At 46.5% G+C, this 57,671-nt stretch carries 44 protein-coding genes, 1 tRNA gene, 1 pseudogene and 1 riboswitch (1 of these 47 running past the window's edge); of the genes and pseudogenes, 32 read left to right on the top strand and 14 right to left on the bottom strand.

Features of this window, described 5'->3' with window-relative positions:
- A protein-coding gene (locus QZ942_RS07130; RefSeq protein WP_366836235.1) for a formylglycine-generating enzyme family protein crosses the window boundary here: on the top strand, positions 1–126 show its final stretch. Its footprint begins 627 nt before the window's first position; the window shows 126 of its 753 coding nt (coding positions 628–753); its start codon lies off the left edge, out of view; its stop codon occupies positions 124–126.
- A 363-nt stretch (positions 127–489) separates the two neighbouring features.
- On the opposite strand, the gene QZ942_RS07125 is transcribed toward QZ942_RS07130, so the two are convergent.
- Positions 490–1,023: a DUF3617 domain-containing protein gene (locus QZ942_RS07125; RefSeq protein WP_292994083.1), complete on the bottom strand. Its 534-nt coding sequence runs from the start codon at positions 1,021–1,023 to the stop codon at positions 490–492.
- A 262-nt stretch (positions 1,024–1,285) separates the two neighbouring features.
- On the opposite strand from QZ942_RS07125, the gene QZ942_RS07120 reads away from it, so the two are divergent.
- The 4 genes from QZ942_RS07120 (at position 1,286) to QZ942_RS07105 (ending at position 6,298) form a co-directional block, all read left to right on the top strand.
- Positions 1,286–3,061 (top strand): SLC13 family permease, encoded by a 1,776-nt coding sequence (locus QZ942_RS07120; protein ID WP_292994081.1) that lies wholly within the window; start codon positions 1,286–1,288, stop codon positions 3,059–3,061.
- A gap of 436 nt (positions 3,062–3,497) precedes the next feature.
- A complete protein-coding gene (locus tag QZ942_RS07115; protein ID WP_292994079.1) occupies positions 3,498–4,673 on the top strand; it encodes a PEP-CTERM sorting domain-containing protein in 1,176 nt (391 codons plus the stop codon).
- Between the two features lie 255 nt (positions 4,674–4,928).
- On the top strand, positions 4,929–6,158 hold the full coding sequence (locus QZ942_RS07110) for an aspartate kinase (RefSeq protein WP_292994077.1): 1,230 nt from the start codon (positions 4,929–4,931) through the stop codon (positions 6,156–6,158).
- A 47-nt stretch (positions 6,159–6,205) separates the two neighbouring features.
- Positions 6,206–6,298 (top strand) — tRNA-Ser (locus QZ942_RS07105).
- Positions 6,299–6,836: 538 nt separating this feature from the next.
- On the opposite strand, the gene lpxK is transcribed toward QZ942_RS07105, so the two are convergent.
- A complete protein-coding gene (gene lpxK / locus QZ942_RS07100; RefSeq protein ID WP_292994075.1) occupies positions 6,837–7,865 on the bottom strand; it encodes a tetraacyldisaccharide 4'-kinase in 1,029 nt (342 codons plus the stop codon).
- Between the two features lie 292 nt (positions 7,866–8,157).
- Between lpxK and QZ942_RS07095 the strand changes: the two genes are divergently transcribed.
- The 8 genes from QZ942_RS07095 (at position 8,158) to QZ942_RS07060 (ending at position 17,766) form a co-directional block, all read left to right on the top strand.
- The gene (locus tag QZ942_RS07095; RefSeq protein WP_292994073.1) at positions 8,158–9,048 is read left to right on the top strand and encodes an alpha/beta hydrolase; all 891 of its coding nucleotides are present in this window, start codon (positions 8,158–8,160) and stop codon (positions 9,046–9,048) included.
- Between the two features lie 413 nt (positions 9,049–9,461).
- Positions 9,462–10,634, top strand: a complete 1,173-nt coding sequence (moeB, locus tag QZ942_RS07090; protein WP_292994071.1) for a molybdopterin-synthase adenylyltransferase MoeB — start codon at positions 9,462–9,464, stop codon at positions 10,632–10,634.
- 202 nt (positions 10,635–10,836) lie between these two features.
- Positions 10,837–11,280 carry a M67 family metallopeptidase gene (locus QZ942_RS07085; RefSeq protein ID WP_292994069.1) on the top strand — a complete coding sequence of 148 codons (444 nt, stop codon included), beginning with the start codon at positions 10,837–10,839 and terminating at the stop codon, positions 11,278–11,280.
- A 137-nt stretch (positions 11,281–11,417) separates the two neighbouring features.
- Entirely contained in the window at positions 11,418–11,690 is a 273-nt protein-coding gene (locus QZ942_RS07080) for a MoaD/ThiS family protein (protein WP_292994067.1), read from the top strand.
- A 48-nt stretch (positions 11,691–11,738) separates the two neighbouring features.
- A complete protein-coding gene (locus tag QZ942_RS07075; RefSeq protein WP_292994065.1) occupies positions 11,739–13,625 on the top strand; it encodes a CoA transferase in 1,887 nt (628 codons plus the stop codon).
- A complete protein-coding gene (locus QZ942_RS07070) occupies positions 13,622–15,304 on the top strand; it encodes a class I adenylate-forming enzyme family protein (protein WP_292994063.1) in 1,683 nt (560 codons plus the stop codon). Before QZ942_RS07075 ends, QZ942_RS07070 begins: the two co-directional genes overlap by 4 nt.
- Complete coding sequence (locus QZ942_RS07065) at positions 15,304–16,506, top strand: acyl-CoA dehydrogenase family protein (protein ID WP_292994061.1); 1,203 nt, start codon at positions 15,304–15,306, stop codon at positions 16,504–16,506. The genes QZ942_RS07070 and QZ942_RS07065 overlap by 1 nt, the downstream gene beginning before the upstream one ends.
- Positions 16,507–16,563: 57 nt before the next feature.
- Positions 16,564–17,766 carry an MFS transporter gene (locus QZ942_RS07060; RefSeq protein WP_292994059.1) on the top strand — a complete coding sequence of 401 codons (1,203 nt, stop codon included), beginning with the start codon at positions 16,564–16,566 and terminating at the stop codon, positions 17,764–17,766.
- 31 nt (positions 17,767–17,797) lie between these two features.
- Here the strand turns inward: QZ942_RS07060 and QZ942_RS07055 are convergent, their stop codons facing one another.
- Entirely contained in the window at positions 17,798–18,583 is a 786-nt protein-coding gene (locus tag QZ942_RS07055; protein WP_292994057.1) for an alpha/beta hydrolase, read from the bottom strand.
- Positions 18,584–18,652: 69 nt separating this feature from the next.
- Between QZ942_RS07055 and QZ942_RS07050 the strand changes: the two genes are divergently transcribed.
- Genes QZ942_RS07050 through QZ942_RS07040 form a run of 3 tightly spaced genes read left to right on the top strand, consistent with a single transcriptional unit; the run spans position 18,653 to position 22,707 of the window.
- Positions 18,653–20,257, top strand: coding sequence for an alginate export family protein (locus QZ942_RS07050; protein ID WP_292994055.1), 1,605 nt, complete (start codon positions 18,653–18,655; stop codon positions 20,255–20,257).
- A 14-nt stretch (positions 20,258–20,271) separates the two neighbouring features.
- Positions 20,272–21,405 (top strand): glucuronyl hydrolase, encoded by a 1,134-nt coding sequence (locus QZ942_RS07045; protein ID WP_292994053.1) that lies wholly within the window; start codon positions 20,272–20,274, stop codon positions 21,403–21,405.
- Between the two features lie 33 nt (positions 21,406–21,438).
- The gene (locus tag QZ942_RS07040) at positions 21,439–22,707 is read left to right on the top strand and encodes an amidohydrolase family protein (RefSeq protein ID WP_292994051.1); all 1,269 of its coding nucleotides are present in this window, start codon (positions 21,439–21,441) and stop codon (positions 22,705–22,707) included.
- 557 nt (positions 22,708–23,264) lie between these two features.
- On the opposite strand, the gene QZ942_RS07035 is transcribed toward QZ942_RS07040, so the two are convergent.
- Positions 23,265–24,911: a sulfotransferase gene (locus QZ942_RS07035; protein WP_292994049.1), complete on the bottom strand. Its 1,647-nt coding sequence runs from the start codon at positions 24,909–24,911 to the stop codon at positions 23,265–23,267.
- An 862-nt stretch (positions 24,912–25,773) separates the two neighbouring features.
- Between QZ942_RS07035 and QZ942_RS07030 the strand changes: the two genes are divergently transcribed.
- The 3 genes from QZ942_RS07030 (at position 25,774) to QZ942_RS07020 (ending at position 29,676) form a co-directional block, all read left to right on the top strand.
- Positions 25,774–26,127 (top strand): hypothetical protein, encoded by a 354-nt coding sequence (locus QZ942_RS07030; protein WP_292994047.1) that lies wholly within the window; start codon positions 25,774–25,776, stop codon positions 26,125–26,127.
- A 146-nt stretch (positions 26,128–26,273) separates the two neighbouring features.
- The gene (locus tag QZ942_RS07025) at positions 26,274–28,571 is read left to right on the top strand and encodes a hypothetical protein (RefSeq protein WP_292994045.1); all 2,298 of its coding nucleotides are present in this window, start codon (positions 26,274–26,276) and stop codon (positions 28,569–28,571) included.
- A 34-nt stretch (positions 28,572–28,605) separates the two neighbouring features.
- Positions 28,606–29,676: a TIGR03032 family protein gene (locus QZ942_RS07020; protein WP_292994043.1), complete on the top strand. Its 1,071-nt coding sequence runs from the start codon at positions 28,606–28,608 to the stop codon at positions 29,674–29,676.
- A gap of 88 nt (positions 29,677–29,764) precedes the next feature.
- On the opposite strand, the gene QZ942_RS07015 is transcribed toward QZ942_RS07020, so the two are convergent.
- Complete coding sequence (locus QZ942_RS07015; protein WP_292994041.1) at positions 29,765–29,935, bottom strand: hypothetical protein; 171 nt, start codon at positions 29,933–29,935, stop codon at positions 29,765–29,767.
- Between the two features lie 743 nt (positions 29,936–30,678).
- Here QZ942_RS07015 and QZ942_RS07010 point away from each other — a divergent pair.
- The 7 genes from QZ942_RS07010 (at position 30,679) to QZ942_RS06980 (ending at position 40,658) form a co-directional block, all read left to right on the top strand.
- A complete protein-coding gene (locus QZ942_RS07010) occupies positions 30,679–31,635 on the top strand; it encodes a DmsE family decaheme c-type cytochrome (protein ID WP_292994039.1) in 957 nt (318 codons plus the stop codon).
- A 14-nt stretch (positions 31,636–31,649) separates the two neighbouring features.
- Entirely contained in the window at positions 31,650–33,743 is a 2,094-nt protein-coding gene (locus tag QZ942_RS07005; protein WP_292994037.1) for an MtrB/PioB family decaheme-associated outer membrane protein, read from the top strand.
- Positions 33,744–34,027: 284 nt separating this feature from the next.
- Positions 34,028–34,106, top strand: a riboswitch (cyclic di-GMP riboswitch).
- Between the two features lie 168 nt (positions 34,107–34,274).
- Positions 34,275–35,111 (top strand): FxDxF family PEP-CTERM protein, encoded by an 837-nt coding sequence (locus tag QZ942_RS07000; RefSeq protein ID WP_292994035.1) that lies wholly within the window; start codon positions 34,275–34,277, stop codon positions 35,109–35,111.
- Between the two features lie 220 nt (positions 35,112–35,331).
- Positions 35,332–37,557 (top strand): cytochrome c peroxidase, encoded by a 2,226-nt coding sequence (locus QZ942_RS06995; protein ID WP_292994033.1) that lies wholly within the window; start codon positions 35,332–35,334, stop codon positions 37,555–37,557.
- A 274-nt stretch (positions 37,558–37,831) separates the two neighbouring features.
- A complete protein-coding gene (locus QZ942_RS06990; protein WP_292994031.1) occupies positions 37,832–38,611 on the top strand; it encodes an FxDxF family PEP-CTERM protein in 780 nt (259 codons plus the stop codon).
- A 407-nt stretch (positions 38,612–39,018) separates the two neighbouring features.
- A complete protein-coding gene (locus QZ942_RS06985; protein ID WP_292994029.1) occupies positions 39,019–40,527 on the top strand; it encodes an amidohydrolase in 1,509 nt (502 codons plus the stop codon).
- Positions 40,528–40,577: 50 nt separating this feature from the next.
- Positions 40,578–40,658 carry a hypothetical protein gene (locus tag QZ942_RS06980; protein ID WP_292994240.1) on the top strand — a complete coding sequence of 27 codons (81 nt, stop codon included), beginning with the start codon at positions 40,578–40,580 and terminating at the stop codon, positions 40,656–40,658.
- Between the two features lie 104 nt (positions 40,659–40,762).
- On the opposite strand, the gene QZ942_RS06975 is transcribed toward QZ942_RS06980, so the two are convergent.
- Both QZ942_RS06975 and QZ942_RS06970 read right to left on the bottom strand, forming a co-directional pair.
- The gene (locus QZ942_RS06975; RefSeq protein WP_292994027.1) at positions 40,763–42,478 is read right to left on the bottom strand and encodes an alginate export family protein; all 1,716 of its coding nucleotides are present in this window, start codon (positions 42,476–42,478) and stop codon (positions 40,763–40,765) included.
- A 367-nt stretch (positions 42,479–42,845) separates the two neighbouring features.
- Positions 42,846–43,706 (bottom strand): radical SAM protein, encoded by an 861-nt coding sequence (locus QZ942_RS06970; RefSeq protein ID WP_292994025.1) that lies wholly within the window; start codon positions 43,704–43,706, stop codon positions 42,846–42,848.
- 45 nt (positions 43,707–43,751) lie between these two features.
- Here QZ942_RS06970 and queD point away from each other — a divergent pair, with 45 nt between their 5' ends.
- Genes queD through ald form a run of 5 tightly spaced genes read left to right on the top strand, consistent with a single transcriptional unit; the run spans position 43,752 to position 47,564 of the window.
- Positions 43,752–44,201 (top strand): 6-carboxytetrahydropterin synthase QueD, encoded by a 450-nt coding sequence (gene queD, locus QZ942_RS06965; protein WP_292994023.1) that lies wholly within the window; start codon positions 43,752–43,754, stop codon positions 44,199–44,201.
- Between the two features lie 22 nt (positions 44,202–44,223).
- The gene (locus tag QZ942_RS06960; protein WP_292994021.1) at positions 44,224–44,997 is read left to right on the top strand and encodes a TatD family hydrolase; all 774 of its coding nucleotides are present in this window, start codon (positions 44,224–44,226) and stop codon (positions 44,995–44,997) included.
- The gene (locus tag QZ942_RS06955) at positions 44,990–45,646 is read left to right on the top strand and encodes an ankyrin repeat domain-containing protein (RefSeq protein WP_292994019.1); all 657 of its coding nucleotides are present in this window, start codon (positions 44,990–44,992) and stop codon (positions 45,644–45,646) included. Before QZ942_RS06960 ends, QZ942_RS06955 begins: the two co-directional genes overlap by 8 nt.
- A gap of 34 nt (positions 45,647–45,680) precedes the next feature.
- Positions 45,681–46,421 (top strand): SDR family oxidoreductase, encoded by a 741-nt coding sequence (locus QZ942_RS06950; RefSeq protein ID WP_292994017.1) that lies wholly within the window; start codon positions 45,681–45,683, stop codon positions 46,419–46,421.
- Between the two features lie 21 nt (positions 46,422–46,442).
- Positions 46,443–47,564 carry an alanine dehydrogenase gene (gene ald, locus QZ942_RS06945; protein ID WP_292994015.1) on the top strand — a complete coding sequence of 374 codons (1,122 nt, stop codon included), beginning with the start codon at positions 46,443–46,445 and terminating at the stop codon, positions 47,562–47,564.
- 25 nt (positions 47,565–47,589) lie between these two features.
- Here ald and QZ942_RS06940 read toward each other — a convergent pair whose 3' ends face one another.
- Positions 47,590–48,450 carry an HDOD domain-containing protein gene (locus QZ942_RS06940; RefSeq protein ID WP_292994013.1) on the bottom strand — a complete coding sequence of 287 codons (861 nt, stop codon included), beginning with the start codon at positions 48,448–48,450 and terminating at the stop codon, positions 47,590–47,592.
- 549 nt (positions 48,451–48,999) lie between these two features.
- Between QZ942_RS06940 and QZ942_RS06935 the strand changes: the two genes are divergently transcribed.
- Positions 49,000–49,887 (top strand): porin family protein, encoded by an 888-nt coding sequence (locus tag QZ942_RS06935; RefSeq protein ID WP_292994011.1) that lies wholly within the window; start codon positions 49,000–49,002, stop codon positions 49,885–49,887.
- Between the two features lie 113 nt (positions 49,888–50,000).
- Here QZ942_RS06935 and QZ942_RS06930 read toward each other — a convergent pair whose 3' ends face one another.
- From QZ942_RS06930 to QZ942_RS06905, 6 genes and pseudogenes are all read right to left on the bottom strand, one after another.
- Positions 50,001–50,867 carry a YicC/YloC family endoribonuclease gene (locus QZ942_RS06930; RefSeq protein WP_292994009.1) on the bottom strand — a complete coding sequence of 289 codons (867 nt, stop codon included), beginning with the start codon at positions 50,865–50,867 and terminating at the stop codon, positions 50,001–50,003.
- A gap of 14 nt (positions 50,868–50,881) precedes the next feature.
- Positions 50,882–51,928 carry a metallophosphoesterase gene (locus tag QZ942_RS06925; protein ID WP_292994007.1) on the bottom strand — a complete coding sequence of 349 codons (1,047 nt, stop codon included), beginning with the start codon at positions 51,926–51,928 and terminating at the stop codon, positions 50,882–50,884.
- Positions 51,929–51,937: 9 nt separating this feature from the next.
- A complete protein-coding gene (locus tag QZ942_RS06920) occupies positions 51,938–53,548 on the bottom strand; it encodes a peptide chain release factor 3 (protein ID WP_292994005.1) in 1,611 nt (536 codons plus the stop codon).
- On the bottom strand, positions 53,538–55,616 hold the full coding sequence (locus QZ942_RS06915; RefSeq protein WP_292994003.1) for an ABC transporter ATP-binding protein: 2,079 nt from the start codon (positions 55,614–55,616) through the stop codon (positions 53,538–53,540). Before QZ942_RS06915 ends, QZ942_RS06920 begins: the two co-directional genes overlap by 11 nt.
- Positions 55,613–57,127: an ABC transporter permease gene (locus QZ942_RS06910; RefSeq protein ID WP_292994001.1), complete on the bottom strand. Its 1,515-nt coding sequence runs from the start codon at positions 57,125–57,127 to the stop codon at positions 55,613–55,615. The genes QZ942_RS06915 and QZ942_RS06910 overlap by 4 nt, the downstream gene beginning before the upstream one ends.
- A gap of 431 nt (positions 57,128–57,558) precedes the next feature.
- A pseudogene (locus tag QZ942_RS06905) lies at positions 57,559–57,671 on the bottom strand (IS5/IS1182 family transposase); the annotation flags it as partial.

Raw genomic sequence — 57,671 nt, 5'->3', positions numbered from 1 at the left:
GAGAATTACCAAGGAGTGCCAGTGGACGGCTCGGCGTGGAGAGAAGCCAATCGCGGAGATTGTACTCGCCGGGTGGTTCGGGGCGGTTCGTGGCTCGGCAGTCCATCGGCTCTTGCGTTCGGCTGACCGTATCAGGGACGGCGCCGATGCTGCCATCAACTACCTGGGTTTTCGTATTGCCAGGGCTTTTTGACCTTTTGTTCTTTGTACTTTGATTCTTTGTGATTTGTGTTTTTTTGGTTTTTGTCGGATGGATTAGCGCAGCGTAATCCGTCATTGCTGCAGTTTCGTTCGCCGCTGCTTGGTGTATTGCGCTGCGCTTAATGCACCCTACTTGTTCTGTTTGGTGTCATTCCGAACGCAGTGAGGAATCTTTTGCGATCCTTTAGCAGGCTGTGAAAAATCGATTTTTTCGAAGAATAGTAGTGTGGAGAAGCTGTTGTTGAGCCCATATGATTTTTGTACGTGCGGGCAATAGAAAACTTCCAATCACTGCAACGGGTTGACTGCGGTGCAGCGTTCGCCGACCCAGCGGCCGTACGTTTCAGCCAATGCATGAACCGGCGTGCCGCCGACGGTGCTGTCGAATTCGGTATTTCCCGAGAAGCTTTCCGGGCTGCTGAACGTGCCTCGTGCGGTTCCATTGCCTTGAAAATGCTGATTTGTACAGACCAGATCCAATTCGTAGCTGTTGCCGATGCGCTTTGCATTCTGGGCGGTGCAGCCGGAACGGTTTTCATAAAAATAGGCGGGGATTTCCTGCTTGGCCATTTCCGGAGTGATGCAGATTTTTGACGTGGCTGCGCCATTCTCAATTTGGGGCAGTTGCAGGCCATAACGCCGGGCGAGGTCGCTGAGCTGTTGCATGTGTTCCGAGGGAACATGCGGCACCAGCGCCAACAAATCCGATTTTGTGGTGATTTCCCAGAGTCCGGGGCGGATGTGTTGGTGCGCGAAACTGGAAGTTGCCATTGTCATTGCTAGGCTCAAGCCGGATAGAAATGAAATAAGGGTTTTATGCATTGGGGTTTCCGCATGGTGTGTTCTGAAAAAATCAATTGTGCAAAAGTTAATTGAAATCGTGCCGTCAATTACCCACGCGTTCGGTCAACGGTGATTCCTAAGTTTAAGCGAGTTTAGCTGATAACTGGAAAAACCTCTTGGAATTTAAATCTGTCTGCACGGCTGCATATAATTTGTAGACATATCATTATAATAATTAATTATTTATAGCCGTATCTGTAACTGCTGTATATTTCGAATCTTTTCTCAGGAATGTAAAACTATGGAATGGCAAGGCTGGTTTGCACTGAGTTTATGCATCGCTGTGCTGGCGACACTTATTTTTACACGGATTGGCCCGCATTTAATCATGCTTGGGGCGCTGACGATACTCAGTGCATCCGGAATTCTAAGCGCTAACGATGCGTTGAGTGGTTTTAGTAACTCGGGTTTGATTACTGTTGCAGGTATGTTCGTGGTTGCTGCGGGTATGCATGCCTCCGGCGCAATCGATTTGTTGGTGACTGCTTTGTTAGGCAGACCGAAGACGGTGCGAGGTGCAATTTCCCGGATGTTTTTCCCGGTCGTATTTCTCAGTAGCTTTCTGAATAACACGCCGGTGGTTGCCACCATGATTCCGGCGATTTATAGCTGGTCGCGCAAGATTGGGATTTCGCCTTCGAAACTGATGATTCCGCTGAGCTATACCGCCATTCTGGGCGGCACGATTACATTAATTGGAACCAGCACCAATCTGATCGTCAACGGTCAGTATCAGGTGTTGACCGGTGAATCCGGTTTTTCCTTGTTTTCGATAACGGTTGTCGGTATACCCGTTGCCATTGCCGGTTTCTTATTAATGTGGCTAGCCTTTCCAAAATTGTTGCCGAACCGGACACAAGGCGAGGTTTTTTCCAATCTGCGCGAATTTACCCTGGAGGTCTCCATCGCGCCTAATGGTCCTTTGGTCGGAAAAACGATCGAGCAAGCCGGGTTAAGGCACTTGCAACGCGTATACCTGATTGAGATTGATCGAAATGGAACCGCGATTACTGTTGTCTCACCCGAAGAAGTGCTTCAAGGTGGCGACCGGTTGGTGTTTGCCGGTGATACCGATGCGATTTCGGATTTGATGCGCATTAATGGGATTGTTCCGTCGACTGAGGAAGAACAAACTCAAACATTCACCATGCAACATGCTGAACGGCGTTTGATTGAAGCCGTCGTGTCACCGCATTGTGCAGCACTGGGGTATGCGATACGCGATGCGCGCTTTCGTTCCCGCTATGGCGCGGCGGTATTGGCTGTAGCGCGTAATGGCGAACGTATTAAAGGCAATCTCGGAAGCATCATATTGCAGGCCGGTGATACGTTGTTGCTGGAAGCAAGACCGGCTTTTGTCAGCCGCCAGCGTTATAACAAGGATTTTTTGCTGATTAATGACCTGAACACCGAAGCGCCGCGCCATGAACGCGCGTATCTCGCCTGGGCGATTCTTGTCGGCGTCATCGCGGCGGCCAGCTTTGAAGTTATTACCATGCTGAATGCGGCATTGATTGGCGCCGGTCTGATGATTATTTCGGGCTGCTGTTCTGCCAATCAGGCAGAAAGAAGTCTTGATTTGACGGTTATCATTACCATTGCATCATCATTTGCCTTGGGTATGGCCTTGGAAAAAACCGGCGTGGCTAAATATCTTGCGGCAAATATCGTGGATTTGAGCGGTGGCACACCCTGGCTTCTGCTCATTCTGGTCTATATATCCATCTCAATATTAACCGAAGTCATTACCAATAATGCCGCAGCGCTTTTAATGCTGCCCATTGTGCTGGAGATCACCGAGAAAGCCAGTTTAAATAATGAGCCTTTTGTGTTTGCCATCATGATGGCGGCTTCCGCCAGTTTCGCAACACCGTTGGGTTATCAGACAAATATGATGGTTTATGGTCCGGGCGAGTATCGATTTACCGATTTCCTGCGTGCGGGAATACCGATGAATATCGTGGCCGGTGTTGTCACCATTGCCGTATTATTAATCGGCTGGCCTTTGACCAGATAGTACGGGCTATCTCGTTTAGGTTCCATTCGAATTCTTCGCTCCTCTTGGGTGCGGTTCTGCATTAGCTCTATAACTTTGCAGTTAAACTGTATCCAATTCCCTTCATCTTTTTTGATTATCAAAGTAGGGCACTAGGGAGGTTGACTTAAGACCGCTTGCATTTTCCAAAGAATAAAACTAGCACTCTGCTCATCGAGGCTATCGATAAAGCTGTGGATAATAATTCCGGAAATAGCGGGTAAATTGGCCGCTATTCTGCCTTATTGTTTGAGGCAATGAACATTATTATTCCCGTAGCCGGCAGTAGTCAGAGTCTATCGAACCGGTCATAAACCGTGTAAGCTGATAATCCGGGGAAAGGTTGGAATCGATACTCTATTCATCTTGATGGATGACCGCCTTATCACCAGTTGACCAGTCACTCAATAAGGAAATCATGCATAATAAACTTGCAAAACTTAAACGCACTGTCACCTTTCTTGCTGGAATTTCCGCAGTTTCAATTCCAGCAATTGCATGGGCGGATTGGTCAATTCGAGAACTGGGTGCGCTTGATGGGTCATATAGCGTTGCGAAGGCTATCAACGATTCCGGGCAAGTGGCGGGTGTTGACAATAGTGCTGGGTTTAGTCGCGCTTTCATTACGGGCGCAAACGGTGTAGGCATCAATTATTTGGATACCTTAGGTGGAGTAGGAACCTATGCCGCCGATATCAACATTTCCGGGCAGGTTGTGGGATATTCTTTCACGAGTGCTGGGAGCACGCATGCTTTCATCACTGGCGCAAACGGCGTGGGGATGACCGACTTGGGTACCTTGGGTGGAGATTATAGCATCGCCTACGGTGTCAACGATTTTGGCCAAGTAGTGGGAGTTTCTTCCACTGCGGGAAATGCCGCTTACCACGCTTTCATCACTGGCCCGGGTGGAGTGGGGATGACTGACTTGACTGCCTTGCGCAGAATCTCCAGCGTTGCCTACGATATCAACAATTCTGGGCAGGTAGTGGGGAGTTTTTCCAATGCGCGCAACACCATGCAACATGCCTTCATTACTGGTGAAAACGGTATAGGCATAAAAGATCTGGGTTCCATTCAAGGAGCCACACACAGCTTTGCCGGTGGCATCAACGATGCTGGACAGGTAGTGGGATTTTCTGGTTTTTATGATCCCCTTTCCGGTTATCTTCCTGGGCATGCCTTTGTCACTGATGCAGATGGTTTAAGCTTAGCCGAGTTGGGTACCCCGATAGACAGCATAGCAAATGATATCAACGATTTTGGTCATGTGGTGGGAGGGTTAAATAGTTTTTGTATCCAATGTACTCACAGTGCTTTCCTGTATGCCGATGATCTAATAACCGATCTCTCGCTGCTTGCGCCGGTTGTCGCAGCCGGATGGACCGAGCTTTCAGCAGTTGGTATTAACAATCACGGACAGATCATCGGATGGGGATCCCTGAAAGATTCTGCCGGTGGCGGATCTCGGGCATTTTTACTTTCACCTGATTCTCCTATTGTCGCAATCCCGGAACCGGAGACCTACGCCATGTTGCTGACTGGGTTGGGATTGCTGGGTTTCGTATTGCGACGTAGAAAGCAAACTCGATAAACTGATTACGTTCTCCCTTGGAAACTCGAAATGTAACCTCCGATGCTCCGTCCAGAAATGCCTTGATCTGCGACAAGGTCTATAGCTTCGCATAATGACCAATTCAGCAATTCAATTTCAGATCATTCCTTGGCGGAAATATTCTGACCCTTCAGCTTCATTTCATGTTGGAAGAGACTTGGTCTGGTTTTCTTTGAGGGAAGCATGTAAAATTGAAAAGTTTTTCCATTCTAAAATTTAGTGGATAGTTGATCTGTGGCATTTTACGTTCAAAAATACGGCGGCACATCGGTTGGAAGCACTGAGCGGATAAAGAATGTTGCGCGCAGGGTGGCGAAATTCCATTCACAAGGGCACCAAATTGTAGTTGTTGTTTCAGCCATGAGCGGCGAAACGAATCGCCTGATTGCTCTTGCGCACGAAGTTCAGGAAAATCCTGATCCGCGTGAATTGGATGTGATGATTTCCACCGGTGAGCAAGTATCCATCGCACTGTTAGCGATGGCATTGATGGAACTTAACGTCAAAGCCAAAAGCTATACTGGTCCGCAAGTGCGAATACTGACCGATAGCACACATACTAAAGCCCGGATATTGAGTATTGATGAAGCAAAAATTCGAGGCGACCTAGAAGCCGGTTATGTGGTGGTAGTCGCCGGATTTCAAGGGATCGACGAGAAAGGAAGCATCACCACGCTGGGTCGTGGCGGATCAGATACTACCGGGGTAGCTCTGGCAGCTGCTTTAAAAGCCGATGAATGCCAGATTTATACGGATGTGGATGGGATCTATACGACAGATCCTCGTGTAGTCGCTGAAGCAAGAAGACTGAATACAATCACCTTCGAAGAAATGCTTGAGATGGCAAGTCTTGGCTCCAAGGTTTTACAATTAAGATCTGTTGAATTCGCAGGGAAATATAAAGTAAAGTTGAGAGTTTTATCCAGTTTTGAGGATGCAGGTCAAGGTACTCTGATTACTTTTGAGGAAGATGAAAATATGGAACAAGCGGTCATTTCAGGAATCGCATTTAATCGTGATGAAGCGAAAATTACTGTATTAGGTGTTCCCGACCATCCTGGTATTGCTTATCAAATTCTTGGCCCCGTGGCTGATGCTAATATTGATGTGGATATGATTATCCAAAATGTAGGCCACGATGGTTTGACAGATTTCTCATTTACCGTTCATCGCAATGAATTTAAAAATACGATGAATATCCTGAAAGAAAAGATCCAGCCTCATATTGGTGCGCGCGATGTATTGGGAGGTGATAGAATTGCGAAAGTCTCGGTAGTTGGTGTTGGCATGCGCTCTCACGCTGGTATTGCCAGCAAAATGTTCCGTGTGCTGGCAGAAGAAGGGATTAACATACAAATGATTGCTACTTCCGAGATAAAGGTATCCGTTGTTGTCGATGAAAAATATATGGAACTCGCTGTCAGAGTGCTGCATAAAGCATTTGATCTTGAGCAGGCACTTTAACAAGAATAATAGTATTCATCGAGAATTAGCTTATCGCAATAAATAACGGAGAGATGGCCGAGTGGTCGAAGGCGCTCCCCTGCTAAGGGAGTATAGGCACAAAAAGCTTATCGAGGGTTCGAATCCCTCTCTCTCCGCCATGTATGTAATATAATCAATAGGTTAATGGATTTTAATACCTATCCAACAAAACACCTAACATCTTATAAGTTGTATAAGATTTGTATTAAGTTGCATCATTGATGATTTCTAGAAAATCACTTTCTCTTAGCATTCGAATTGTTTGACCTTTAGCAATCAGTTCCTCTGCTTTCCGGTATTTGTTATTTTTTTTCTGACCGGCAAGCCTCCGAATACCTTGATCACTAACGACTAGTAGTCCGTCAAGTTTGGATTAATTGGACGCTATCAACGCCATTTCTAATTAACTATCCCGCTGGAAGTCTGCCGGACTCAAACCGCGAAGCGCTATTTCCATAGTGCAGTAGATCAGTATCGAGTCCAACAGATTCTTGGCAGACCGTTAAAAAACTAGCTGTGTTGCCGATGTGGTGTTAGAAACAAACTTGAAATACTCTTTTTTATACATAAACTAAGCTTTTTCTCTTGTTTTGTCTTGCATCGGCTGTCTCGAATTCGTTCTCAATAACTTGCCAAGATAAGCTGATTGGATCGGGCTCATAGTCGACTTTGCAGAGTAGAATTATTTCCAATTTTTTTCAGTATGATAGCCTGCAATTCGCTATTGACCCAAGCTTTTTTGGGCAATGCCCAAAGTTTGTTGTCTGCGAAACTCTGGCACTGCAAAGCATTTTCTTCAGGCATGAGTACAACATCTGCTTCAGCAAAATAAATCTCTGATTGGGTAAATCGGTGATTTTCTGCATACGAGTGTAATTCTGCATTTAGGCCTATTCTCTGTATATAATCAAAAAACCAAGACGAATTATCCGCGTCTGCGATGGCGTGTACACGTTTGTTTTTGAAATCCGAAACCAGTTGATGGACTTCAGGATTGATTACATTATATGCAATTTCATTGATCAGCTTCATATTGTAGGTTTTCCCCCATTTGCTCGTATCAGTATGAGGATTTTGTTTTCCATTTGTTACGATAATGCCGGATTTCCCCAAATACTTAAGATTCATCCGTAATGGACCGGCAGGCAGGAGCAATCCGTTGCCGAAGCTCTGCTCGCTAAAATCAACGGCAACCAGGTCAATATCCCGTTCAAGGCGATAATATTGCATGCCGTCATTGCAGATGATGACATTGCAAGTTGGGTGTGCATTCAGAAGTGCTTGTGCAACTGCGGCTCTGTCATTTCCAATCCAAACGGGACATGGTTCTCCACAATGCTGTGCAAGTAAAAATGTTTTTCCACCGACGCTATTGGGATCACTGGTGGAGGTTACGGCTGCGGGAGGCCCAGGATTATCATAGTTACCTCGTGTTATGATTCCCGGTGAAAAACCATGTGTCAGTAAGCAATCAACGAGCCAGAACAGTAGAGGCGTTTTGCCGCCATCATCGATACTGATACTATCGATCATAATGACAGGAACTGGTAGCTTGATCGAAGGCAAAATATCCAGCCAATAGCATAATTTCTTTAGTACTAAGAAGAAACTATAGAAAACACTTAAAGGCCATAACAGAAAGTGTAATGGAGTGATACGATGCCAATAGAGCGCTGACAATTTCATATTTCGTTTCTATTCAAGTTACAGAGCTCTGATTAAGTTCTTCGACAGACTCGGGACGAGAGGTAATATATTGATTACGTTTGTGGTGAGGTTGTCGAACTATGAATGTAATCAACTTAATTAGAATTTCCTCATGGGTATGAAGCTGTACTTTCATTCTAAGTGGTAATCGATTTGGAAGTTAAATTTTTTTATGCCGTATATCCGATAGACAAGATTTGTGTGAAGATTGGGCAGTATGAACGCTCAGTTTTGTTTTAACCTATTTATGTAATTAGCGCAAAATTAAACGATGAAAATATTAATCAATCGATTACTTGTCCCTACATTATCGGCCGATGGCAAGCAAAAAGATCCGCATCATATCGCGTATACCGATTGGGGGGATCCGCAGAATCCGCATGTTGTCATCTGCGTCCATGGATTAACACGTAATTGCCGTGATTTCGATTATCTTGCACAAGCCCTGCAATCGGATTGCAGGGTAATTTCTGTTGATGTAGTAGGGCGCGGCCAAAGCGATTGGCTGGCGCATGCGCATGACTATGATTACTACCCGCTATACCTCTCAGACGCGATGTCATTAGTGGCCCATATCCAGGCGCAATACCAAACAAAGATTACGCTGGATTGGGTGGGTATTTCGATGGGGGGATTGATCGGAATGATTCTGGCGATCCAACCGAATCTGCCTTTTACAATCAATAAATTGATACTGAGCGACATTGGTCCGTTGATTCCTGCGGTTGCTCTGAAAAGGATTGCCGATTATGTCGGTAAAGATCCGCGCTTTGCTAGTTTCGAAGAATTTAAGAACTATATGAAAGTGATTTCTGCGTCATTTGGTCCATTAACTGAGGATCAGTGGAATCATATGGCGATTCACAGTGCACGCGAATATGCAGATGGATCCTTCGGTTTTCGCTATGATCCGAGGATTGCAATCAGCTTTAAAGATCGTGAAATCAAGGACATTGATTTATGGGAACAATGGGATAAGTTAGCTAATCCTACTTTGGTCTTGCGTGGAACTGAATCGGATATATTAACGGCTGAAACTGCCGCACAGATGCAGGTGCGTGGCGCGAAAGCCAAAATCGTCGAATTGCCCGGTATCGGTCATGCCCCGATGCTTATGGATGACAATCAGATTAGAATCGTACGGGATTTTATTTTGAAATAGCGTGTCGTTGTGTTTTGAACTTCCAATAACGAATTTTTAGCGATCCCACAAAAAATCAGCGAGATTGCTTTTTCCTGCCCTTCAGCATTCTTCCATTCCTGTCCGTGCCAGAAGATAACTGATAAGTTCATATTTTAAATTATGAATTATAGAATTTTCTTCTCAATAATCATACCCTGAAACCAGCTTCTCGCTGCTGCGGCAAAATGTCGCGCGGCAATTTGCCGCATTCCCAATTGCATTCGTTTAATTTACATTTCGCAGAACTAAATTACAGCAAGTGTTTTTCTTTATCGAGATATGCACGCCGATACATGAAACATAAGCCAGTAAATTTTGACCCGACAGAGTAGCAAGTGAATTACGCTGTCCATTGGATAAGGTAATGAATTTAGAACGAATAGGGAGTTTTTATGCGATTACCACCATTAGTTAGTCCTGTAGAAGAGCTGAGTAAACACGAGATTTCGCGCTATAGCCGTCACTTATTAATTCCTGAAGTGGGTCTGGAAGGTCAAAAGCGGCTTAAAAGTAGTAAGGTTCTAGTGATCGGTGCCGGGGGATTAGGTTCTCCGGCGCTGCTTTATCTCGCAGCAGCCGGGGTTGGTACATTGGGCATCATTGATTTCGATGTGGTGGATGAGTCTAATCTGCAAAGACAAATTATTCACGGTCAGTCCGATATCAGCCGATTGAAATCTGAGAGTGCGCGGGACTCGATCAATGAATTGAATCCCTATGTTCGTGTACGACTTCACAGTGAACGGCTTGAAGCTACCAATGCCGGAAAGATTATTTCAGAATATGACCTGATTGTGGATGGTACAGATAATTTTGCTACACGCTATTTGGTGAACGATGCCTGTGTTTTGGCAGGGAAACCCTATGTATGGGGATCTATTTACCGGTTTGAAGGGCAGGTTTCCGTCTTCTGGGAAAATGCACCTGGCGGGTTGGGATTGAATTACCGCGATTTGTATCCAGAACCACCGCCAGCTGAAATGGCGCCATCCTGCGCAGAAGGCGGTGTATTGGGGATTCTTTGCGCTTCGATTGGTGCGATGATGGCAACAGAAGCGATTAAATTAATTACCGGAATCGGTGAAACCATGTTGGGGCGTCTAGCTGTCTATGATGCCCTGGAGATGAGCTACCGGTTTATTCCGCTACACAAAGCCCCGGTGCGAACCCCGATCACTCAATTGATCGACTATCAAAGATTCTGTGGTGTAGATCGCTCAGCCCATGATAGCCGCACCAATATCCCTGTGATCAGTGCGCGGGAGCTGAAAACAATCAAAGAAAATGGTACAGATGTCCAACTCATCGATGTTCGCGGCATCGAAGAATGGAATATCGTTCATATTGAGGGCGCTACGCTTATTCCGAAAAATCAAATAATGTCGGAAGAAGTTTTGGCCACGATGAATAAAGAGGATTTCATTGTTCTTCATTGCAAAATGGGGATGCGCTCTCGCGATGTGCTCGTTGAAATGCAGAAATATGGTTTTACCAACGTGAAAAGTTTAGACGGTGGAATTCTTGCGTGGATCAAAGATGTCGATCAGTCACTGCCAACCTATTAAATAAGCATCAAAACAAAGAAGTTACTTTGGGTTTTAGCAATCAGTATTTGTTGCGTTTCGAAGTAAGTACTGTATTCAACATAACATAGCAATCAACAGTAAGTGTTTACGTTGAGTCTTATGTGGTCTTGTTTTTTTAGAAAATAAAATTTATTTGATGGATCAAGCAATAAGCTTTTTTATATTTAGGAGATTAGGAATTATGTTGACGATACATTCTAGGCTGATTAATGCCATGATCACTCAAGCACTGAATGATCATCCAATTGAGACCTGTGGTGTCATCGCTGGTCCCGCAGGATCGAATCTGCCATTGCGCCTAATTCCAATGCGTAATGCAGCGCAATCGGATAACTTCTTTCAATTTGATCCGCAACAGCAACTTCAAGTTTGGAGAGAGATGGACGCGCGCTGTGAAGAACCCATTGTTATCTATCATTCTCACACCGATTCTCAGGCCTATCCGAGTCATACCGACGTTGAATTTGCAACCGAACCCCAGTCGCATTATGTCATTATTCCAACGAATTTTCTCTATAAAGAGGAAATTCGAAGCTTCCGTATTGTCGATCGGATGATCATTGAAGAACGAGTCCGGATAGTTCATCAGTATCAAGCTGAGCTGGAATTACAGATGGTTGCCTAAAGCCAACGCAAGAAAAAGCCCGGATTGAACAATTATCGAATCGGAATAAGTTATTTCCTGCATCCCTTTCCATTCGAACCATTCCAGTTTGGGTTCATGATTTTTAAACCACACAAGCTATTCAAAGAAGGTAAGCGATGTCAATCACAGTAATTATTCCAACCATATTAAGGCCGCTCACGAATGATCAAAAACGCATCAATATGAGTGGATTCAAAGTTTCTGAAGTTATCGATGAAATGGAGCAGCAGTTTCCGGGTATCAAAGCAAAGCTGATTGCTGGAGGGGCCGCTCATCGTTTCATCAATATCTATGTGAACGATAACGATATCCGTTTTTGTGACGGTCTCGCAACAAGCTTGCAAGATGGTGATGTATTGACCATTTTGCCCGCTGTCGCCGGAGGATAAGCTGATTTTATATTCGTTTTACACAGATAAATAACAACATCGATAACCATGAATAAACCATTAAATGATTGCGTTATCGTAGGATCATTAAAAAATCCAGCTGCTCATTTTGCTGAGACAGCATTTTCGTTGCTTTATCAATCCAGTACATTAGGGATGGAAATTGAATGCAATGATCATCCTGCGACGAATGCAATGCTATCTTTTGCATTTAAGACGCCCTATACCACACCGGTTACTTGCGAAGTGATTGGATGGGATGACAGTGATCAACCGGCTGCTTTCTCCGAAAACATCATGCAAGCAGCTTGCGGCATTATGTCGGTACATGGACGAGCAAACAACAAAACTCAACCGCTGGGATTGAATTATGTTTCAGCGGTTACCGCCGCACTGGCCCTGCAGGGCGGTGTTGCTGCTGCAATCGGTCAATTGCGAGGCCTCAGCATATCGAATAGCTGTGTTTCCATGGCATCTGCAGCCCTACTCAGTGAAACACAATATATTGCTGACGCAACAGCTGCAGAATCACCCGAGCTCCTAGTACCAGGCAGTATTGTGTATCCAACAGCACCGCCTTTCGTATCATCGGATGGTGTTGTCTTTGAACTCGAAACATTGAGTGCGGATCCTTGGCTAAAATTTTGGACTCGTCTGGGTGTTAGCTCAACCTTGGCAGGTAAAGGCTGGACTGCTTTTTTATTACGCTACGCCAGAGCTATTGCACCTATTCCCAATGAATTGGTTACTGCAATTTCCAATGTAACGTATCAGCAAATCTCGGTTTTATGTTCGGATACGGGCATGTCTATTTGCCCGGTACGCAAAATCAACGAAAGGCTCGATGATGAGCACTTCAAATATGAATGGCTTAAGGGGCCGTGGACATTTGATTTTAAAACGGACCGCAATAATGTTCAGGCAAAACCGGCCAGCAATTCGCTCCCGCTCAGCGGGCTTAGGGTTGTTGAATCGTGCCGTCGAATTCAAGGTCCGCTGGCGGGGCATTTGCTTGCGCTGTTGGGTGCTGAAGTTATCCGGATAGAACCCCCAGGCGGAGATCCGTTACGTGGAATGCCGCCGATGTCGGAAGGTTGTTCCGCCCGTTTCGATGCCATCAACCGGCTGAAAACAGTTCGTGAAATTGATATCAAATCTTCATCGGGCCAGGCTGAGATGACAGAGCTGATTCGATATGCAGATGTTTTTCTGCACAATTGGGCCCCCAACAAAGCTGCACAATTAAATCTTGATTATTGCGATTTGATGGATCTAAATCCAGCCCTGGTTTACGCCTACGCAGCCGGTTGGACAACCGATGAAAGCACATTTTCTCCATTAAACGCCATACCGGGCACTGACTTTATGGTGCAAGCCTATTCCGGTGTAGCGCAGAAAATTTCCGAAACATGCGGCACTCAAGGCGGATCATTATTTACCTTGCTGGATGTGCTCGGTGGTGTCATTGCGGCACAAGGCATTACCATCGCCTTGCTCAATCGCTGTATGAACAATGCCGGCGCAAAAGTGACTTCGTCGCTGCTGAGCACTGCTACATTCTTGTGTGCCGATGACTTTCAAAACCGGCATCATTTTTTCGATATCAATGCAACTTCAAGAAGCATACTGAATGGGGTCTATGTTACCCGGCAGGGGAAGATTGCGATTGAATGCTGTGACGACAAAACTATGCAGCGATTCATCCAAACACTTGGCATTGTTGCGGAGAGTGAACCAGCAGAGCTTGAGCTGCGCTTGGGTGAGTTATTCCTGTTAAAAACTGCAGAAGAATGGGCTGCAATCCTGCAGCAAGTTGGTGTTCCAGCCGCCGTTGTGATTGAGAATCTAACAGATTTACATAACAACACGCGCTTTAGATCACGCTTGACTGCAGGATCTTATACCAAAGTTTCTTCTCCTTGGAGTTTTCAATGAATCACTCGGGCATTTTAGATTTGGTTCCTGTTGAAATTCGCAATCAGTGGATACAGAACGGCGCCTATCCTAACAAATCTTTGTACGCGTTGTTTTGCGAGCATGTGCAGCAGAATCCTGGAAAGTCAGCGGTTATTTCTCTGGATCAAGCGGTTACTTATGGAGAGTTGCAGCACAAGGTTTCCTGCTTGGCTGCCAGATTGCGCGCCTTAGGCGTTGTTGCGGGAGATGTGATTGCCTATCAGCTTAGTAATAGTTGGTATCACTGTGCGATTGATCTGGCGGCGGCTGCCTTGGGCGCAATTGTTGCGCCTTTCCCACCCGGTCGCGGACGCCTCGATATTCAATCGCTATTAAGCAGATGTGATGCCCGTGTCATTATTGTTGAGCCAAAGTTCGTGCAAATGGATTTATGCGAACTGATCGAATCGTTAAGACCCACTTTACTGTCACTGCGGATTCTTATTGTTGACGGCGAAGCACGGAATGGCTGGCATACTATGGATTCACTATTTCAATCCATGCCGATTGAATCGAGTCAATTGCCAGCAATCGACCCCAATTCTCCGGTCCGGTTCTTAATCTCTTCGGGAACAGAATCAGATCCCAAATGGATCGCTTACTCTCACAATGCACTGGCAGGTGGGCGAGGACGGTTTCTGCAACGCATCCACCCGGATGGCAGTACCTTCCGGGGGCTTTATTTGATGCCATTGGGAACGGCGTTTGGTTCTACCGCAACATTCGGTATTTTATCCTGGTTAGGTGGATCGGTGCTGGTTCTACGGCAATTTGATGTCGCTACTGCCATTCGCGCCATTGCGGAGCTTAAGCCAACGCATATTTTTGGAGTTCCCACCATGTTTCAGCGTATGGCTGCAGATCCGGATTTGGCAGAAACGGATACTTCCAGTTTGATCGCCATCATCAGCGGCGGGGCAAAAATCGATGAAGCTTCGATTCGTCGATGCTCCGAAGCATTCAAATGTGGCTTTATCAGTCTGTACGGATCGGCGGATGGCGTTAATTGCCATACCACCCTCGAGGATAGTTTGGAAATTATTTTTCATAAGACCGGGCGGCCTAATCCGGATGTTTGTTCGATCAAAATTGTCGATGATCACAAGCAGGAAGTGGCGCAAGGTTGTATTGGTGAAGTTGCCGCCAGAGGCCCCATAACGCCGATGCAATATGTGAATAACCCCGAGCTGGACGTGCTTTATCGTGACAAGGAAGGCTGGGTATATACCGGAGATCTCGGATTCATCGATAACGATGGGTATCTGGTTCTGGCTGGGCGGAAAAAGGAAATCATTATTCGAGGGGGCGTCAACATCAGTCCTGCGCAAATTGAAGATATCGCCGCATCGCACCCGGATGTTGTCAGCGCTGTTTGCATACCGGTTGCTGATGAAGATTTAGGTCATCGGATTTGCCTCTGTCTGGTCATGCGCGACGGGGCCGAACGGCCATCTTTAACGCAATTCATTTGCTATTTGCTCGATCAAGGATTGGAAAAAAACAAGCTGCCGGAGTATTTGCGCTACTTGAGGCAACTGCCGCTGGGTCCGGCAGGGAAAGTTGATAAAAAACAGCTGACAGCCGAGCTGGAGATGACGCAATTCAAGCGTAATGCGGCTACGATAAATGCGGCGGATCTTACATCAAGGACGCATTAATGCGGGAGCAAAATTGCAAAGCAGCGCATACGGAATTAGCCCGGTCACTTGCGCGCCGGATGAGTGCATTTGTCGATGAAGTGATTATTCCGAACGAATCGCTGTTAGCAGAAACGGGGGAGGTTTCCCTTCGATTGCAAGTTGATTTGATGAATAAAGCGAGATTGGCTGGATTATGCGGCTTGTTTTATCCGTTATCGCATGGCGGAAAAATAGCTTCTCTTGAAGATTATTTAATCGTTGCAGAGCAGGAAGGGCGGACGGAGTTTTCTCAAACGATCTTTGGCAGCCATACTGCGCTTGATGCGCATATGCTTTTAAAATTTGGTAACGAAGCGATTCGTAGGCAATTTCTGGAGCCCATGGTGACCGGGGGTGCGATACCGAGTTATGGCATGACAGAGCCTGATCACAGCGGTTCGATTCCAAGCCTTATCACGACTACTGCACAATTGTCTAATGGAAGCTGGTATATCAATGGTAGAAAATGGTTTATTTCCAACGCAGACCGGGCTACTTTCATGACTGTTTTAGTCCGGATTGCCGGAGCAGATACCGCGCCCAACAGCGCACTTTCGATGATTGTCGTACCGATGGATACACCGGGAGTCAAAATTGAGCGGCAACTCACGATGATGGGACATTCGTATGGTCAAGGAGAGGTTTCTTTCAATGCCGTGCAAGTGCCTGAGCATAATCTATTAGGCGCATATGGAAGCGGTCTTGATTTAATGAATAAGCGGCTCGGTTTAGGACGGCTGTTGCGTGCCATGAACTGGATTGGACTGGCGCAACGATGTATGGATTTAATGGGTGCTCGTATTCATTCAATACGGGGAAAATTTAGCCGGTTGGCTGACAAACAACTCGTGCGCCAGCATATCTTTAATACTTTTCAGGCGATTGTGAGTGCACGCGAACTCATCCGCATTGCTGCACGCGGTGTTGATGCGCAGAATCCCAATGAAATCGCAATTAATGTCGCGAAAATGGCCGCTTCACGTGCATTATGCATTGCTTCGGATTGCGCGATGCAACTCTATGGCGCCGAAGGTCTCAGCGATTTAACACCGCTTTACGGGATCAATAGGATAGCGCGCACATCCCGTATTTTGGATGGGAATGATGAATCGCTGATCAGCTCGGTAGGGCGCCGGCTCATTAATCACTATCAACAACAAACTGTTTATCCGTTTGACTGATTTTATTCCAATGGATCAGCTGAATAGTGATGAGATTTTCTTTTCAGGTCACCCGTTATGTCAATAGCTTCCAGTAAGTTACCGAATTCAGCAATTGTTGAACGTCTGCTGCAGATTGTTTTAGTTTTTGCGATGACATTACCCATGCTCATTTTATATGCCACCAGCACACTCGGGCCACTCTTGAGCCAGGATTTACACTTCGAACCGGAATTGTTAGGTTATCTGGTGATGAGTTCATTTGGTTTGGCAGCCGTTTTATCGCTGTGCGCTGGCGCTATTGTCGATTACATCGGTTCACGATCCGCATTGCTGGTACTTTTTTATGCCATCGCAGCCGCTTTTACGCTGATTGCACTGGCTGAAAATTTCTATGGCTTAGTCGTAGCTGCAGCGATTTGCGGGATCGCACAGGCACTTGCCAATCCGGTCACCAATTTACTCATCGCACAGCAGATTCCATCCGAGAAAAAAGCCAGAGTAGTAGGACTTAAACAGTCCGGCGTTCAGCTTGCAGCACTTTTTGCTGGCTTGGTGTTACCTGCGATAGCGTTTCATTATGGCTGGCGTACTGCATTTAGCATCATTGTTCCAGTGGCTGTATTATTTGGGATTACGACACTTTTTATTATTCCCAAGCAACACACAAGAGCAGGTAAGGGGCTGACATTCTCAGCTCCAACTTCATTATTGCTGTGGTTAATGGGTATTCAGTTTTGCGTCGGCATAGCACTCTCCGCATTCGTCACTTTCTTGCCAACCTTTGCATCACAACATGGCATGCCGCTGTTTTGGGCCGATATGCTTATTGCTGTTTTCGGGATCATGGGAATGTTCTCCAGAATCATGCTGACGCCGATGGGCGCTAAGCTCAAGGATGAATCATTGCTGCTTTTCGGCCTTATCGCGATTGCAGCTTGTGCCATGGCGATTACCATGCATACAGATCCGGAAAGTCACTGGCGCTTATGGGCGGGTGCAGTTGGCGTTGGTCTGACTGCAGTGGGGACTAATGCGATAGCAATGAGTATGTTGATTAGAGACCCGGCCTTCGGTCCAGTGACGACTGCATCCAGCTATGTTTCGTTTGCTTTCTTTTCTGGTTTTGCGCTGGGTCCTCCACTATATGCTGCATTGTCCGGTTATTCCGGTAATTTACTGTTGAGTTGGGGAGCGTTGATCAGCGTGTTGTGTGCCGCTTGTATGATGACAGTGATATTGGCATCGGTGCGCCGGCATAAAGTGCAAGCATTAACGTAACTGTAGATTGTCCTGTTTTAATTGTTGATCGCTATGTCGCTTTAAGAAATTCTATAACCTCATGAACAAACAAATCCGGTGCTGTTCTCATGGCGCTATGTTGCTGCCCGGGAAGAATGCCCATGCGGCTGTTGGACAAGCTTTGCTGAAGTGTCTCTGCAGTAGCATAACGGCGCGGATGACTGTTTCCGCCGACCAGGAGTAAAACCGGATTTTGCAACGAATGGAATCTTTGTGGCTTAAAAACATAGCGATCGATACTTTGCAACTCGCGCAGAATAGTGTGCGCTGCGGCAATTCGGATTGGCCAATTCGATCCCGCTTGCAACGCAACAATCTCCTGATTGGGTGCTTTGAGCAGATCACGAAAAAATAGTAACAGGGATTCTTCGCGATTCCCTTGATCCAGCAACGTTTGCAATCGAATTTCAAGTTCCGTCGACCAGCCGCTTCCTGTTAGTGAAATCGATGGTTCATACAGGATGAGTTTATTAATATTTGAAGTCAAAAGCGTGGATTCCAAAGCACACAGCCCGCCAAAAGAATGCCCGAGAAGATGGACACTGCCACCGATCGCATCAATGACAGTAGCGATATCTTCACACTCGCGTTCCAAAGTGTAACTGTTGGCATCGCCGCTCTCGCCGCGTCCGCGCCGGTCCATGGTCCATACATTGAAGTGCTGTTGTAGTTCAGTGAGTGTCGATACCCATGCGGAGTGATCCCCGGTAGTGCCGTGTACCAGTAACAGCGGCATTCCAGTACCACAATGCCAGCAGGCAATGGGAATGCCGTCTTTGGAGGTTATATGTTCCATGGTTATTTAAGTTTTGAATTGAATTGAATTGAGAAGAAAGTAGCACAAAGAAATAATTTAAGCGGGACTATGTCGATAAATCAAGTAATTTTCCTGAAACGATTTAACAGTTTCTTGTTTGGAGCACTACCGCAGAAATTGAATGGTTACTTGATAACAATCCAATGCGGCACAGTTACTCAATTATTTGCAATAGATTTAAAGGCCTTGGCTTTTTATCTTGTCATGACTATATTTTTATCAGTCGATACTGCCTTAGCAACGAGCGAAACAAAACCATTGAGTCAGATTAATCAATATTTGCGGATCAATGGTGAGTTCATGAGCAGTTATGAATCATGGAATTACTTCAGGCCAAATCCGGCGGTTAATAATTCGTATGATTTGTGGGTGCTACGCGCCAGACTTGGGGCGATGCTATCTACGCCCTATATAGATGGTTTTGCACAAGCGCAATATAGTGGTCTTTATGGGCTTCCCAATGATGCGGTTTCCCCCTCGGTTGGTCCTTTAGGACTGGGAGCAGCCTATTTTTTAGCCAATCAATCGGCTAACGCAAGTAATGTATTTCTGAAACAAGGCTATCTTAACTTTAAGTTTAATGATCTGGGCTTGTCAGGCGCCTTCGTGAAAGTGGGGCGATTCCAATTGATAGAAGGTATGGAATATGACTCTGGGAATGAGAAATTCGATGGACTGAAGAGAAGACGTATCGCAAAACGTCTCATCGGCGGATTTAATGCGATTTATGTCGGACGTAGTTTTGATGGTTTCTCGGTTGTCTATGATCGGCCTGATTCTAATATGATAGTCAGTGGGGTTCGCCCGACTCAAGGTAATCTCACCGTTCAGGGACAAAAACAAATCAGCGACATTAATATTCTTTATGCAGCGCTTACCAGCAAAAAAGATGCATTATTACCAGGAACGGAAGGCCGTTTGTTTTATATGAACTATGATGATCAGCGCGATGCGCAGGTCATCGACAATCGTTCGTCAAATGCAAGACCTTCACTCAATCAAGAAAAATTAAACATTCATACCCTAGGTGCACACTTATTGACGCTTCATCAAACGGAATCAGGCAGTATCGATGGGCTATTATGGGGAGCGTATCAATTTGGTAATTGGACTGATCAATCCCATCAAGCCTGGGCAATTGCCGCAGAAGCCGGTTATCAATGGACAAAACTTCCTTTCAAACCGTGGTTACGCGCCGTGTACTATCGCAGCTCCGGCGATAGGAATGCGCAAGACGGCAAACACCAAACTTTCTTTTCTGCGGTTCCCAGCGGACGTCTTTACGCCAAATTTCCGTTTTACAACCTGATGAATATACAAGATGCTTTTATTGAGATCATCGCGTCACCTATGGCAAAAACACAGGTGAACATTAACCTGCATCAGTTATCTCTGGCCAATTCCAACGATCTTCTCTACGGTGGGTTGGGTGCGGCGTTGAACTCTGACGCATTCGGTTATTCGGGAAACGCTTCCGGTGGTCATAGCGATATCGGTCAGCTGGTTGATATCAGTTTTATGCATACCTACAGCAAACAGTTCTCATGGCGGCTTTATTTCGGCCATGCTTTTGGCGGCGATGTTATGAAAAGTATCTACTCAGGTAAAAGTGATGCGAATAACTTCCTGGTGGATTTTAATTTTGTATTTTGAGCGAGAGATATCTTATGACCCTATCCGATAGCACAGACGATCAGTTGTTGAATCCTAAAGAAATGATTACTGCCATTGAATTGATGTTTCGCCGTATGGATAACATCGATGACAATTGCTTGAACGATTTTCCACTGTATTCACTGGGAAATACCAATGCGTGGTTTGTTTCCTCAGGCGGTTCCTGGGTTGGAGGATTTTGGGGGGCGTGCTGGTGGCTGCGTTCAAAAATAACAGAAGCAGCACTCGATCAACGTAAAGCATCGGCTATTTGTCAAAACTTAGCTTCAAAAATCAGTATCGATTCCGGGAATCGGAGTCTGATTTTTTGGTATGGCGCATCACTAGGGGAAATCTGGTTTCGTGACTCCGGTGCACGCTCGCTGACAAAAGAATCTATCGACGCGCTGGTATCGGGTTTTGATCCTTTAATGAATGGCATTCCGCTGGGGACCGCATTGGGTGGTGGCAAAGAAGGCAACCGGCAGATTTCAATCGATAATTTTTCCAGCCTCATCCAGCTCTTGTGCAGCAATAAACAGAAATCCTGTGAAGACATCGCAAAGCGCCATACCGATACACTACTGGCAGCTTTCCAGCAGAGTAATGGTGCATTTCACGCGCACGCGCAGTTTAACGGAAACAACTTAATACCAACAGACCAGCCGGGCTCATGGTCACGCGGTCAGGCTTGGGCTATGCTGGGATTGAGCCGGGCAGCGGCACAATGGGGAGAGCCTTATTTAACTTATGCCACGACTGCCTGTGAATATTGGCGGCACTCCCGTCCGGATCTCTTGCCGCCCAATCGGCTCGGTCATCCATCGCAACTCTGTGATCCTTCTGCAACTGTCATTGCGTCGCTCGCTATGCTTTCACTGGCCCGCCTCATGCCCGATGGAGAGCAATGGCGCATTTATGCGCATCGGCAGATTACCGCAATTATTCGCAGCGAATACTTCACCGGTTCTCAGGAAGACATTAAGCATCCAAAAGACCGGAATAATACGGAACCCGGAATATTCTGGGGATGTTGTTACAAAACCGGACCGGATAAAGAAGAGCTGGTTGAGACGGTTTGGGGTAGTTTTTTTCTAATGGCTACACTTTGCGTGCTCACAGGTTTTATTGAACCGGGCCAGTGTTAAATTCTAATGTTTTTTATTATCTAAGGAAATCAAATGCTACAACAGATAATCATCCACATATTCTCCGGATTTTCTGTCCGAGCTAAGTACTTCTTTCTTACTGCCTTCATCTTCACTGCTTTCCCCTGTGTTGCTGCAGAAGTATCCACGCCGATACTGCTTCATGCGGCTCGGGTTTTCGACGGTCATGAGATCAGAACCAATGTATCTGTTCTGATAAAGAATGGGCAAGTAGCACAGATTGCGCCGCGCGAATCATTTAACGCCAATAACAATGTGAAGATCATCGATCTGGGTGACGCAACCATCCTGCCGGGATTTATCGAATTGCACGCGCATTTATCCTACCAGAATGTTTCAGCTAATACCGTTCTAAGGCATGGGATCACAACCATCCGGGATTTGGGTGGACCGGTACACAAGCCATATGGCGGCACTGGCAGCTTGCGCGTGCTTACTTCCGGTCCGATTATTACCGCACCTCAGGGCTATCCAATTGTAAAACTTGGTGCCACGGATATTGCAGTAGCTGTTTCCACGCCAGAAGAAGCGCGGCAAACTGTTCGCAACCTGATTGAAGCAGGCGCTGTCGTGATCAAGATCGCTCTGGAGCCTGGCGGAGAGGCGGGCGCGCCTTGGTCTTCTCACCACGGTCATACGCACCATGATCAGCCGGATAAAGCACATGGACAGGCGCATCACCAGCCTGCACATAAAGCTTCACATGCAAAACCAAAATGGCCATTGTTATCAGAGGAAACTGCGAAAGCAATTGTCGATGAAGCGCACAAAAATAATCGCAAGGTGTCGGCTCATGTCGCGGAAGTAACGGGTGTGGAAATCGCAATCAATGCCGGGATTGACGAATGGGCACACATACCTTGTGACCTTATCCCTGAACCGTTGTTAAAACAAGCAGTATCGAAAAATGTAAAAATCGTCAGCACAATCGACACCTTATCAAAATGTGCGGGTGTGGCGCCCAATGCTGCCACATGGACAGCATTGGGCGGTGAATTTTTATATGGCGCAGAAATTGCACATCCGGATATTCCCTGGGGTATCGATGTACAAGAGCTGATGTATTTAATGCAGATGGCACGAATGGAGTTAGTGGATGTCTTGCGTGCAGCAACATCAAAGGCAGGCCAGCACTTGGGCATGCCGCTGCTAGGTACCTTACAGTCTGGATCCCCTGCCGATATTATTGCAATCAAAGGCAATCCAATGCACAGTCTGAAACATCTTGAATATCCTGATCTTGTGATTTCTGGCGGTGAAATAATTGTCAATCATTTTTAATTTCTCTGCGCATCGCCACAATAGACTGGCCGCCTGAATCTTCCTCCGCGATGGAAAAAACGATTACTTTATTGCTTCAGAACGCTATTTCAATGCTAAACACTTTCAGTTCATAGTGGTTGGGCATGAAATAGCGTGCCGTTGTGTTTTGAACTCTTTATAAAGCGATTTCACAAAATATTTCGTGAGATTGTTTCTCCTATTTTTTAGCATATCCCATTCCTGGCTATGACAACACATCGGTGATCACATCAATCTGTTGATGGTTGCTGACGCCTGAAATCTGAAACAATGGCTGTCGGCCATTGTTTGGCTCTTTTCCCCGTGGCGAAAAGTGCAGACTTCTCAAATTCTTTGATGGAAGAAGATCAAGTCGTTTGATTTTGTCTTTATTAACGCTCCATTTTTTAAGCTGCTGACTCAAAATACCATTTGATGCGGGTTTTCAGGGCCTCCTATATGGGCGATCCGATAGTTCGTTGCTGGACCAAACCGGAATGCATGATCCTATCGTAACCACGACGTTTGTTAAATACGATAGATCTTATCGGGAGAGTTTACCTAAGTCCTGTCGCTGCAGCATAACCATAATAGCGAATGGCTTTCTCGAGGTGGGGTTCTAGCGGAATGAAATACTTTTCATAATGCCGCCAACGCCCTACCGATTTGTCATACAGGGGTTGCTTTACAGCATCGAAACTCGGTGTGGCGATGACCTTGCGTTGGGCGTGTACGTAAAAATGTTGCGCTTCATCGACCCAATCCAAGCCGACGAAGTTATACATTTTTGTGACATGAGTCTGGAAATCACTCACCAGATCTTCATAACGTAGTTCAAGTACCGGTGTAGTCATGCGCTGCTGCATCGTCTGCCAGAATTCGAATATGGTGCTGTAGAACTTGGCGATGCCTTCCCAAGATAACAAATGAACCGTCAGCGAGGTAAGCGTGAAAGACTGCATGAAACAGCTTAGACAGACATCGCGCGGGTCGCGTACTGCGAAAATGATCTTGGCGTCGGGAAAAATTTCTTTTATCAGTCCAACGTGAATCACGTTGAGCGCAGTCTTGTCCATGAAGACTTTCCTTTGCGCATCTTCCCCAAGCAGTTCACTCGCGCAGCGCCAATAATATTCTCGCAAGTGTTTTAGGCCACTAGCGCCGACAGCCTCCAGCTTAGCGCGAACGCCAGTTGGATGGGGCGCCATCTTTGCAAGTTCTCGCAGCACCAGGGGAATCAACGCTGCTTCATCACTTGTAACCGTCTCCGGATGGGCCGCGAAGACTTGCTCCATCAGCGTCGTGCCAGAGCGATAGAAACCGACGAGAAATACTGGGCTGGGGAGATCGCCATGGGGGCGGCTTTCGGCGCCTGCCAGGACTTCCTTGGTGAACGAGGCTTGTTGAGTGTCAAGCTCGCGGTAGATCGCTTGGCGGTCGATTCGCTCCACCGCAGGTGACTGCACCAGCAGTCCGGCGGCGGTGCGCAGGTGTTCGAACGCATCGTCGTAGTACTTTAATTCGTCTAACACCACGCCCAATTCCAAATGGGCGCGGGCTTTGGTTTCGCCGACGGCAATGGTGATGGCGTGTTCCAAACGCAAGCGCGCCGATGTAACGTCGCCCTGCCGGGCTTGCAATGTGGCGAGTAATATATGGGCATTGGCTTCCTCCGGAGCAAGCTGCACCGCGCGCATAGCGCTTGATATGGCCGCCTCCCATTGTCCAAGGCGCGACAGGCATTGTGCGCTCAGATAGTGCGTCTGGGCCGATGTGCCGGGATGTTGCAGCGCTTCGCAGATGACTGACCAGGCTTCTTTAATGGCACCGGTTTCGTGGAGGGTCAAGGCGATCTCATACAACGGCTGCTGCCGCAACGCGGGAGAGTACTGTCGATTAACATGCTCCGCGGCTCGTAGAAGAAAAGTGATTCCTTCGGAAGTCTGTCCCAGCTTGCACAGTGAGTGGCCGAGTCCCGCCAAAACTAGAGGTGAATTTTTTTGTTGCTCCAACACCGACCGGAAGTTCCGTTCGGCGGTGAAATAGTCGCCGATGCCGAGAGCCCGTTGGGCTTGTTGCAGATAATGCTGTGGGATTGACAATGCTGCGGCGCGAGCTGGCTTGTTGTTGCAACAATGCTTGAATTTTCGGCCGCTGCCACAGGGGCAGGGATTATTTCGTCCAATACGTGTAGACTGCTCCATACAATAAAGATGCACCAATCCCAGGGCGATGGTCGATGGATCCCCGGTGTATAGGAAAAATAAACGCCCTTATTCACCGCGGCTGAATTTACTGGAAAACGGTTTGGTCGTCAACCGCGTGTACTGATCAGCCTCACGTAAAATCCGGGATGGTATGGCTGCAATCTTTACCTTTGCCCTATCATTGACGGGAAGCTTGGTAAATATAGGCGCTCAGTATGTTACTCGAACGAGGCAGGTAAAATATACTATACATCGTGCTCGCAAGGTCAAAAGTGCTACGCTGGAGTTGGATCGGTTCAAGAGTCGAAGACTGCTGGAGGCAATCGGCAATATCTCCCGGCGGAACTTGAACGGGCGTATTATCACAAATTGGAAGAGTCGGCTAATGCAGCTTGACTCAATACAACAAGTCTCCGGGAAAACAGGGGCGATTCTTTGCATTTCTGGATTGCGATTCTATGTAGAACTACTTGTTGATTAACCTGCTGCACTCCATATTTGACACATATTCTATCGACTGCTCTTCTTATTTAGATAATTCAACTTGCTTTGCGATTCTCCGCGGTCTTGCACGAAATTGTTTATTTTGGCTTTACTCAGATGTGACAATTTGTCGCATTGCTAAAAGTAGAGCTTAAGCTGAAAATGATGGTTTGTAGTCTGGATAGTATAATTAGAAAGCAATTTGCATCACTTCAGCCAATCCTAATTCTTCATTGTCCGTACTATTAGCTCAGATCGAATCATGAACATAACTCATTGGTGAGCATCACTATGTTATTAAAAGTCATCACTCAAAGCTTGTTCGCATTGATCGTATTGGTCTGACATCATTTTTTAAAATGCATTGGCGCACACGGTGATAGAGCCACCGCAAATTACAGAGGGAAAGTCGTCAGATAATGATGTTGTTATTACACATGGTTGTGGGGATGGGGCTGTCATCGGCCAGAGTGTTGTTTTTCCAGACGGAGACAGTTCTACGATTGTTGCCAATGGTAATCCTTATACTGGATCGCTCAGGGATTTCCTTCAGAATTGGGGAGGCGTGATTCAATTCGTGCAAGATCGCTCATTATTTAGTGAACAGGATCGAAAAGTGGACGCGAATAGAAATACGATCGGATTTTGGTTTGGTGGTGGCCGATCACTTGCATCATACGCATTCGGACGTATTCCGTTTGTTTCGAGCGCGATACTGTTTCGTGGCTGAATCCTGCGGAGCAGGTCAACAGGTAACGGTGAAACCCTCTGCTGCACAAATTGATCGAGATATGCCCATCATTTTAACGGAACACAAGTGTGGTCACAGCCGTAATTCATAACAATCATACAGCATAAATTTAAGGAAAAGGTACTATGGCACTCACTGAATCTCAACAAACCTCAATCCTCCAACTCACCCAGGCAATGTTTAATGCCACTCCCGGAGCGATATACCTGGAAGCGCTGGGCTCACAAATTACGACTGGGAAATCCTTGGCTGACCTAGCGCAATCTTTGGCGGGAAATGCGTTATTTTTTGGCAAGGATTATGCGGCTGATCTGACACCTGAAGCGTTTGCAAATGCTTTTATTAATGACTTGATTGGTGATAATGCTTCTGCTGACAGTAAATTGCTGGCAACCAATTATATTGTCAGTAAAATGACGGCTGGAGCAACGCAAGGTGAAGTGATTGCAGAAGTTACCAATATTCTGTCTGCTTTTCCCGCAACAGATCCTGTTTGGGGTGCGGCCGCATTAGCGTACAACACGGGAAATGCGACAAAAATTGTCGATAATCTATTGAGTGACACGGTTGCAGCAATCGACAAAGCGTGGGCAGTCGATTATATCCTTGCACAAATGACTAGCGGTCAGACTTTCGGTGCAGTAATCGAATGGGCCATCAATGCATTGGATAGCATCGATCCTGCCAATCCTGCTTGGGGCGATGCAGCGGCTTTGTTTGACAACCGCATTGAAGTATCTCGCTATTACTCAGTTGAAAAAGCGGGTACATCTACAAGTTTAACAACGCTTCAGCAAATTCTGAAAGGGGTCACATCCGATGTTGCCACGATTGCTACGGCCAAGGCTGTGGTCGATAATCTGCTCGGCAATCCCCCCATCAGCCTATCGGATCTCAATAGTAGCAATGGTTTTGGATTATATGGCATAGCGGGAAGTGATGACACGGGTGAATCGGTTAGCGGTGCGGGAGATATTAATGGGGATGGCTTTGATGATTTGATTATTGGTGCACCACATAATTTTGACAATTTCTACTCCGGAGCAAGTTTCGTGGTGTTTGGCAAAGCTTCGGGTTTTAATGCAACGATTCCTTTGTCCAGCTTGAATGGTACTAACGGATTCCGGATCAATGGTGTAGCAGGTGGAGATGCGGCGGGTCAAGGAGTGAGTAGCGCAGGTGATATCAATGGTGATGGCTTTGATGATCTGTTGATTGGCGCACCGATATCTGATGTTCCGAAAAATGATACGGGTTATACCTACGTGGTATTTGGTAAAGCATCGAGTTTCAGTGCTACGATGAATTTATCGAGTCTGGACGGAAGCAATGGCTTCCGTATGTATGTTGATGAGGCCGATCAACTTTTAGGTTGGGCTGTCAGCAGTGCGGGGGATGTCAACGGAGATAGCATTGATGATTTGATTATTGGCGCACCGATTGACGAAAGTAGCTATGTTGTCTTTGGCAAAACCTCTGGTTTCGATGCTAATTTAGATTTGTCCAGCTTGGATGGCAGCAACGGCTTTCAAATGAATGGGTTGGTGGCAGGAGCGCAATTTGGCAATGGCGTGAGTGCCGGAGACATCAATGGCGATGGTTTTAACGACTTAATCGTTGGCGCCTATTACGGAGGAAATGGTACAAGTTATGTGGTCTTTGGTAAAGCATCGGGTTTTGATGCCATGCTGGACTTATCAAATTTAGATGGCAGTAATGGCTTTAGTCTGGAAGGAGAAGCAGAAGGAGACGAAGCCGGTTATTCAGTCGACAATGCGGGGGATGTCAACGGCGATGGGTTTGACGATGTAATTATCGGTGCCAGACAAGCTGATACGAACGGTGTAGATTCAGGTGCCAGTTACGTGGTGTTTGGTAAGGCATCTGGTTTTGAAGCCACAGTGAATTTATCCGATTTGAATGGTAGCAACGGTTTCCGCTTGGAAGGAGGAACAGCAGGAGATCGCGCAGGTAGATCGGTGAGCGCAGCGGGAGATTTTAATGGTGATGGTTTTGACGATGTGATCATCGGTGCCGGTTCCGCCGATCTGAATGGCACAGATTCAGGTGCCGCTTATGTTGTATTTGGTAAAGCTTCAGGTTTTAGCGCTTCGCTGAATTTATTTAGCCTAAGCAGTACCGATGGCTTTTCGCTGAGTGGATTGACAGCAGGTAATTCATTTGGTAAGTCGGTCAGCAGTGCGGGAGATGTTAACAATGATGGATTTGATGATTTGATTATTGGGGCTCCTTTTGCCAATGGCGGTACTCTCAATTCTGGCGCAGCTTACGTGATATTTGGCCATAGTTTTAGCAGTGAGGTTACTGCTTTGAAAACCATTGGAACCGGCAGCTTTGATGTTAATAGTCAGGATGCAGCGGCATTATTGGTTGGGGTTGATATGTTCACAGATTTGATGTAGTGCCCAGTATCTCCATATTGTTTGAACCACACAAATGAAACATTCTGTTTTTAATGCTACTAGCGGAGCTTCGATTTCACCAACGCTTGAAGTCACAACTTCCCGCCAGTTGCTGTCCTGGCTGGCTGAGCAACAAATTTCTATCGCGCTGACAACTTACCAGATTGGCAAATTGTATTTTATCGGCTTGAAGCCCGATAATGCACTTTCGGTATTTGAGCGAAGTTTTAATCGCTGCATGGGATTGTGCTCGACGCCGAATAGCTTGTATATGAGCAGTCAGTATCAGATCTGGCGCTTTGAGAATGTGTTCGAAGCCGGACAACAACAGGATGGTTTCGATCGATTGTACTTGCCGCAGGTGGGTTATACCACTGGTGACTTAGATATACACGATATGGCCGTAGATAGTAATGGCCGACTGGTGTTTATCAACACATTGTTCAGTTGTTTGGCGACCTTGAGTGAAACGCATAGCTTCAAACCGCTGTGGCAGCCAACTTTTATCAGCAAACTGGCGGCGGAAGATCGTTGCCACCTGAACGGTCTGGCGATGAAGGATGGTCAATCAGCTTATGTCACTGCGGTGAGTCAATCTGATGTGGCTGATGGCTGGCGCGATCATCGCACTGACGGCGGCATTGTCATCGATGTAAATCGTAACGAAATCGTTTGTTCCGGATTCTCTATGCCGCATTCGCCGCGTTGGCACAACGGCAAGTTATGGCTGCTCAATTCCGGAACCGGGGATTTCGGTCATGTCAATCTGGATACAGGGTGCTTTGAGCCGGTTTGTTTTTGTCCCGGTTATATGCGCGGGCTAAGCTTTCACGGCGATTTTGCCTTAATTGGTATATCCCGGCCACGCCACAATAAAACCTTTAGTGGCTTAGCATTGGATGACAATCTTAAATCACGTAATGCGGAGGCTCGTTGCGGCATACAGATCATTGATTTGCGCACGGGCGATGTGGTGCATTGGCTGCGCATGGAAGGCATGGTTGAAGAACTTTACGACGTAGTTGCTTTGCCGCATGTGCGCCGCCCCATGGCACTGGGTTTTAAGACGGACGAAATTCGTCGTGTACTTAGCATTGAAGCATAATTCCGTTCCCGATTAAAATATTTTCGAGACAAAAATTTTTCCTAACCAATTTCAGCCATTATCCTGTCTGAGCATAAACAAGGTTTATTCAAAGAAAGAGCAGGCCGCTCTCCAGCCAGTAGTGCAGATATAAACTCCGGCACAAATTAGCAGCAGGGTCGATATCTTGTGAACAAAACGGGACAAACCGTTTCACCGTTTCGGCTACAACTCTTTCCTTTAAAAATGCCATGCCGATGGTCAATATCAGCAGTGCCATTCCTGCCCCGAGTATATACCTGAGGAATCATAGAGTCTTGATCAGGGCTTATCATTCTGTTAAATACTGTCTCCAATTCCATAAGCGCTTTGGTTCGTTCCATAGTCACATGCTTTTGATCTTTGTCTGTCATTAGTGCAAGCAATTGTTGCACTGTCACGTTGTAATAATATTTTCTGCCGTGTTTGAATGGTCGTTCTTCGCCTTTAATACCGGCTTTTAGCATCCGATTAATCGTTGTCGCGCGGCCACAACCTAGTATTCTTGTTATCTGTTTTATATCCATCATAGTTTTTTTCAAGATCCAATCACATTGTTTGTATTGTCATTTTCTTATCATGTCCATTAATCACTGCACGATCCTGGTTATATCGCCAGTTAGCCCCTAAGTGCATTTTTTCCATTCGGTGTTCCCAGTTTCTTTTTTAAGAAATTATACCTTTAAGCCAGCCGATTAATGCTGCGGCAAAATGCCGCGCGGCAATTTGTCGCATTCCCAATTGCATTCGTTTAATTTAACTTGCGTTTAGAGTTTCAACCTCATAAGTGAAAATTATTGTAAGAAAATAATAAGGTATCAAGAAAACGCAGTTATGCCGAGCCAATGGCGCAACGAGGATTGGAAAGATTTCCAATAGTAAGAAATTCATTTCTTACGTCAATCAGCACTACATCTTATTCCGCAGGACTGAATGGTCACATTCTCAGTTCATGCGGAATAAGCAGCAGACAAGGAAAAAATCATGGAACATTTCATAAGGAACACACGCGCCTTTTTTCTACAGATTCTTGGGATATTTTTTGCGCTTAGCATTGGGATAATCTCGCAAAATGTAATGGCGTCAGATAATGATGATGACGACGAACCAACCGAAGATATAGTGCTACGAGGTGACCGGACATGCACGGGTTGTCATGATGAAGGTGCCGAATCAGTACTCGCTATCGGCAAAACAAAGCATGGAACTGTTGCGGATGACCGCGTGCCAACTTGTACAAGCTGCCATGGTAAGAGTATTCGTCACATGGACAGGCCTGAAAAAGTACCGATGCCATCACGCACATTTGGTAAGAATTCGCTTAATCCCGTTGAAGATAGAAATCAAACCTGCTTAAACTGTCACCAGGGCGGCAAACAAATGCATTGGGCCGGCAGTACGCATGCCAATCGTGATGTGGCTTGTACCGCCTGTCACCAGATACACACCGCACAAGACAAAGTACGCGACAGAATTGCTCAAGCGGAAATCTGTTTTTCCTGTCATAAAGAACAACGCGCACAAATCAACCGCCCCTCCCGTCACCCTATCCGGGAAGGAAAAGTTATTTGCTCCGATTGTCATAACTCTCATGGCTCGGCTGGGCCTAGCATGATGATTCGGGACAGCATCAATGACACTTGCTATACCTGTCATATGGAAAAGCGCGGCCCTTTCGTGCGAAACCACCCGCCGGTTCAGGAAAATTGCGCGCTTTGCCACAATCCGCACGGTACGACAGCACCCAATTTGCTAAGAGTTCGCTCGCCATTTCTTTGTCAGGAATGTCATGAGCCCAATACGCATCAGGGCAGCCCGGGAACAATTGATGGTGCTTATCGAAGAAATCTCCTGGCCAGGGGTTGTGTCAATTGCCATACCCAGATTCACGGCAGCAATAACCCTGAGAATGTTCGCCTTGAAGATCTGCTGCAGCGTTGATTAGGGAGAGAGAAATGAATCAATCAACCTGGAAATTTCTTCAGATCCTGTCGGCTTGCTCTTTCTTACTTATCGCTGAAGCAGCCGTATCAAACGAAGATGAAAATCTCAAACGATTAACCAAACCGCAAAGCTCGATTAATTTTGGTGCAGGGTACCTCGCGAATGATAATGCGCGTTTTGGTCAATACAGTGGCCTAAGAAATGAAGGGCCTTATGGTATTTTCAATGTCGATATCACAAAACGCGATGAGAATACCGGTACCTGGCTTAAATTGCTCGGGCGCAATCTTGGATTACAGAATCGCGACATCCGCTTTGAGCATACTAAGCAAGGCCATTGGAGTTACTTTATTGATTTCAGTCAAACGCCCAGATATGAGCCATTTACAGCCGTTACCGCTGTCAGTGGAATTGGCAGCCCACATCTGGATGTTCCAACATCGCCTACAACCGGTGAACCTGCGCAACTGAAAACGGAACGTCAGGCGATATCATTCGGAATGAACCGAGTTCTGCCAGGCAATTTTGAATTGCAGTTCCATTTCCGTAATGAAGAAAAAGATGGATCAAGAATTTTCGGGCGTGGTAATCGTTTGGGAGCACCGATTCCGGGCGTAGTCGGCGGTTATGAGTTTTTGCCCGAACCCATTAATTATTCAACCCGGCAGTTCGGCGGCACCCTCAACTACAACGGTAAGGATTTACAGTTGTCCGGCGGGTATTATGGAACGATGTTTATTAATAAGAATACCGCCTTATATACAACGGGTGGCAGTAGTGCAGGCGGAATCTATGCACCGAATCAATTTTCTCCGATTGCGCTGCCTCCGGATAATCAATCGCATCAGTTGTTTTTATCCGGCGGTTATAGTTTTAATCCAACCACGCGCGGTACGTTCAAGGCTGCTTATACGCGAGCGACGCAAACAGATAGTTTCTTTCCTACGCAATTTCTGGCTCCTGGTGTCGGGAGTAATCTGGGCGGGCGCATTGATACAGCGTTAGTCCAGGCCAGCATTACCAGTCGTCCGTTACCCAAATTATCTGTCGTGGCGAATGTTCGATTTGAAGATCGCGATGATAATACGCCCGTGCTTTTATACAACCCATTGGCAGGACAGTTGGATTTCAACGGAAATCGCTGGAGCGGGCTCAATCATCCGCGTTCATTTAGTACGGTAACGAGCAAAGTAGAAGCCAATTACACGTTGCCGATGAATTTTCGTTTGATCGGCGGTATTGAGTATGAACATTGGGATCGTCGTTGGCAGCCGACTTTTGTCGGTCATCGCGCCAGAACGGATGAAATTTCCTATCGGGCGGAGCTACGGCGTACTTTGTCCGATACCGTGACAGGATCGATTGCATACATACACAGCAATCGATTTGGATCGCCTTTTATCTCGACCATGACTGCGACGGGTGATCCTTACTTCAACACGATTGCACCCATCAATCTTTCTGATCGCAATCGTGACAAGGTGCGCTTATCGCTCAACTGGGAGCCCATTGAACCCCTGTCATTGCAAGTCATGGTCGACGAATCATTCGATAATTATGGGCATCGTAGCGGCTCAAACCTGGGATTACAGAATGGTTCTGCAAGAAACTATTCATTGGATGCCGCGTATACAGTCTCGGAGAACTTGCAAGCAGTGGCGTGGTTTTCACGCAATGAAACTTTTATTGATCAAGCTTCAAGAAATTGGAGTCCTGCGGATGGTTCTCGTGAAATTTGGTCGGCTAATCTGCAGAATATTGGCACTTCATTTGGAGTCGATATCAATGGAAAACCAACTGAGAAACTAGAAGTTGGAGCGAGTTTATCGCAATCTTTTATTGCTGATAAGTTTAAGCAAAAAACAAGCGATCCAGCGACTTATTCAGTACCCAATATCTCAACCGGGCTTAGCAATTTGAGACTATTTGCAAGATATACCTTGCGGAAAAACTTCAGTCTGCATCTGGATTATATCCTTAATCGCTTTAAAACCAATGAGTGGACATGGAATCATTGGACCTATACCGATGGCACTCGATTAACACAGGATACGAATCAAATCGTCAATTTCATCGGCCTTTCCGCACAGTACACTTGGCAATAACAATTACAAGGATTTTGCTCGTCCCGATAATCACCGAGTTATTTTTTAAGTATTGAAACTCAATCTACCGGATGGCATAACTGATTTAATTTGCGATAGGACTAATAAGCGATATCAACGCATCCAGCGCCAATAAATAAGCTAACTGGTTCTCTTTTGTTCATGAAAACATTCTGTCGATTTTAACTGTAGTATCGATTAATTTCTTCGTATTTTCCGGCAGTCCTGAGGTGCGACAATTTGTCACATTGTTTATTTTATATGTTTCAGTATAGTGTGAATCTCAATGTAAAAGCCACCCTTGCCGCAAGGTAAGTCCGGAAAGCCAACGGGTCTCTTTATCGAGATAGCCGGGTTGCCATCCCACGAATGATGGGAAGTAACTGGAACCGGAACGTAATAAAATCACCCAATCGACTCCAGATCATCATTCATTAAAGATACGCCGGAAGCTCTCTTGATAATTTTGTAAGCAGGCAACGGTGGAGTGTAATTTTTTATGTAGTGTCTCAAATATTTGGAGAAATGAAAATGCGAAAAAATTCATATAGTAAGAAAACAAACACGCTGGTTTCCGCAGCAATTATTTCTGCTGCCTCTCTGGTTAGTGCCAATGTATACGCAGCGGGTGCAGTATCAGCATTTCAACCTTGGGCTGCTGGTAACGACCTTTTTGCAGGGAGTAGCATTTCCGCAGCCAATTCTGGCCTGAAGAGTTCCTACTCAGACAGTGTCGGTTTAGCCTATTCCGCCTGGGCTCACACGGGTGACTGGTTCTTATTTAATAACCATGACTTAGCTGATGTCACGCTAACCGTTTCCGGAGATTCAGGTTTTGTTCCAGGCGTAACCGTCTGGGCGACCGGCGGATCGCAATTTGATGGCGGAACAGCAGCGTATGCTGCTGATGGTTTTAGTTTGGCAGGATTTGAAACGCCCCATTCATTTAATGCAACAGGGGCGATTGGGGATACGGGTACGCATTGGATGGCGAATGGTGAGGGTGGCAATGTGTTGGAAACACTGGGCTACGCAGTTTCCGGCGCTTCGCATGCGGCTGGAACCACTGGCTGGGGTGAGAGTGTTATTACCGGAGCCAATGATGTGAGTCTAACAAATACTTTTGAAAATGGCGTGAGCGGTAGTACAGGCGCGCACACTGCTTCGCTCGTATTCAATGATTTAGCAGCGGGCTGGTATGCCGTGTATGTTGGCGGCACTGATAAGAATACTGCAGGTGGTTTGTATGACTTAACTGTCAGCGCAGTACCCGAGCCAGAAACCTACGCGATGCTGTTGGCAGGCTTGGGCCTTGTTGGCTGGCGCATGAAGAAACAGCACAAAGCGTTGAATATGGCTGCAGCTTAATTAGCGGTGACGCGGTAGCAGAAACAGGGCGTTTCGTCGAATCGCTCTGTTTCTTTGCCGGGAAGAACAATTTAACCTGGTTGCAAGAAGAATTCACGCAATATTAGTACAGTGCATCATGTTTGATAGAGAACTATTAACACCTACTCAGAAAACGCACAAACATACTGATGTTCCTTGGCGCACATGCTGGGTAGCGAGGAATGTGAGGAGTATTATCATGCTAATCGATATAAAAAAAATCATCAATACCTTAACCAAGGTATGCTGTCTTACCATTTTTACTGGTTCGGTTTTGCAGGCTGACAGTTTCGGACCTATTCCCATGACACTGAAAGGTGCGCCGGTTCCCGAAGTGCCCGGCTTGCTGGATGGCCCGGACCCCATCATCATTAACAAGGAAAAAGCGATCGCACTCGGCAAGGCCTTGTTTTGGGATATCAATGTTGGAAGTGATGGCGTGGCCTGTGCGACTTGTCATTTCAATGCCGGTGCGGATGGGCGCATTAAGAATCAGATTGCGCCGACCGGTAGAGATAGCGACTTGCCTAAGGAATTTTCGCTTGGCCGTGACGGAACTCCGCGTGGGCCCAATACCGCCTTAAAGAGAAGTGATTTTCCTTTTTTTCAAACCAATGATCCGCTTAGTGACGCAAGTGTTCCGGTTTATAGCAGCGACGATGTTGCAGGTTCTGCGGGTACCTTTGGAGGTGCTTATCATCAGGATGTCAAATTGTTTCAGGGGAAATATGATAATTGTGAGCGTAGCGCTGACCCGGTTTTTCATGTCGGGGCAATAGGCGCGCGCAAGGTTACGCCACGCAATGCACCGACTGTGATCAATGCCGTTTTCAATTTTCGTAACTTCTGGGACGGCCGCGCCAACAATATCTTTAATGGTAGCAGCCCATGGGGAGACCGTGATCCCGATGCCGGTGTCTGGATAAAAAATAGCGATGGCACCGTCACCAAGCAACGCTTACGGCTCATCAATTCCTCTCTTGCTTCCCAGGCGGTCGGACCGCCTATGGACGTCATCGAAATGACTTGCCATGACCGCACTTTTCCCGATCTAGGGCGTAAATTGCTGAATCGCAGACCACTGGATCAACAAAACGTGCACTGGAACGATAGTGTACTTGGCGGCTTAGCACTCAGTACTAAAGACAATCTACAGAAAGGATTAAATACCAGCTATTATCAATTGATTAAGGAATCATTCAATCCCAAATACTGGAGTTATAACCGCATTGGCCAATTCGGCTCTTCGCGACCCAGCTCTGGGAAACAGAGTTGGGCTGCTTATCGGCAGGTCGAAGCGAATTTTGCCATGTTTTTTGCACTTGCGGTTCAGATGTATGAGTCGACTTTGGTCTCTGATGATTCTCCCTTTGATCAAAGTGCTGTTGATGAGCACGGTACTCCCATTGACTTAAGCGAATCAGCACAGCGGGGGATGGATGTTTTTCGTGATTCGCATTGTGCACTTTGCCATATTGGCCCAAACTTTACTTCATCAGCGGTCGTGACGAATGGAATTTTGCAAAAAATCAACCCGCACGCTTTCGGAAATTCTTCTTTCCGGATCAGTACCACGAACGTTGTAACCGCTTTATCTTTAACCGGCGGCATGATGTTTCAAGATACTGGTTTTTCCGGTACCGGTGTAACGTCACTAGAAAATGATATTAGTTTGGGTGGTACCGATCCATTCGGCAATCCGTTATCGTTTTCCGATCAATATATGCAGCTTTTGGCAGGTAATAACTCCGGGATTGTTGATCCCTATGTGGCAGATGTACGGCCTTGTGATTTGGATACACCTATTGCAACTGATCGTGATGCACCCCATCCGTTATTATTTACACGCGCGGATGGAATACGGAAACAAACACAGGGCACCGCTGATTGCTTTAAACCAGAAGGCACCTTCATTCCAACGGTTGATGCAGTTTTGGAGGAGTTAGAGAAACCGGATAGAAGGCGATTTTTGAGTGCCGCTAAGGGTTCATACAAAATTCCAACCTTAAGGAACATTGAACTGACAGGGCCTTTTATGCATAACGGCGGCATGGCCACATTGGATGAAGTATTGGAGTTTTATATCCGGGGAGGTAATTTTGAAACTCCCCCCAAAGAATTTGGCAAGATTTTCGCACTGGTTGACGTGCGATTTTCAGCGGAACAACGTGAAGATTTGCTCAATTTTCTAAAAAGCTTAACCGATGAGCGCGTACGCTTTGAAAGGGCACCCTTTGATCATCCTGAGTTGCTTGTTCCTCATGGCCACACAGGAGATAACGTTGCAATTCCTCAGACTAATGCCATTAGTGAAACGCTTGCGGCAGATGAATTCCTGCTGATTCCCGCTGTCGGGGCTGAAGGGAGAACAGAGCCAGTGCAAGCATTTGATCGCTATTTAAAGTCACAAAGCAATGCTAATTGATAACAAATAATTCTCCGGCTTTGCCGTAGACAATTCTATTATTATATTTTCATCCGCCTACGCCCCCTAGTTAAGTACATAGCTCTTAACTAGGGGGCGATCTATTCTATTAAATTATTTTATAATCAAATACATGCGACAATTTGTCGCATTGACTCATTGTGCATTCAGAGAAATAATACTGTTGTGCTGGAGGCAATTAATGCGCTCTATCACGTAAGGCGCAAAATTCTTTTGCGCTATTTCTATAATAATTTTATTTAATAGGTCTTTCATGAAAAACACATTCAAATATGCACTGCTGCTCGTTGGCATGACTTCGCTGCCGGCCATGGCACATATCGGCTACGGTGGCCGTGATTTTGGTACTTTCACTGGCGCGCCGGGGGCAACGAGCACAATTACAAATCAGTCATTTACCGGTAATTTTGGTTGGATTGATGGCACGGATGCCGATTGGGGTGATTCTCACAGAGTGAGGGCATACGATTTTCATTTGACAGGTGATGCAGATGTGAGGATTACATTCAGTGGCCAATCTTTTGTTAATTCGAGTGGCGCTACTGTGCTTGGCGACACTAACCCCGGTTTTTCTCTTTACCGCGGGCTCGCCCATATTTCTCCGTTTGCTGCGGATCATGACTTTGCTGCGGGATCCATTGCTATCCGCGATGCGGTAGGCGGTATTGGCTTGACCGAAGGTTCATTCAGAGCATTGACCGATTGGAGCATCACCAACGATAACAATGATCCTGCAAGCGTATTTACCTTCATCGGTTCCGCCTATGACGGCAGCAATATCGACTACGGTAGCGGCGTTATCCCCGGTGCGGATGGTTTAGCGGATCACATGGTCTCGCAAGTCTTTCATTTGACAGCGGGCGATTACTCGATATTTGTGGGCGGTACGGATTATTTCAGTCAAAGTGTTGATCCTCGGCCTGCATATGGCTTAACGGGTGTGGTGTCTGTAGTGCCGGAACCAGAAACCTACGCAATGTTGCTGGCAGGATTGGGTTTGTTGGGTTTCAGCGCCAGACGCCGCAGTGTTTAGTCTGAACAGTTAATTCTGTAAAACAGCTCTCGGTTTACTTGCAAGAGCGGGGTCTTGTATTGCGCTATTTATCTCCTATGCCTGATACAAGACTCCCTTTCTACAATGCTTATCGCTTAAGAAAATACTAATCCTCGATCTTTCTTTAACACACGTTCCGCCGCACTGGAAACGATTGCAATTGTAATGATTTTCCCCCTTCCTTTTAGTTTTTCCAAGGTGTGACAATTTGTCACATTCTCAGAGTAATTGCCCGTCTCTATCATGCAATGCTACTACGAATGTGAGCAAATAAAGTGCATAAGGTACTGACTGTATATAGGTAAGGTTTACTATGGCCATCTAATTAAAAATGGAATTAACAGCCGGAACAAAGTAGTTAACTCTAATGGATATCAATTGAAAAAATGAAAAACAGAAACTACAGCTTTAACAAAAAAAATCTACTGATTTTACTGATCTTATGGCAAGGAATTAGTTTTAGTGCCTTTGCCCACGAAGGCGAAGATCACTCGGGATCAACTACTGGCGTGCCAGGATTGCCAGATTGCCAAATATTGGCAGCAGCTCGGTTGTTTGATGGCATTAATTTTCCACAAGAAAATATGGCGGTACTCATTGAAGCAGACAAAATTAAGCAGGTAGGTACTTTGACTGAGTTAAGCGGCTTATGTGCCAATCAGACTAATTTGGGTGATTCAACAATTTTGCCTGGCTTTATCGAGCGACATGGTCATATTACCTTCCAGAGCGTTAATAAAAAAATCGTATTGGAAAACGGTATAACTACAGCTCAGGATGTCGGGGGGCCATTAATGCCTACTGAGGGTGGTCAAGGTACATTGCGATTATTGAGCGCAGGACCTATTATTCAAGCGGTTAATGGTTATCCGCTCAATATTTTCGGTGGTGATAGCGGCTTTGACAAAATTGGAATCACTGTTTCATCAGTAACCGAGGCCGAAACAGTCGTGCAGGAATTGGTAACTGGCGGTGCATCCGCTATTGTTATTTCTCTGGAGCCCGGTGGTGAACCAGGTAGACATTGGATGACTCATGGCAATCCGATTCCGGCTACCCCGTGGCCGATGTTATCTGTAGAAATAACGCAGGCTATCGTGACTAAAGCGCATTCACTTGGAAAAAGGGTATTGGCTTTTGTAGGCGAGGAAGCTGGTTTGACTCGTGCACTGGATTCAAATGTTGATGAGCTGGTGCATATGCCATGTGCTGAAATCAGTGATGTATTATTGCAACGAATCAAGGATGAAGGGGTTACAGTTGTTACCACGCTTGATACGCATTCGACATGCGAGCATATGTTTGCCAATGCAGTTAGTCTTGGTATGAAAGGCGCTAAAGTTGTTTACGGTTCTGAAATAGCCCATGATGATGTGCCTTGGGGGATTAATGGCCAGGAACTGCACACGATGCTCCATGCGCTCAGCGGTGAAACAATTGATTTCACCGATGTCGTCAATATTCTTAAAGCTGTAACCTCTAAATCTGGTGAGGATTTAGGTATACCCGGGCTTGGTACGTTAACCCCCGGAGCACCGGCTGACATTATTGCAGTTCGAGGAAATCCATTTGAGAAATTCAAAATACTGGAATATCCGGACTTGGTTTTGTCTGGCGGACGCGCAGTCGTCAATAAATTTATCAGCCACTCTTCCGAAGCAGAGATCAATTGTTTCTTTAATTGGGCTGAAGGTAAATATTCCGGGGCTTTGGCACCCTCGGGCGCAACCACAAAAATTTCCGGGGTTTACAGCTACCGCCACTATCCGGGTACTAAAGCTTATTTAGGTGTTTCCTCGGCAGACCATCATCTGTATTACATGAATGAAGATGATGGCCAACTGCACGACCAGGGTTTGTTGGTTAATTGGCTGCCGGTATCCGAATGTAATTAGTCATTAGAACGAAGTAGAGATAAAGAGTACCCGAACCCGAAACTTGGGCGATGTTGCTGGCTGGTTTGGGTTTAGTCGGCAGGTGCTTTAGCAATCGAAGCCGCGAGAAATCCAACGTGGTTGCCGGATAAATAAGCGCATCGCATTTAAATCCATCGGGATTGCTTTCTGATTGGAGTCCCTGAAACAACAACGGCATCCAAGTGGATGCCGTTGTTGTTTCAATTAATAGTGCTTAGAATCGAATATTGTATTGAACATAGAAAAGGTCGGCGGAGATTCCTGGCCGTTGTTTCTCTAGATAATTGCCACTAAACAGCTTTGAATAACCAACCAATACATCTTGATGACGGCTGACATGGAAGTTTGCACGAAAATCTATTTCATCTCCGACATGACTGCCTGATTGGCCCGTTGGATCTCTCATGGTGGCTAAACCAGAAGCGTTATATAAATAATCAGTATTATTTGCCAGATAGAATCTATGGTACTGGGTAATAAACGTAAACCATGGCATTGGGTGTAAGGTAAATTGTGCATTGATGTCATGGATATTTTGACGCCCTACACGATCCAGGAAGCCCATATAGTAATGGCCAAAAGGAAAGAGCTGATTAAATGTATTGCTTCTGCCATCATTGGACTTACTATCACCGGATGCAAAATCATAGCGTATCCAGGCTTGTGGATTCATCGGTAAGGGTAAACGATAACCCACACCGCTCGCTACTGCAAAGGCGGAAACATCCAGATTGGACCGTTGACCAAACTGATACATACCTTCCAGTTCATACAAGAAACTGTCGATATTTCCAACAAATCGACCACCCAAGGTATGGAGGTTTGAGTTTCCTTGCAGAATATTACCCGCTAACACATTGGCTGAACTAAGATTGCGGTTGTTATCCAGGCTAAGGAAATAGAGATCAATTAAGTGACCGGGTTTAGGCCGGTGAGTGGCCCAAAGCCCATAAAAGTTTTGCTGTGTATCCCAATTATCAACATTGCCTTTTTCGATAACCATTGGACGCATCCAGAATGCATCAACATCCCACCCCGGTGTGCGCCAGAAGGCTTTTACACCTTGGAAAGTTCTTCGTGTATTCACCCAATCCAAAGTAGAAACCAATCTTTGCGAGCCGTATAATAATTCTTGCCGTCCTACACGCACATAAACCGGCCCATTATTAACACTGGCGACCTTGATATCGGTAAACAGATTGAGTATGTCTGCATGATTTCTATCCGTTACGAGTGGCGGTAATTCAGAGCCGAAAGCACGCGCATCGATACCTTCTGCAAATAAACGCACTTTGTCTTTGTACCATAAGTCCGCGTGGAATCGCGTACGTAACATATGGAAGTCATTATTTGTACCGGCTGCATTTAAACGGCTATCCGTCTCATGCGTGTAGCGGTACCAGAAATTACCACCTAAAGAAAGCAACCAGTCGTTGCCGAGATCCATTCTCTTGATTGGATCAAAGAAATCTTTTTCATACCCTGCTGTATCCAGATACCGAAAATCAATGTCGTATGCTGATGTCGGTAGCAGTGCAAATGGCGCATAAGGGGCAACAGGAGGTTTCTCACGCTTGTTGCCGTTGATCATTTCCCAGAGTGAATAATAGCCGGGACTGGTTGGGGGCATAATAAATGAACCAGGGCGCGGCATTGGTGTGACGGGCGGAACTTTTGACCTGTCATAGTCCCCACTGGGTGCACTGGTTCCAGCTGGAGCAGCTGCAGTGGTTGTTGCTGCCGGTGGATTTGTATTTGCCGGAGCCGGAGCCTGCGTCTGTGTTTGTGCCTGTACCTGAAAAGCCAGGCACGTCATTCCCAAGCAGCATAAGCCAACTTTAAATAGCCATTGCTGCGAGCTTTTTACCCAATGCACTTTTAATTCAGCGAAAAACTTTGCTGAAAAAGGAAAAATGCTTGATGAATTCATTACGGAACTCCTGTTGTATGAACGTTAACGTTGTGATTCGAGAGTCATGCTGTATGAAAAAAGGTTTTCAGCTTACTTTCTCTCAGCAAAACACTTCTTAAGGTAGGACATTGTTTTCTTAAATAATCTAGGCTCGCATTATAAGCGATAACAATTTAGCTTAAACCTCCTATTTGCCACCTTTGTCAGTATTTATTCTGATAAAAATCTAATTCTTTAATGAGTTATAGCCAAATGTAATAAATATCAGTTATATAAATGATCGGTATTGATCAATATCAAGAAAATATACTGTGTTGTAAAATAGTGACAGAGAAATTTTTATTGCTGATTGCGGGGAATGTGAACAACAGTTTGAATGAAATGCTTATGGATTCAGTTTAACAGCCAAACCGAGTGCTTTAATTTTTTCACCATATGCAATTAACCATGATTCAGTCACTTGGGATAATTGTGCCGCTTCAGGTTGTAAAGATGGGCGCGCGATTCCGTACAATAAGACGCCTTTGAGGGATAACCCTTCATCTTTTAGACTCGAGATAAACTTAAGATAAGCATTAGTTTCCTGTTCGCTAGGTGGTTTTCCATTGATTTGGAACACGCAGGTCTGTAGCCAGGTGGGGCAGAGCGGGGTAGCAATTTGTAGGTGATGATGAATTTTCTTTAAACTGATTCTTGTATTATTGATGCGCAGCCTTTCTTCAGCGAGTACGCGATCAAACTTAAACCAAACCTCCCCATTGAGCTGAGCCATCCGTTTTAGTCCCGCTTGTACCGATTGCCGATAAATTAAGCTGCCATTTGTAATCAACACCAGCTTCAAATCTTTTAGCGCATTAAAATCCTTCAGGATGCTGCCGATCAACTCGATGACTGGTTCAAATTCTTTCGCACTGGTAGGCTCACCATTGCCCGATATGGCAATATCGTGAATTTTTTTGGCTCCCGGCGGCACATGCTTTTGCATGAAATCGCCATCCACTAATTCATGTAGGAAAGACCGTAATTCACTTTCTAATTTATTTAGGTCAATGCGTGGTGCCGAACCCCGTTTAAGATCCGGCACCTGACAATAAACACAGCGCCAGTTACATGCATTATTCGGATTCAGATTGATGCCGATTGAAACACCGCCCGCACGCCGTGATATCACCGGATAAACATAAGTAAGCCCAGCGCTATCACGACTGTGATCAGTCGTATTCAATCGTTTAGAATCGGATTGCAATGTTACAATTCCACATATTTATTTCGCGCTATTAAAATTGTACGTATGTTAATCACACGCAAGCTGGAATTTGATGCGGGCCATCGCATTTCGACGCACAACAGCCAGTGCCGTCATTTGCATGGTCATCGCTATATGATCGAAATCACCCTATCGGGTAACATTATCGCCGACGAAGGCGTTGCTGAGCAAGGCATGGTCATGGATTTCTCAGAAGTGAAGCGCATTGCCAAATCCGTGCTAGTTGATCAATGGGATCATGCATTTCTGGTTTATTCCGGTGACACGGTGGTATTGCAATTTTTACAATCACTCGAAGGTCACAAAACGGTTGTGCTGAATGTACAACCAACAGCTGAGAATCTGGCGCTCATTGCTTTTGATATTTTAGATGAAGCTTACCAGGATATCTATGGCAATCATCTTCAATTAGAGCAGGTGCGATTGTTTGAAACGCCTAATTGCTGGGCTGATGCATTGCGTGGGACACATTAACTTCTTGAAGATCTCCTAATATATGTTCATTGATTCGCATTGTCATCTCGATTTTCCTGATCTTGCAGCAAATTTGGATGAATTGTTGCTTAGAATGCAGGAAAATCAAGTGACTCACGCACTGTGCGTGAGTGTTAATTTGCCGCATTTCCCTCGTGTACGGGCATTAGCCGAAGCACATGAAAACTTATTTGCCTCTGTTGGAGTTCATCCGGATTATGAAGATCAGATAGAACCGGAAGCTGATGAATTAGCGGATCTCGCCAACCATCCCAAGGTCATTGCCATTGGTGAGACTGGCCTGGATTATTTTCGTCTGACTGGAGATTTGGAATGGCAACGAAAGCGCTTCCGCCAGCACATCCGCGCAGCACGCAAAGCGAATAAACCTTTGATCGTTCATACGCGTTCTGCCGCTGCGGATACGTTACGGATTATGCAAGAAGAGGGGGCTGATGAAGTGGGGGGTGTGATGCATTGCTTTACTGAAAGCTGGGAAGTTGCGCAACAAGCGATAGCAATGAATTTTTATATTTCATTCTCGGGCATCGTGACATTCAAAAATGCCGTGGCATTAAAAGAAGTCGCTAAGAATATTCAATTAAATAGAATGCTGATTGAGACAGACTCACCCTATCTTGCGCCGGTTCCTTTTCGTGGCAAGCTGAACCAGCCCGCATTTGTGCGTCATGTGGCAGAAGAGATAGCCCAATTGCGCGCCGTGACTATAGAGGAAATTGCAGTTGCAACCACTGATAATTTTTTTAACTTATTTAAAGTGAACAGAAATGGATGACATGCCTGCTAATTCGCGATTCTTATCTGTTTTAATTGCAGCAATTGTTTTCTTCTTACCGATAAACAGTATTGCTGGTGTGCAAGATGATTTTTTCTGGGCTGTCGACAAAGATAATTTATCTCAAGCATCCGAATTAATTAAAAAAGGCGCTAACCCTGATGTTCTGAATGCAGAAGGGTACACGCCGCTCATGGTTGCAGCAAAGACCGGTAATCTGAAATTGGCACAGCTTCTGATCGATGCCGGTGCGAAACTCAATATCCGCAACAAACTGGGCGAAACAGCCATTATGTTGGCCAGCTATCAAGGTCAAACTGAAATGGTGAAGCAGTTCTATATCAAAGGAGCGGAGATTAATCACAGTGGGTGGAATCCTTTACTTTATGCTGCTTCAGGCGGGCATGTGGATACGATTCGATTACTTTTGAATGCGGAAGCTGATATTAACGCGACTTCAGATAATGGAACTACTGCATTGATGATGGCGGTGAGAGGGAATCATTTGGATGCAGTTTCATTATTACTTCACAATGGCGCAGATCCCGGTATCAAAAATGAGCAGGGTGACAATGCGCTGAATTGGGCGGAAAAAAGAGATCACCAAGCTATCGCAAAATTACTGAAGAGCCATGGTTTATCAAAGTAAATCTTTTGCCCGATAAAGTTATTGTGCACCGCTCATGAAGTTACTGCATGGAAAAGTCGCCATAGTTACTGGCTCATCGAGGGGAATCGGTGCGGAAATCGCGCTTACTTTAGCTAACGCCGGGGTTAAAGTTGTCATCAATTATCTACAAAATGAGTCGGCTGCCGACGAGGTATGCGCGGCAATTACAAGTGCTGGTGGTGAATGCGTGGCGGTGCAAGCCGATGTGAGTAATTCGGATGAAGTACGAAAACTATTTGATGCGACTTTCGAACATTTTAAGCAAATCGATATCCTCGTGAATAACGCCGGAATACTGCTGTTTAAGGAAATAGCCGAAATCCGAGATGATGAGTTCGACCGTATCGTTGATGTCAATATCAAGAGCGTTTTTTATACACTGCGCGAAGCGGGCACAAGACTCGCAGACCATGGGCGCGTGGTGAATATTTCGAGTACGGTGACGCGCCTGATGCTGCCGAAATACGGCGCGTATGCTGCAACTAAAGCCGCCGTCGAGCAAATGACGCGAATTTTCGCCCGCGAGGCGGGAAAAAGAGGCATTACGGCCAATACCGTTTCGCCGGGTCCGGTCGATACGGAACTATTCCGCGCAGGAAAAACCGTAGCGGATATCGAACGCATGGCGGCGATGGCTGCGCTGGGAAGGCTTGGCAAACCGGATGATATCGCCCAGGTTGTGTTGTTTCTGGTCAGTGACGAAGCCCGCTGGATCACGGGACAGGATATTGGCATCAATGGCGGAATTATTTAATGGATAGGAATGGAGGGTCAAATGCGTATCGGGGTGCCTAAGGAAATTAAAATTCATGAATCCCGTGTGGGTTTGACGCCAACGGCGGTGCGTGAGCTGAGTGCGAATGGCCATCAAGTGATGGTTCAGAAGAATGCTGGATTCCAGATTGATTTAAGCGATGACAAATATCTGAGTGCTGGCGCAGAGATTGTGGAGACACCGCAGGAGATATACGCCAAAGCCGACTTGATTGTCAAAGTTAAAGAACCGCAGCCATCCGAGATTCCATTATTGCGCGAAGGGCAGGTGTTATTCACTTATCTACATTTGGCGCCCGATCCTACACAAACTAAAGGTTTAATCGATTCAGGGTGTATCGCCATAGCCTATGAAACGGTCACCGACAGCTTCGGCAGTTTGCCGTTACTCGCACCGATGAGTGAAGTGGCTGGCCGCATGGCGATTCAGGCGGGCGCACATGCGTTGGAGTTGGATCAGGGCGGTCGCGGTATGCTGCTCGGCGGTGTATCCGGCGTGCCTGCCGCCCGTGTTGTGGTCATTGGCGGTGGTGTTGTCGGCACCAATGCTGCCCGCGTCGCAATGGGCGTAGAAGCCCATGTGACTGTGCTGGATAAATCCATTCACCGGTTACAGCAACTGGATTTTCAGTACGGCTCAAGAATTAACACCGTTTTCTCGACGGTGGATGCCGTGGAAGAGTACGTGGCCACAGCGGATTTGGTCATCGGCGCTGTGCTGGTTCCGGGAGGAGCAGCGCCAAAATTGGTCAGCCGTGAGCTGGTCAGCCGTATGAATCGCGGTGCTGTGCTGGTCGATGTCGCGATTGACCAAGGTGGTTGCTTTGCTACTTCCAGGCCCACCTCTCTCGCCGATCCTATTTTTACCGTGGACGGCGTGGTGCATTATTGCGTTTCCAACATGCCCGGCGCAGTCGCGCGGACTTCTACTTTTGCGTTGAATAACGCAACCTTACCGTTTGTTTTGGCACTGGCCAATAAAGGCTATCACAAAGCGCTGACAGATGATCCGCACTTGCGCAACGGCCTGAATGTTTATCGTGGGCGGTTAACGCATGAAGCGGTGGCGCGTGATTTGGGTTTGGTGTATATGCCTGCGCTGGAGCTATTAGCAGCTCGTTGAAAAACTACCTGCGTAGTTCCAAGTTTTAAGCACACAACGCAGCGGTTAGTGATTTAACTTCTTCTTCCGATTCTGCAAGGATAGCGTCCAGTGCTTGTTGATTGGCTAATCGATCAAGCTTAGTTAAGAAATCATCCCTCGCTTGAGTCAGTGCCGGAGCAAAAGGCGATTTTACCGGTGCAAGTTGATCAGCAAGCAGCAGTGTGTCTCCCAGCGTAGCGGGTGGAAAAATTAAAGAACCCTGCCAGAGATGCGCAATGGCATCAGCAACAGGTTCCGGTACTGAAAGCGCATTGAGAATAGCTGTGCTAATCTTTATTTCACACGCAAGCTCGTCATCCTCGTCTAAATCGTCATCGCTAACCCATGAATTGGCGATGTTTCCATCAATCAAACCCGGATAGGCTTTTTCACGCGATAACAAGTAGAACCAGCTAATTTCATGGATGATTCCAGCAAACATTGCGGTATCAGGATCCTGATGGGAAATTTTACGGGCAATCACCTGAGCGAGTGCAGCTACATGGGCTGAATGTTTCCATAACTGAGCGACCAATTCGCTTTTTGATTGCGTTCCCGCAAGTTGCTGCGTAATCACAGCCATCGCTAAATTTCGAACGGTACGAAGCCCTAAAAGGGTGACCGCTGAACTCACACTGGTAATCTTTTTCCCGGAACGATTAAAAACGACAGAATTGGCGACCGCCACGATCTTTACTGATAAGAGGGGATCGGCCTGTATCAGCCGAGTCACAGCATCGAGATCGCAATCCGTGTCTTCAAGCATTTTTTTGATTTGGAGGGTGGCCGTCGCCGAAGTGGGAAAGAATAATTTTCCTCGCTCGACTTCATCAGCCAGCGCACTTAATAACACTCGTTTTTCCATCAACACCCCCGTTGCTTTAAACCAATCTAGGATTTTTCCATTAAAAATTTTACCCTGCTGCGTTGCTTCGTCATTGAAATAATAGAGCCGACAATCTAGGTCTTTTTGTAAGGTTGACTGATGCCTATCGGTTCCAAGAATTCAGCACGAAACATTTTGCCGGGATGTATGGGTTCTCTATCGGTTGGGATATACATGGGAATAAGGTTTTGTAGGGTGCCAATAAGCAAAGCGCATTGCACCCTACGCGGGCTTTGCATTCCTTCGAATGAAAAGTACCTGACGTAACGCCTCAGATTATTACATTACCTGCATCTATCAGCTTATTCAAGAAAATCTCCAGTGATTGGGTTGCGTCCAACTGGTGTTGTTTTCTTGTTAACAAATAATTAACACTTCAGGCTTTATATTGCCAGCCCAGTCAGAAATTAGCGCGATTTAGTTTCTCTGAGAAATCTCGGAGTATCTCAAAACCCTCGGGATGCTGAAAATGGTCAGAGATATTTGATTGGAAAAATATTTGTTCTTACATACTGAAAGGGAATTTGAATGAAAAAGATTTTTGATGAAGTGAATGTCATTTTGCGTATTTCTGTGATTATTTTTGGTATCGCTGTAACACCTCAGGTTTTTGCACACGATGCAGCCGCCAAACGGATCAAAGAATTAGAAGAACGCTTACAGACAATGCAGAACGGCATGCAAGCGATGCAAAATGGTATGCAAGCGTTGCAAAGTGAATTGGAAAAAGTACGCACAGAATCTAGTCAAGTAACTCAGAAGATTGAACATATTCAACAGAAAGAGAAAGAAAATCTGGCCGAAGAAGAGCAAGGGGGCCGTAAAGGCAATATGGTATTCTTCCGCGGTGGTTTTGCGCATAGCTCGCAACATCGCGATGGCCTTGTGTTTCATAGTGATGTTGTTCCCGCTGGTGCACAGGATCGGCCTGACAAAAATGCTTGGTATTTTGGCGCCGGTTTTGATTGGAATTTAACCAGGAATGCTTGGGGCTTGGCATCTAAAACAAATGTCCTGGCAGAACTGATGTTCGAATACAAACAATTCTCGTCGCATGTACAAGGCAATGCACTGGCCAATATACCGAGTCAATTAGTGGGTGGCATACAAAATCCGCACAGTGTCACGGTCAGTCAACTATCCATCTACGCGTCGCCAAAAATAAAATTTATGGAAGGCTCTCGATTGAGACCTTGGATCATTCCTGCCGGTTTCGGTATGCACATCATTAGCCCTCCCGGAGAGTCAGCCTCATTCTTTATTCCAGGCGTCGTGTTTGGTGGAGGAGTGGATTATCGAATATGGAAAGATTTCTATGCCGGTGTTGATGCGCGCTATCACATTACAGGGGGAAAGAAAGACGGCATTGACGTCGATGGCTTGACAGCTGGGGGGTACATGGGTATTGGTTTCTAGTTTTAATCTATGGAGGATGCACGAGGCGCGTCCTCCATCCAAGATTTATTTGGTTAGATCAAAGTAATGTTCTTATTCATTCGTTCTTGCCTGGCATCAACTGTGAATTCGCATTATTCAATATTCTGAACCTGTTCCCGCATCTGTTCGATAATTACCTTCAATTCCATCGAAATCCGGGATATTTCCAGATCCACCGATTTTGAGCCGATGGTATTGGCTTCGCGGTGCAATTCCTGCATCATGAAATCGAGCCGTTTGCCAACGGAGCCGCCTTTATTCAGGATACGTTCCACTTCATCCAGATGCGCTTGCAGGCGGGAGAGTTCTTCATCCACATCAATTTTTCCGGCAAATAGGGAGATTTCCTGGTGGATGCGGTCATCCTCCTGAGTGCCGAGAATTTCTTCCAAGCGGGTGCGCAGTTTTTCTTCAAATGCGGCAATCAGTGTGGGAATACGCGGAGATGCGGCGATCAGGAGCTGGCGGATTTGGTTAAGGCGTTCCAGTAAAATAGCTTTAAGCTTGTTGCCTTCGCGTATCCGGGCGGCTTTTAAGTCTTCCAGCGCGCTTTGTAGTAACGTCATGCCCATTTCGCCGGATTCCTCCACGCGGGAATGGTCGTTTCCCAGCATGCCTGGCCATTTCAAGATCTCCGCTATCGTTAACGATGGCGCGGCAGGGTGGTGTGTTTTGATCGTACGTTGCAATAGCAAAAGCTTTTCTAATAATGCGCTATCCAGTTGCTGATCATTTTCAGTTTGCGTGGAAGGGGAAAAATTCAGGCGGCATTCGACTTTGCCGCGGCTGAGTTGGGCAGCCAGCAGTTCCCGCATCGCCGGTTCTTGTTTGCGAAAGTCGTCCGGCAAACGGAACTGGACATCCAGATACCGGTTATTGACAGAGCGTATTTCCAGACTGAAAGATCCAATGGGTGTTTCCTGGGTTGCGATGGCGTAGCCAGTCATGCTGAAAATCATGATAGAAAAACTTCCTACTTCAAGAGTGGTGATGGAATGGATATTCCGAAAAAACTATCGTTACAAACTGCTGGGGCCGGTTTCTGGTCGAGTAAGCCGGTTGCCGTAAAAGGCATGGCTTTGTTATCCGGATCAAACAGGACTTGGCTGGCATCGATGTATTTGAAATCACCGGGAGCATTGAGCCGCCAAAGATTGGGAATCCCGGTATACGGTTGATGCAGGCAATATGCTTGCGTGTCGCCGTGAATCACCAGAATCGGTTTTTTGAATTGTATTGCGTTGCTTTTGATCAAATCACGCAGCATCCGGTAGCCATCGCATTCAGTCCGATTCTCGGTCGAGCAGGCAGGCTTGTCATGATCGAAGTCAAATAGATCCGCCTGGAAAGCAATCACCACCGCTTGTGCGGATTCTGCCGCTTCAAATAATTGCTGTAACCATTTCTCATTGGATTGGTCACGATAATCGGCTGCATTCAATGCCTCTTCGATGTTGCTGCGAAGAATTTCATTTCTGCCATTATTGGTGCCGGGAATATGCAGTGTCGCGAAAACGACTGGGCCAATTTTCCACAGGGCGTTTTCAATAAAACCTTCCTGCCGGATAAGGCCTGGAATATCTCTCGCTAATTGATACTGATCCTGGTGAAAGAAAATCTGACGTAAAGTGTCGAGCCGCTCCAATTCGTCGTAGCGCGCCGACATGTTGAACCGGTCACAATCCGTCCAATCGTTATCGCCGGGGGTATAAACTGTTTTATGCGGATTGAGATGTGCGATTTGCCGGTAATTGTCTGTATACAATTCATCGGTGCAGCTTAACCGGCCTCTCTTAAAATCTCCCAGGTGGATTAGTACCGGGGGATTGAGTGCTTTAATGGCTTTGGCGATTTCGCCATCGGGATGTTCCAGCAGAGCAGATTCCGTATCGGTGTAGGGCATGTCGCCGATGACAACAAACCGGGTTGATTTTTCAGCAGTGGAATGAGTTACATCACCGGCCAGTGCCGAGGAAGTTAGAAGGATCAGTAATATAAAAAGCCGTGTCCATTTCACCATGTTTTGTCATTATCCATTCATATGGCTCTGAAAAACCAAACCGGCATGTTCGCGTAATTTATGAAAACGAATGGCAGGCCAGTTATCTTGCGCAACGCTTAATTCCGCACCGAAAGATGCCAGAAAGGTCGGTGCATCCACCGCATCGTAGGCGATACGATGTGAATTCGCTTCAATAAACCGCTGCAATTCGCGTGGATCATCGCAGGTAACCCAGCGGGCTAACTGATATTTGGCCGATGCAATACGAGCAGCCACGCCGTATTCATGTTGCAGGCGGTGTGTCACCACTTCAAACTGCAATGTACCGACAGCACCGAGTAACAACATATTGCCCAAGAGCGGCCGGAATACTTGAATAGCGCCTTCTTCACCCAATTGGGCCAGGCCTAATTTCAGTTGTTTGCTGCGCAGCGGATCGGCAATTTCCACGGTGCGAAAAATTTCCGGTGCAAAAAAAGGCAATCCGGTAAATTGTAAAATTTCGCCTTCGGTTAAGGTATCGCCCAATTGCAGCGTGCCGTGATTGGGTATGCCGATGATGTCGCCGGGATACGCTTCTTCAAGAATATCGCGGCGCTGGGATAAAAAGGATACCACCGTACTGGTGCGGATATCTTTGCCGCTGCGTGCGACTTTTAAGTTCATGCCGCGTTTGAAATGTCCGGAACAAACCCGCACGAATGCAATGCGGTCGCGGTGCGCCAGATTCATATTGGCTTGAATCTTGAACACCATACCGGAGAATTTCTTTTCATCCGGTAGCACCTCACGCTGAATGGCATTACGAGATTCTGGCGGCGGTGCCAGATCGACCAGAGCATCGAGAATTTCCCGGACACCAAAGTTATTAATCGCGGAACCGAAGAAAACCGGCGTTTGTTTGCCGGCAAGGAATTCTTTGTGATCGAAAGCCGGTGAGGCGCCTTTGATTAAATCCATGGCTTGCAATGCGGTGGACAGATCGGTGCCAAAGCGTTCATGCATTTTCGGGTCATCAAAATTCGTGATCACTTCCTCTTCATTGCCGATCCGATCCGCTCCGGGCTGGAATAAACGCATACAATTGTTTTGCAGGTCGCATACCCCGCGGAAGTTGCGCCCCATGCCGACCGGCCAGGTAAAAGGTATCGTAGACATCCCGAGTGTGCGTTCAATTTCGTCAATCAGATCGAGCGGTTCGCGGACTTCCCGATCCATTTTATTTACAAAAGTAACAATCGGCGTGTTGCGTGCGCGGCAAACTTCCAGCAAGCGCAAGGTTTGTGCTTCCACGCCATTGGCGGCATCGATCACCATCAGCGCGGCATCCACTGCGGTGAGTACGCGATAGGTATCTTCCGAGAAATCCTGGTGGCCGGGCGTATCCAGCAGATTGATGACGCAATCGCGATATTCCATTTGCATGACCGAGCTGGCGACCGAAATGCCGCGTTGCTTTTCAATTTCCATCCAATCCGAAGTCGCATGCCGGCTGGCTTTGCGTGCTTTAACGCTACCGGCAATATGAATAGCTCCGGCGTACATCAGGAGTTTCTCGGTCAGCGTGGTTTTGCCCGCATCCGGGTGTGAAATAATGGCGAAAGTGCGGCGGCGCGCCACTTCATTATTAATGCTCATAATTTTCAGAACCTTGTTCCTGTGGATAAAGAAAACAATGGGCAGTGTGCGTTGTACTGAATGCACTGACGGGCGGGTAGGATTCTCGGCAAATGGGCATAGCTTTAGGGCAACGTGGATGAAAATGACAACCGGCAGGCGGTGAAGCTGGTGATGGTAAATCGCCTTTTAAATGGATAATTTGCCGGTCAGGATCGGATTGGATCTGCGGTACAGACGACAGCAGTGCCTGAGTGTAAGGGTGCTTGGGGCAGCCGATTACCTCATCAATGTGCCCATGTTCAACGATCCTTCCCAGATACATCACAGCAACCTCATCAGCCAAATATTCTACGACAGCGATATTGTGGGTAATAAACAAAAATGCAAGTCCTAAGTTATTCTGCAGCGATTTGAGCAAGTTTAAAATTTGCGCCTGAACGGATACGTCCAGAGCGCTGGTCGGCTCATCACAAATTAACAGTTTGGGGTTAACAGCCAAAGCGCGGGCAATCGCGATACGTTGCCGCTGACCACCGGAAAATTCATGTGGAAATCGCCATTTTACATCAGCGGGCAATCCAACGCGCTGCAATAACGCATCAATTTCTTTTTCTCTGGAAGGAGCGGGTGATTGGTTATTGGCGTCCGTGTGATTAATTTTTCCGACATGCAACGCATTCATACCTTCTTGCAGTATTTCAGTAATTCGCATGCGCGGATTCAGCGAAGAATAGGGGTCTTGAAAAATGATTTGAAACTGCGAACGAATTTGCCGCAATTGGCTTCTGCCTAGCACGACCAATTCCTGATCGTTGAAGCGTACGCTACCGGCAGTGGGTTGAATCAATTGCAAAATGCTTTTGCCGATCGTTGTTTTACCGCAGCCGGATTCACCAACGAGCGCCAAAGTTTTACCGGCAGCAATTTTCAGCGACACCCCGTCGACTGCTTTGACATGACCGGCCACGCGTTTGAATAGTCCTTTGCGGATCGGGAAATGTACTTTGAGACCGGTTACCTGTAATAAGAGAGAGGTTGTTGACGCGGGTGCTGTTTGTGCGATGTTTGCAGCATTCCGGGTTGAGCTGTCAATCATCGGGTTGCTGGAAACATGCACGGAATCTTTGTTATATAAATGACAGCGAACCTGATGCTGACCGGAGACCGGATGCCACTCTGGGATGGTGTCATGACACAGCGCCAGCGCTTGATTGCAGCGGTCGACGAAACGGCAACCTGCAAACTGTTGCGATAAGGGCGGCACATTGCCATTGATGACGGCTAATGCTTGATCGCGTTTTTGTTTTCCGGGCAAGGAGGCAAATAATTGCTGTGAATACGGGTGAGCGGGCTGATTAAAGAAATCATCCCGGGTTGCTAGCTCGACGATTTCTCCCGCATACATGACCGCGACGCGCTGCGCCATTTCGGCCACCACCCCCAAGTCATGGGTAATCAGCAAAATCGCCATGTTTTTGCGTTGCTGGATCTGCCGCATCAAATCCAGCACCTGTGCTTGTATGGTGACATCCAGCGCAGTCGTCGGTTCATCCGCAATGAGCAATTCAGGTTCTCCGGCAAGCGCCATCGCAATCATGGCGCGTTGTTTCATGCCGCCGGAAAACTGAAACGGGTATTCATGCATGCGGCGCGGCGCATCCGGTATGCCCACTTGTTCCAGCAATTCTTGAATGCGCAGTTGCGCGGCTTGCCGGGGCAGGTTGAGATGCTGCGTCAACACTTCATCAATTTGCTCGGCGATGGTCATAACCGGGTTCAGGCTCAGCATCGGTTCCTGAAAAATCATGCTGATGCGCTTTCCACGGATTTTGCGCATTTCGGTTTCGGGTAATTGCAGCACATCTGTGCCATCAATTTTGATCTGGCCGGCAACAGTTTCACCGGCATCGGGCAGCAAACGCATAATCGACAGTGCTGTCATCGATTTGCCGCATCCGGATTCACCCAATAAGGCAAAGGTTTCACCTTGTGAAATTTTCAGCGTTAACCCATCGACTGCACGCACGGGTGCCTTACCGGTGTGCAGCAGAGTCTGAAGATTTTCTATGTCCAGTAAGGTTTTCATGGATTCTGAGACGATCCTGACGGCGTGGTAGTTTCCGGGGTTTTATTGAGCGGAATGGCTGCTTGCTTTGCTGGACGATGAAAAAAACTGTTTCGTTGTTTCAATATCCGGGTGCGCGGATCAAGTGCGTTTTGTACCGCATCAGCAAAGAGATTGGCGCTCAGTACCAATGTGAACATGAAACCAAATGCCGCCATCAACGCCCACCAAACCATCGGTTCACGCGCCATTTCCAGACGCGCGGCGTTAATCATCGTGCCGAAGCTGATTGTGGAGGGATCAACGCCGACGCCGACATACGATAAAACAGCTTCGGCCAAAACCAGACCGCTAAAATCCATCACGGTTGCGATCAACACGATGTGCATGACATTCGGCAAAATATGGCGGCTGATGATGCGCCAATGCGAGACGCCAAATGCGTGGGCTGCCTGGATATATTCCAGCTCGCGCAATTTCATTGTTTCCCCGCGCAACAGACGGCATAAACCGGTCCAACTGGTAATCCCAAGAATGATGCACAGGAACAATAAACGCAGATCTGCCCGTGAGGCAATCGTTTCAAAAATTTCCGGATGCGTTTCGATATACACCTGCATCATCAACACGGCGGCTGCGATCAGTAAAACACTTGGAATAGAATTCAACGTGGTGTAAATATACTGGATAACATCATCGATCCAGCCGCTGAAATAACCCGCCATAATTCCGAGCAGCAACGCGAACGGCAGCATGATCAGCGTGGTTAAGGTACCGATAACCAATGCGACGCGAATACTTTTGAGTGATTGATACAAAATATCCTGCCCAACCTTGTCTGTGCCCAAAACATGATAATGCGTTGCCAGTGTGGATACACAGCCGATTAGCATCAACAGGATTAGCAGTGTAATTAATATGGCATACCAGGGAATCTCGGTAGTGCGGCGCCAAACATCGGACAAGTTATGCAGGACGCTTTGCTGGTTACGGCGCGCCAAAAGCATGCACAAACACGCAACCACGATACCCCAAATCAATAAGCCATAGGCCAAGCCCGTTGCGCCACGCCATATAATATCGCCGATGTGTTCTGTTTCCGGGTTTTGCAGGTGCGCACCACCATATTCAAGTCGTGCGAAGGCGCGCACTTGCTTGCCATCCGGAAGCTCAATCGTTTCTTTTGCGTAGAGATGCGATGCCAGCGGCGCCGAATAAGTTTTTTCGACATGGGTGCGCAGCGGCGTCACCACAATATCCAGCAGACTCAATACCTCAACACTGTAGATCTTTTCCCCGTCATTAGTTTTATGCTCAAGGATCGGGCGAAAATGCACAGTGTCCAATAAGCCAATCACCAAGAAGAAAATCAAAATGGTGAGAGCAGACATCCCGCTGGCGCTGTGCCCGACACGCTTCCAGGGCGTCAGCAGGTGCTCGTGATGACGGACATACCCAATAAAAATAAGTACGATAGCGACAAATAAATAGATGAGCGCATCTGTCCACAGAATAATCGGGCTAAAGGGCATGGTCGGGAAAATAGACGCTGTGTCAGTGAAGTCGCATTAATTACAATTGATTACTTATATCATAAATGAATGCTGTGATTTTTTGAAAGTTTATCGTTATGGGCGAGCGAGTGAGTGCATAAAAAGCTGAGGTGACGGATAGGCAATCAATTCACGCAACTGTGCGATCCGATTTGATCTGATGCAATTTATAGAGTCGGCCATTAAACAGTTCTATATTTCATAGCAAATAAGACCGGAATACAGAGATTCTAATAAATCTTTTTAATGGCCGCATCAATAGTATCGAGTGCGCAAAAATATTAGGGAAACGCTGAATAACTCATCGCGCAGTAGAGATCAAGCCGAGTGATTATGTAATATTGCGATAATTTGCCCAATTTTGACCTGAATCGCATCATTTTTTGCATTATTACCCTCATTTCTTGTTTTCAAGGCGCAACTAGGCTGCCTGTTCTGCATAGCCACCGGCGAGCCAACAGCAAATTGGCAAGCCCGAACAGCGAGAACATCTGAGCGGTATTTTTGACCAATCCCTTGTAGC

It is taken from the genome of Nitrosomonas sp. (assembly GCF_021731985.1).
GTDB lineage: Bacteria > Pseudomonadota > Gammaproteobacteria > Burkholderiales > Nitrosomonadaceae > Nitrosomonas.
The sequence above is the reverse complement of the archived record's forward strand: the minus strand, read 5'-3'. Positions and strand labels throughout refer to the sequence as shown.

Coding starts and splice junctions, on each gene's coding strand:
- QZ942_RS06920 (WP_292994005.1), bottom strand. CDS start 53,548: ATGAGCATTAATAATGAAGTGGCGCGCCGCCGCACTTTCGCCATTATT.
- QZ942_RS06980 (WP_292994240.1), top strand. CDS start 40,578: ATGTTGCTGGCTGGTTTGGGTTTAGTCGGCAGGTGCTTTAGCAATCGA.
- QZ942_RS06935 (WP_292994011.1), top strand. CDS start 49,000: ATGAAAAAGATTTTTGATGAAGTGAATGTCATTTTGCGTATTTCTGTG.
- QZ942_RS07055 (WP_292994057.1), bottom strand. CDS start 18,583: ATGGAACATATAACCTCCAAAGACGGCATTCCCATTGCCTGCTGGCAT.
- QZ942_RS06925 (WP_292994007.1), bottom strand. CDS start 51,928: ATGGTGAAATGGACACGGCTTTTTATATTACTGATCCTTCTAACTTCC.
- QZ942_RS07045 (WP_292994053.1), top strand. CDS start 20,272: ATGACCCTATCCGATAGCACAGACGATCAGTTGTTGAATCCTAAAGAA.
- QZ942_RS07025 (WP_292994045.1), top strand. CDS start 26,274: ATGGCACTCACTGAATCTCAACAAACCTCAATCCTCCAACTCACCCAG.
- QZ942_RS07005 (WP_292994037.1), top strand. CDS start 31,650: ATGAATCAATCAACCTGGAAATTTCTTCAGATCCTGTCGGCTTGCTCT.
- QZ942_RS07115 (WP_292994079.1), top strand. CDS start 3,498: ATGCATAATAAACTTGCAAAACTTAAACGCACTGTCACCTTTCTTGCT.
- QZ942_RS07075 (WP_292994065.1), top strand. CDS start 11,739: ATGAATAAACCATTAAATGATTGCGTTATCGTAGGATCATTAAAAAAT.
- QZ942_RS06940 (WP_292994013.1), bottom strand. CDS start 48,450: ATGGAAAAACGAGTGTTATTAAGTGCGCTGGCTGATGAAGTCGAGCGA.
- QZ942_RS07010 (WP_292994039.1), top strand. CDS start 30,679: ATGGAACATTTCATAAGGAACACACGCGCCTTTTTTCTACAGATTCTT.
- QZ942_RS07125 (WP_292994083.1), bottom strand. CDS start 1,023: ATGCATAAAACCCTTATTTCATTTCTATCCGGCTTGAGCCTAGCAATG.
- QZ942_RS07120 (WP_292994081.1), top strand. CDS start 1,286: ATGGAATGGCAAGGCTGGTTTGCACTGAGTTTATGCATCGCTGTGCTG.
- QZ942_RS06960 (WP_292994021.1), top strand. CDS start 44,224: ATGTTCATTGATTCGCATTGTCATCTCGATTTTCCTGATCTTGCAGCA.
- QZ942_RS06995 (WP_292994033.1), top strand. CDS start 35,332: ATGCTAATCGATATAAAAAAAATCATCAATACCTTAACCAAGGTATGC.
- QZ942_RS06950 (WP_292994017.1), top strand. CDS start 45,681: ATGAAGTTACTGCATGGAAAAGTCGCCATAGTTACTGGCTCATCGAGG.
- QZ942_RS07070 (WP_292994063.1), top strand. CDS start 13,622: ATGAATCACTCGGGCATTTTAGATTTGGTTCCTGTTGAAATTCGCAAT.
- QZ942_RS06975 (WP_292994027.1), bottom strand. CDS start 42,478: ATGAATTCATCAAGCATTTTTCCTTTTTCAGCAAAGTTTTTCGCTGAA.
- lpxK (WP_292994075.1), bottom strand. CDS start 7,865: ATGAAATTGTCAGCGCTCTATTGGCATCGTATCACTCCATTACACTTT.
- QZ942_RS07035 (WP_292994049.1), bottom strand. CDS start 24,911: ATGGAGCAGTCTACACGTATTGGACGAAATAATCCCTGCCCCTGTGGC.
- QZ942_RS07065 (WP_292994061.1), top strand. CDS start 15,304: ATGCGGGAGCAAAATTGCAAAGCAGCGCATACGGAATTAGCCCGGTCA.
- QZ942_RS07080 (WP_292994067.1), top strand. CDS start 11,418: ATGTCAATCACAGTAATTATTCCAACCATATTAAGGCCGCTCACGAAT.
- QZ942_RS07085 (WP_292994069.1), top strand. CDS start 10,837: ATGTTGACGATACATTCTAGGCTGATTAATGCCATGATCACTCAAGCA.
- QZ942_RS07095 (WP_292994073.1), top strand. CDS start 8,158: ATGAAAATATTAATCAATCGATTACTTGTCCCTACATTATCGGCCGAT.
- QZ942_RS06955 (WP_292994019.1), top strand. CDS start 44,990: ATGGATGACATGCCTGCTAATTCGCGATTCTTATCTGTTTTAATTGCA.
- QZ942_RS07015 (WP_292994041.1), bottom strand. CDS start 29,935: ATGGCACTGCTGATATTGACCATCGGCATGGCATTTTTAAAGGAAAGA.
- ald (WP_292994015.1), top strand. CDS start 46,443: ATGCGTATCGGGGTGCCTAAGGAAATTAAAATTCATGAATCCCGTGTG.
- QZ942_RS07000 (WP_292994035.1), top strand. CDS start 34,275: ATGCGAAAAAATTCATATAGTAAGAAAACAAACACGCTGGTTTCCGCA.
- QZ942_RS07040 (WP_292994051.1), top strand. CDS start 21,439: ATGCTACAACAGATAATCATCCACATATTCTCCGGATTTTCTGTCCGA.
- QZ942_RS07050 (WP_292994055.1), top strand. CDS start 18,653: ATGTCGATAAATCAAGTAATTTTCCTGAAACGATTTAACAGTTTCTTG.
- moeB (WP_292994071.1), top strand. CDS start 9,462: ATGCGATTACCACCATTAGTTAGTCCTGTAGAAGAGCTGAGTAAACAC.
- QZ942_RS06910 (WP_292994001.1), bottom strand. CDS start 57,127: ATGCCCTTTAGCCCGATTATTCTGTGGACAGATGCGCTCATCTATTTA.
- QZ942_RS07060 (WP_292994059.1), top strand. CDS start 16,564: ATGTCAATAGCTTCCAGTAAGTTACCGAATTCAGCAATTGTTGAACGT.
- QZ942_RS06990 (WP_292994031.1), top strand. CDS start 37,832: ATGAAAAACACATTCAAATATGCACTGCTGCTCGTTGGCATGACTTCG.
- QZ942_RS06930 (WP_292994009.1), bottom strand. CDS start 50,867: ATGATTTTCAGCATGACTGGCTACGCCATCGCAACCCAGGAAACACCC.
- queD (WP_292994023.1), top strand. CDS start 43,752: ATGTTAATCACACGCAAGCTGGAATTTGATGCGGGCCATCGCATTTCG.
- QZ942_RS06915 (WP_292994003.1), bottom strand. CDS start 55,616: ATGAAAACCTTACTGGACATAGAAAATCTTCAGACTCTGCTGCACACC.
- QZ942_RS07020 (WP_292994043.1), top strand. CDS start 28,606: ATGAAACATTCTGTTTTTAATGCTACTAGCGGAGCTTCGATTTCACCA.
- QZ942_RS06985 (WP_292994029.1), top strand. CDS start 39,019: ATGAAAAACAGAAACTACAGCTTTAACAAAAAAAATCTACTGATTTTA.